Source organism: Vibrio sp. V38_P2S17PM301 (genome assembly GCF_009904845.1).
Classification (GTDB): Bacteria; Pseudomonadota; Gammaproteobacteria; order Enterobacterales; family Vibrionaceae; genus Vibrio; species Vibrio proteolyticus.
In genome coordinates this window covers 230,687-288,357 of the sequence record NZ_WXWO01000001.1, presented here as the reverse complement: position 1 = coordinate 288,357, position 57,671 = coordinate 230,687, and the positions used below count along the sequence as shown (strand labels likewise).

General features: G+C 51.0%; 50 protein-coding genes, 1 tRNA gene, 2 pseudogenes and 1 riboswitch (2 of these 54 running past the window's edge). Of the genes and pseudogenes, 37 read left to right on the top strand and 16 right to left on the bottom strand.

Going from position 1 to position 57,671, the window contains the following annotated elements:
* Together rsxA and CAG64_RS01290 are read right to left on the bottom strand one after the other, a co-directional pair.
* Window positions 1–372: the 5' portion of an electron transport complex subunit RsxA gene (gene rsxA / locus CAG64_RS01295; RefSeq protein ID WP_021703824.1), read on the bottom strand. 210 nt of this gene lie to the left of the window's left edge; only the first 372 of its 582 coding nucleotides appear in the window; it begins with the start codon at window positions 370–372; its stop codon lies off the left edge, out of view.
* 256 nt (window positions 373–628) lie between these two features.
* Window positions 629–704, bottom strand: a tRNA-Asn gene (locus tag CAG64_RS01290).
* Between the two features lie 549 nt (window positions 705–1,253).
* Here CAG64_RS01290 and uvrB point away from each other — a divergent pair.
* The 3 genes from uvrB to luxU all read left to right on the top strand — a co-directional run bounded on the left by uvrB (window position 1,254) and on the right by luxU (window position 5,282).
* Window positions 1,254–3,284, top strand: coding sequence for an excinuclease ABC subunit UvrB (gene uvrB, locus CAG64_RS01285; protein WP_161447961.1), 2,031 nt, complete (start codon window positions 1,254–1,256; stop codon window positions 3,282–3,284).
* A 269-nt stretch (window positions 3,285–3,553) separates the two neighbouring features.
* Window positions 3,554–4,969, top strand: coding sequence for a quorum-sensing sigma-54 dependent transcriptional regulator LuxO (luxO, locus tag CAG64_RS01280; RefSeq protein ID WP_161447963.1), 1,416 nt, complete (start codon window positions 3,554–3,556; stop codon window positions 4,967–4,969).
* Window positions 4,944–5,282, top strand: coding sequence for a quorum-sensing phosphorelay protein LuxU (gene luxU, locus CAG64_RS01275; protein WP_202599270.1), 339 nt, complete (start codon window positions 4,944–4,946; stop codon window positions 5,280–5,282). The genes luxO and luxU overlap by 26 nt, the downstream gene beginning before the upstream one ends.
* Here luxU and CAG64_RS01270 read toward each other — a convergent pair.
* Window positions 5,274–6,164 (bottom strand): YvcK family protein, encoded by an 891-nt coding sequence (locus CAG64_RS01270; RefSeq protein WP_161447965.1) that lies wholly within the window; start codon window positions 6,162–6,164, stop codon window positions 5,274–5,276. The genes luxU and CAG64_RS01270 overlap by 9 nt on opposite strands.
* Before the next feature lie 172 nt (window positions 6,165–6,336).
* Window positions 6,337–6,474: riboswitch (molybdenum cofactor riboswitch) on the top strand.
* Between CAG64_RS01270 and moaA the strand changes: the two genes are divergently transcribed.
* The 9 genes from moaA (at window position 6,462) to udp (ending at window position 14,868) form a co-directional block, all read left to right on the top strand.
* On the top strand, window positions 6,462–7,451 hold the full coding sequence (gene moaA, locus CAG64_RS01265; RefSeq protein WP_021703829.1) for a GTP 3',8-cyclase MoaA: 990 nt from the start codon (window positions 6,462–6,464) through the stop codon (window positions 7,449–7,451). It overlaps the preceding riboswitch by 13 nt.
* A gap of 78 nt (window positions 7,452–7,529) precedes the next feature.
* Window positions 7,530–8,042, top strand: a complete 513-nt coding sequence (moaB, locus tag CAG64_RS01260) for a molybdenum cofactor biosynthesis protein B (RefSeq protein WP_161457525.1) — start codon at window positions 7,530–7,532, stop codon at window positions 8,040–8,042.
* A gap of 12 nt (window positions 8,043–8,054) precedes the next feature.
* Complete coding sequence (gene moaC / locus CAG64_RS01255) at window positions 8,055–8,534, top strand: cyclic pyranopterin monophosphate synthase MoaC (protein ID WP_021703831.1); 480 nt, start codon at window positions 8,055–8,057, stop codon at window positions 8,532–8,534.
* Window positions 8,531–8,776: a molybdopterin synthase sulfur carrier subunit gene (gene moaD, locus CAG64_RS01250; RefSeq protein WP_021703832.1), complete on the top strand. Its 246-nt coding sequence runs from the start codon at window positions 8,531–8,533 to the stop codon at window positions 8,774–8,776. The genes moaC and moaD overlap by 4 nt, the downstream gene beginning before the upstream one ends.
* A gap of 1 nt (window position 8,777) precedes the next feature.
* Window positions 8,778–9,233: a molybdopterin synthase catalytic subunit MoaE gene (gene moaE / locus CAG64_RS01245; protein ID WP_161457526.1), complete on the top strand. Its 456-nt coding sequence runs from the start codon at window positions 8,778–8,780 to the stop codon at window positions 9,231–9,233.
* A 301-nt stretch (window positions 9,234–9,534) separates the two neighbouring features.
* A complete protein-coding gene (locus CAG64_RS01240) occupies window positions 9,535–9,951 on the top strand; it encodes a CBS domain-containing protein (RefSeq protein ID WP_021703834.1) in 417 nt (138 codons plus the stop codon).
* Between the two features lie 57 nt (window positions 9,952–10,008).
* Window positions 10,009–11,478: an MATE family efflux transporter gene (locus CAG64_RS01235; protein ID WP_021703835.1), complete on the top strand. Its 1,470-nt coding sequence runs from the start codon at window positions 10,009–10,011 to the stop codon at window positions 11,476–11,478.
* A 90-nt stretch (window positions 11,479–11,568) separates the two neighbouring features.
* Window positions 11,569–13,866, top strand: a complete 2,298-nt coding sequence (locus CAG64_RS01230) for a zinc/cadmium/mercury/lead-transporting ATPase (RefSeq protein ID WP_161457527.1) — start codon at window positions 11,569–11,571, stop codon at window positions 13,864–13,866.
* Window positions 13,867–14,109: 243 nt separating this feature from the next.
* Entirely contained in the window at window positions 14,110–14,868 is a 759-nt protein-coding gene (gene udp / locus CAG64_RS01225) for a uridine phosphorylase (protein ID WP_021703837.1), read from the top strand.
* A gap of 53 nt (window positions 14,869–14,921) precedes the next feature.
* Here the strand turns inward: udp and CAG64_RS01220 are convergent, their stop codons facing one another.
* Both CAG64_RS01220 and metG read right to left on the bottom strand, forming a co-directional pair.
* Complete coding sequence (locus CAG64_RS01220) at window positions 14,922–15,731, bottom strand: hypothetical protein (protein ID WP_161454466.1); 810 nt, start codon at window positions 15,729–15,731, stop codon at window positions 14,922–14,924.
* Window positions 15,732–15,940: 209 nt separating this feature from the next.
* A complete protein-coding gene (gene metG / locus CAG64_RS01215) occupies window positions 15,941–18,001 on the bottom strand; it encodes a methionine--tRNA ligase (protein ID WP_161454467.1) in 2,061 nt (686 codons plus the stop codon).
* A 160-nt stretch (window positions 18,002–18,161) separates the two neighbouring features.
* On the opposite strand from metG, the gene apbC reads away from it, so the two are divergent.
* The 3 genes from apbC (at window position 18,162) to CAG64_RS01200 (ending at window position 22,326) form a co-directional block, all read left to right on the top strand.
* Complete coding sequence (apbC, locus tag CAG64_RS01210; protein ID WP_161457528.1) at window positions 18,162–19,238, top strand: iron-sulfur cluster carrier protein ApbC; 1,077 nt, start codon at window positions 18,162–18,164, stop codon at window positions 19,236–19,238.
* Between the two features lie 182 nt (window positions 19,239–19,420).
* Window positions 19,421–20,062 (top strand): uridine kinase, encoded by a 642-nt coding sequence (gene udk, locus CAG64_RS01205; RefSeq protein ID WP_040902226.1) that lies wholly within the window; start codon window positions 19,421–19,423, stop codon window positions 20,060–20,062.
* A 131-nt stretch (window positions 20,063–20,193) separates the two neighbouring features.
* On the top strand, window positions 20,194–22,326 hold the full coding sequence (locus CAG64_RS01200) for an AsmA family protein (protein ID WP_161457529.1): 2,133 nt from the start codon (window positions 20,194–20,196) through the stop codon (window positions 22,324–22,326).
* Window positions 22,327–22,391: 65 nt separating this feature from the next.
* Here CAG64_RS01200 and cobO read toward each other — a convergent pair whose 3' ends face one another.
* The gene (gene cobO / locus CAG64_RS01195) at window positions 22,392–22,997 is read right to left on the bottom strand and encodes a cob(I)yrinic acid a,c-diamide adenosyltransferase (RefSeq protein WP_021703843.1); all 606 of its coding nucleotides are present in this window, start codon (window positions 22,995–22,997) and stop codon (window positions 22,392–22,394) included.
* Window positions 22,998–23,320: 323 nt separating this feature from the next.
* Between cobO and CAG64_RS01190 the strand changes: the two genes are divergently transcribed.
* On the top strand, window positions 23,321–23,770 hold the full coding sequence (locus tag CAG64_RS01190; RefSeq protein WP_161454470.1) for a low molecular weight protein-tyrosine-phosphatase: 450 nt from the start codon (window positions 23,321–23,323) through the stop codon (window positions 23,768–23,770).
* A gap of 27 nt (window positions 23,771–23,797) precedes the next feature.
* On the opposite strand, the gene CAG64_RS01185 is transcribed toward CAG64_RS01190, so the two are convergent.
* The 5 genes from CAG64_RS01185 to CAG64_RS01165 all read right to left on the bottom strand — a co-directional run bounded on the left by CAG64_RS01185 (window position 23,798) and on the right by CAG64_RS01165 (window position 26,978).
* Window positions 23,798–24,472 (bottom strand): SDR family oxidoreductase, encoded by a 675-nt coding sequence (locus CAG64_RS01185; RefSeq protein WP_021703845.1) that lies wholly within the window; start codon window positions 24,470–24,472, stop codon window positions 23,798–23,800.
* Window positions 24,473–24,678: 206 nt separating this feature from the next.
* A complete protein-coding gene (locus CAG64_RS01180; RefSeq protein ID WP_161457530.1) occupies window positions 24,679–25,182 on the bottom strand; it encodes a VC2046/SO_2500 family protein in 504 nt (167 codons plus the stop codon).
* Window positions 25,183–25,316: 134 nt separating this feature from the next.
* Window positions 25,317–25,850, bottom strand: coding sequence for a flavodoxin FldA (gene fldA / locus CAG64_RS01175; RefSeq protein ID WP_161457531.1), 534 nt, complete (start codon window positions 25,848–25,850; stop codon window positions 25,317–25,319).
* Window positions 25,851–25,899: 49 nt separating this feature from the next.
* Window positions 25,900–26,121 carry a DUF2788 domain-containing protein gene (locus CAG64_RS01170; RefSeq protein ID WP_021703848.1) on the bottom strand — a complete coding sequence of 74 codons (222 nt, stop codon included), beginning with the start codon at window positions 26,119–26,121 and terminating at the stop codon, window positions 25,900–25,902.
* Window positions 26,122–26,216: 95 nt separating this feature from the next.
* Window positions 26,217–26,978, bottom strand: a complete 762-nt coding sequence (locus tag CAG64_RS01165) for an alpha/beta fold hydrolase (RefSeq protein ID WP_161457532.1) — start codon at window positions 26,976–26,978, stop codon at window positions 26,217–26,219.
* 92 nt (window positions 26,979–27,070) lie between these two features.
* Between CAG64_RS01165 and seqA the strand changes: the two genes are divergently transcribed.
* Entirely contained in the window at window positions 27,071–27,607 is a 537-nt protein-coding gene (gene seqA, locus CAG64_RS01160; RefSeq protein ID WP_021703850.1) for a replication initiation negative regulator SeqA, read from the top strand.
* Between the two features lie 90 nt (window positions 27,608–27,697).
* Entirely contained in the window at window positions 27,698–29,344 is a 1,647-nt protein-coding gene (pgm, locus tag CAG64_RS01155) for a phosphoglucomutase (alpha-D-glucose-1,6-bisphosphate-dependent) (RefSeq protein WP_161457533.1), read from the top strand.
* A gap of 50 nt (window positions 29,345–29,394) precedes the next feature.
* Here pgm and CAG64_RS01150 read toward each other — a convergent pair whose 3' ends face one another.
* Complete coding sequence (locus tag CAG64_RS01150; protein WP_161457534.1) at window positions 29,395–30,153, bottom strand: DUF1853 family protein; 759 nt, start codon at window positions 30,151–30,153, stop codon at window positions 29,395–29,397.
* An 84-nt stretch (window positions 30,154–30,237) separates the two neighbouring features.
* On the opposite strand from CAG64_RS01150, the gene CAG64_RS01145 reads away from it, so the two are divergent.
* On the top strand, window positions 30,238–30,996 hold the full coding sequence (locus CAG64_RS01145) for a Nif3-like dinuclear metal center hexameric protein (RefSeq protein ID WP_161457535.1): 759 nt from the start codon (window positions 30,238–30,240) through the stop codon (window positions 30,994–30,996).
* Window positions 30,997–31,032: 36 nt separating this feature from the next.
* On the opposite strand, the gene CAG64_RS01140 is transcribed toward CAG64_RS01145, so the two are convergent.
* Entirely contained in the window at window positions 31,033–31,656 is a 624-nt protein-coding gene (locus CAG64_RS01140) for a trimeric intracellular cation channel family protein (RefSeq protein ID WP_021703854.1), read from the bottom strand.
* Between the two features lie 221 nt (window positions 31,657–31,877).
* Between CAG64_RS01140 and CAG64_RS01135 the strand changes: the two genes are divergently transcribed.
* The 3 genes from CAG64_RS01135 (at window position 31,878) to CAG64_RS01125 (ending at window position 33,346) form a co-directional block, all read left to right on the top strand.
* Window positions 31,878–32,408, top strand: coding sequence for an elongation factor P hydroxylase (locus CAG64_RS01135; protein WP_161457536.1), 531 nt, complete (start codon window positions 31,878–31,880; stop codon window positions 32,406–32,408).
* A 12-nt stretch (window positions 32,409–32,420) separates the two neighbouring features.
* The gene (locus CAG64_RS01130; RefSeq protein WP_021703856.1) at window positions 32,421–32,684 is read left to right on the top strand and encodes a YfcL family protein; all 264 of its coding nucleotides are present in this window, start codon (window positions 32,421–32,423) and stop codon (window positions 32,682–32,684) included.
* Window positions 32,685–32,818: 134 nt separating this feature from the next.
* On the top strand, window positions 32,819–33,346 hold the full coding sequence (locus tag CAG64_RS01125) for an NADPH-dependent FMN reductase (protein ID WP_161457537.1): 528 nt from the start codon (window positions 32,819–32,821) through the stop codon (window positions 33,344–33,346).
* Between the two features lie 46 nt (window positions 33,347–33,392).
* On the opposite strand, the gene mnmC is transcribed toward CAG64_RS01125, so the two are convergent.
* Entirely contained in the window at window positions 33,393–35,405 is a 2,013-nt protein-coding gene (gene mnmC, locus CAG64_RS01120) for a bifunctional tRNA (5-methylaminomethyl-2-thiouridine)(34)-methyltransferase MnmD/FAD-dependent 5-carboxymethylaminomethyl-2-thiouridine(34) oxidoreductase MnmC (RefSeq protein ID WP_161457538.1), read from the bottom strand.
* A gap of 127 nt (window positions 35,406–35,532) precedes the next feature.
* On the opposite strand from mnmC, the gene fabB reads away from it, so the two are divergent.
* The 11 genes and pseudogenes from fabB to purF all read left to right on the top strand — a co-directional run bounded on the left by fabB (window position 35,533) and on the right by purF (window position 49,280).
* A complete protein-coding gene (fabB, locus tag CAG64_RS01115) occupies window positions 35,533–36,744 on the top strand; it encodes a beta-ketoacyl-ACP synthase I (protein WP_161454479.1) in 1,212 nt (403 codons plus the stop codon).
* Between the two features lie 234 nt (window positions 36,745–36,978).
* A complete protein-coding gene (locus CAG64_RS01110; RefSeq protein WP_161457539.1) occupies window positions 36,979–38,112 on the top strand; it encodes a 4-phosphoerythronate dehydrogenase in 1,134 nt (377 codons plus the stop codon).
* Window positions 38,109–39,122: an aspartate-semialdehyde dehydrogenase gene (locus CAG64_RS01105; protein ID WP_021703861.1), complete on the top strand. Its 1,014-nt coding sequence runs from the start codon at window positions 38,109–38,111 to the stop codon at window positions 39,120–39,122. The genes CAG64_RS01110 and CAG64_RS01105 overlap by 4 nt, the downstream gene beginning before the upstream one ends.
* Before the next feature lie 219 nt (window positions 39,123–39,341).
* Window positions 39,342–43,283, top strand: coding sequence for a FimV/HubP family polar landmark protein (locus CAG64_RS01100; protein ID WP_161457540.1), 3,942 nt, complete (start codon window positions 39,342–39,344; stop codon window positions 43,281–43,283).
* 88 nt (window positions 43,284–43,371) lie between these two features.
* The gene (gene truA / locus CAG64_RS01095) at window positions 43,372–44,166 is read left to right on the top strand and encodes a tRNA pseudouridine(38-40) synthase TruA (protein WP_021703863.1); all 795 of its coding nucleotides are present in this window, start codon (window positions 43,372–43,374) and stop codon (window positions 44,164–44,166) included.
* A gap of 189 nt (window positions 44,167–44,355) precedes the next feature.
* Window positions 44,356–45,282 carry an acetyl-CoA carboxylase, carboxyltransferase subunit beta gene (accD, locus tag CAG64_RS01090; RefSeq protein ID WP_161457541.1) on the top strand — a complete coding sequence of 309 codons (927 nt, stop codon included), beginning with the start codon at window positions 44,356–44,358 and terminating at the stop codon, window positions 45,280–45,282.
* A 46-nt stretch (window positions 45,283–45,328) separates the two neighbouring features.
* Window positions 45,329–46,594: a bifunctional tetrahydrofolate synthase/dihydrofolate synthase gene (folC, locus tag CAG64_RS01085; protein WP_161457542.1), complete on the top strand. Its 1,266-nt coding sequence runs from the start codon at window positions 45,329–45,331 to the stop codon at window positions 46,592–46,594.
* Window positions 46,595–46,817, top strand: a pseudogene (locus CAG64_RS24045) (cell division protein DedD); the annotation flags it as partial.
* 95 nt (window positions 46,818–46,912) lie between these two features.
* Window positions 46,913–47,179: pseudogene (locus CAG64_RS24040) on the top strand (SPOR domain-containing protein); the annotation flags it as partial.
* Between the two features lie 61 nt (window positions 47,180–47,240).
* On the top strand, window positions 47,241–47,732 hold the full coding sequence (locus CAG64_RS01075) for a CvpA family protein (protein WP_161454484.1): 492 nt from the start codon (window positions 47,241–47,243) through the stop codon (window positions 47,730–47,732).
* A 33-nt stretch (window positions 47,733–47,765) separates the two neighbouring features.
* Window positions 47,766–49,280 (top strand): amidophosphoribosyltransferase, encoded by a 1,515-nt coding sequence (purF, locus tag CAG64_RS01070; RefSeq protein ID WP_021703868.1) that lies wholly within the window; start codon window positions 47,766–47,768, stop codon window positions 49,278–49,280.
* 53 nt (window positions 49,281–49,333) lie between these two features.
* On the opposite strand, the gene znuB is transcribed toward purF, so the two are convergent.
* Together znuB and znuC are read right to left on the bottom strand one after the other, a co-directional pair.
* Window positions 49,334–50,119 carry a zinc ABC transporter permease subunit ZnuB gene (znuB, locus tag CAG64_RS01065; RefSeq protein WP_021703869.1) on the bottom strand — a complete coding sequence of 262 codons (786 nt, stop codon included), beginning with the start codon at window positions 50,117–50,119 and terminating at the stop codon, window positions 49,334–49,336.
* The gene (gene znuC, locus CAG64_RS01060) at window positions 50,112–50,900 is read right to left on the bottom strand and encodes a zinc ABC transporter ATP-binding protein ZnuC (protein WP_021703870.1); all 789 of its coding nucleotides are present in this window, start codon (window positions 50,898–50,900) and stop codon (window positions 50,112–50,114) included. Before znuC ends, znuB begins: the two co-directional genes overlap by 8 nt.
* A gap of 81 nt (window positions 50,901–50,981) precedes the next feature.
* On the opposite strand from znuC, the gene znuA reads away from it, so the two are divergent.
* From znuA to feoB, 4 genes are all read left to right on the top strand, one after another.
* Complete coding sequence (gene znuA, locus CAG64_RS01055; RefSeq protein ID WP_161457543.1) at window positions 50,982–51,860, top strand: zinc ABC transporter substrate-binding protein ZnuA; 879 nt, start codon at window positions 50,982–50,984, stop codon at window positions 51,858–51,860.
* A 217-nt stretch (window positions 51,861–52,077) separates the two neighbouring features.
* Window positions 52,078–55,449 carry a helix-turn-helix domain-containing protein gene (locus CAG64_RS01050; protein WP_161489245.1) on the top strand — a complete coding sequence of 1,124 codons (3,372 nt, stop codon included), beginning with the start codon at window positions 52,078–52,080 and terminating at the stop codon, window positions 55,447–55,449.
* A gap of 596 nt (window positions 55,450–56,045) precedes the next feature.
* Complete coding sequence (locus CAG64_RS01045) at window positions 56,046–56,270, top strand: FeoA family protein (protein WP_021703873.1); 225 nt, start codon at window positions 56,046–56,048, stop codon at window positions 56,268–56,270.
* A gap of 1 nt (window position 56,271) precedes the next feature.
* Window positions 56,272–57,671: the 5' portion of a Fe(2+) transporter permease subunit FeoB gene (gene feoB / locus CAG64_RS01040; protein WP_161488463.1), read on the top strand. The gene runs 874 nt beyond the window's last position; 1,400 of the gene's 2,274 nt are visible here — the first part of the coding sequence; the start codon lies at window positions 56,272–56,274; the stop codon falls past the right edge of the window.

Sequence of the window (57,671 nt, the reverse complement as noted above, 5' to 3'; positions counted from 1 at the left end):
GATGTTTAACAACGCGACCCCTAATACGGCACAGTTAGTGGTGATTAGGGGGAGGAATATCCCCAGCAGCCGATAGAGGGTTGGACTGGTTTTGTGAACCACCATTTCGGTGAACTGAACGACGACCGCAATCACCAGAATGAAACTCATGGTACGCAGATACTGGATACCGAGCGGGGTCAGAATATAGGTTTCAACCAAATAGGCGCACACGGAGGCGAGGGTTAGCACAAAGGTTGTTGCTAACCCCATACCAATAGCAGTTTCCAGTTTTTTGGAAACCCCCATAAACGGACATAAGCCCAAGAACTTCACCAGTACAAAGTTGTTCACCAGCACAGTGCCAATCAACAACAAAATATATTCGGTCATAATTATTTAGATTAGAAATTCCGATCCCAACATTATCCTGTTTTGTGACCTCAATAACAACCAAGGAAAGTTAAGGTTATACGCTATTGATGAAAAATTATACGCAATGAATGACGATTCGGCCGCTTGAGCCTCGGAAGTAAGAGAGAATCACCCGACATGCCACACCAAGTGACATCAATATCAGAATAGAACCCTGAGAGAAGCAGGGAAATAAAACGAGAAAGGCCCGGTCAATGACCGGGCCTTTGGAATTTGGCTCCCCCTGCGGGACTCGAACCTGCGACATACGGATTAACAGTCCGCCGTTCTACCAACTGAACTAAGGGGGAATTGCGTTAAGCGGGGCGAATGTTATCGGTCGCTGGATCGCTTGTCAACACCACGTCGAGGAAATAAATATATTTTTTTATCAAAAAAAGGCTTTACTTTCCTGCATGCCTTAACTTCTCTGGGCTTGGTTTACTTATCCACTAAAATTGTGGATAAGTGTGTTAATGTAACTTGAGCAACTCGGGTTGGCTCAGATTATAGAGTTTTGACTTTATAATTTACAATGTGGGTTTTTCTTTTAATTAATTGATTTTGTTGGGTTATATTGAGTTATTCAGGTTGTGAGTCACTTGGCTGGTGCGTGAAAATAACTTTTCTATTTGTCATTAAATTGTCAATTTGGGGAAAAGCTGTGTATGAAAAATGAGACGGTAAGTGCCGGGCGGCTCGGTGAGGGCGAACGATAATATCAGAGTCAATGGTGAGATACCAGCGATCAAACCATGGTTTTTGTGTCGTTTATAGAAGAAATTTGTGTCTGGCTCTTGCGGGTGTATATACATACAGTCAAAATAGAACATCACTGACGGGATAGGGTAACGAGAGATATGAGTAAAATGTTCGATCTGGTGTCTGAATATCAGCCATCCGGTGATCAGCCCACCGCAATAAAACAACTGTTGGAAGGGTTGGATTCAGGGTTAGCGCACCAGACACTGCTCGGGGTCACCGGCTCCGGTAAGACGTTCACTCTGGCCAACGTGATTGCGCAGGCACAGCGTCCGGCGATCTTGCTTGCTCCAAACAAAACGCTGGCAGCTCAGTTGTACGGTGAGATGAAAGCATTCTTTCCCAATAATGCGGTTGAGTACTTTGTCTCTTACTACGATTATTACCAGCCTGAAGCCTATGTGCCCACCACTGATACTTTCATCGAGAAGGATGCATCGGTCAACGCTCACATTGAACAGATGCGTTTGTCGGCCACCAAAGCCCTTCTGGAGAGAAAAGATGCCATCATCGTCGCCTCTGTCTCGGCGATTTATGGTTTGGGCGACCCGGAATCGTATCTACAGATGATGTTGCACGTCCGTCGTGGTGATTTTATCGGTCAGCGCGATATTTTACGCCGCCTGGCGGAGTTGCAATACACTCGCAATGAAGTGGCGTTTGAGCGGGGTCAGTTTCGCGTGCGCGGCGAAATCATTGATGTCTTTCCTGCTGAATCGGATCAGGAAGCGGTGCGGATCGAAATGTTCGATGATGAGATCGAATGCATCAGTTTGTTCGACCCTTTGACCGGGGTCGTCAAGCAACGGGATATCCCGCGTTTTACTATCTACCCGAAAACACACTATGTGACTCCCCGAGATCGTATTCTGGAAGCCATTGAACACATTAAGCAAGAACTGGCGCAGCGCAAGCAGTATCTGCTCGATAACAACAAATTGCTCGAAGAGCAGCGCATCACCCAGCGGACTCAATTTGACATCGAAATGATGAACGAGCTGGGTTTTTGCTCGGGAATCGAAAACTACTCACGGTATCTCAGCGGACGCAGTGAAGGTGAGCCACCACCGACACTGTTTGATTATCTGCCGCACGATGGCTTATTGATCATCGATGAGTCCCACGTGACCGTGCCGCAGATTGGCGCCATGTTTAAAGGGGATCGCTCACGCAAAGAAACGCTGGTGGAGTTTGGCTTTCGTTTGCCATCGGCGCTTGACAACCGTCCGCTTAAATTTGAAGAATTTGAATCTCTGGCGCCGCAAACCATTTTTGTTTCGGCCACTCCGGGCAACTATGAACTGGAAAAATCAGACGGCGAGGTGGCGGATCAGGTGGTGCGTCCAACCGGTCTGCTGGATCCTGAGCTGGAAGTGCGTCCGGTGGCCACCCAGGTGGATGACCTGTTGTCAGAGATCCGGATTCGTTCTGCCAAAGATGAAAGGGTGCTGGTGACTACATTGACCAAGCGTATGGCCGAAGATCTGACGGAATACCTTCATGAGCATGATGTGCGGGTGCGTTATCTGCACTCGGACATAGATACGGTCGAGCGCGTTGAGATTATCCGTGATTTGCGCCTGGGAGAATTTGATGTTCTGGTCGGAATCAACCTGCTACGTGAGGGGCTGGATATGCCGGAAGTGTCGTTGGTGGCGATTCTGGATGCAGACAAAGAAGGCTTCCTGCGCTCAGAGCGTTCTCTGATTCAGACCATTGGCCGCGCGGCCCGTAATGTGGCGGGCAAGGCGATTTTGTACGCTGATCGTATTACCGGCTCGATGGAAAAAGCCATGGACGAAACCAACCGTCGCCGGGAAAAACAACAGGCTTACAACGAAGAAAGAGGCATTCAGCCTCAGGCGTTGAAACGCAATATCAAAGACATCATGGAGCTGGGTGATATCACCAAGGGCAAACGTCAACGTGTGAATAAGCAGGTGCCGTTGTCGAAAGTGGCTGAGCCTTCACAGCGTTATGTGGCCCTGTCGCCACAAGAGCTGGACAAAGAGATCAGCAAACTGGAAGCGGCAATGTACAAACATGCCCAGGATCTGGAGTTTGAGCTGGCGGCTGAGAAGCGCGATCAGATAGAGAAACTACGGGAACAGTTTATCGCGAACAGCTGATGCTATTTACTAACTAAACGACAAGCAAAAAAATAGCCAATAGACACTAATCTATTGGCTTTTTTGTGAATACTAAGTTCACTAACAACGTCAGTTGGCTAGGTGACCCAAACTTGGGTCAATTTGAATAATGCATCTTCTATGCCAACTTTTTGAGGTAAGAAAATCGGTCAATTGCGGATTCCGTACGGAAATTTTCCGATTTAATTTGCAAAATGCAATTCGCAATGCAATCATTTCTACAAAATGCAAATAATAATGGCTAGGTTATGCAACAATCCTCAGAATCTCAAAAATCGAGATACCTGTTGATGGTAGAAGATACGGCGTCGGTTGCAGCCCTGTACCGCTCGTATCTCACTCCTTTAGGTATCGATATCAATATTGTCGGCACTGGTCGTGATGCTATCGAAAGCCTCACTTATCGCACGCCGGATCTCATTTTGCTTGACTTACGACTGCCGGACATGACCGGTATGGACGTATTGCACGAAGTGAAGAAAAGTGTGCCTGATGTTCCGGTGGTGTTTATGACCGCACACGGTTCTATCGATACAGCGGTCGAAGCGATGCGCCATGGGGCTCAGGACTTTCTGATCAAACCGTGTGAAGCGGACCGTTTGCGGGTGACGGTGAACAACGCGATTCGCAAAGCAAGCAAGCTCAAAAATGACGCGGATAATCTGAGCAATCAAGGCTATCAGGGTTTCATCGGCAGCAGCCAGACGATGCAGGCGGTGTATCGTACTATCGATTCAGCGGCGAGCAGTAAGGCCAGCATATTCATCACCGGAGAAAGTGGTACGGGGAAAGAAGTGTGTGCCGAGGCGATCCATGCTGCCAGCAAGCGGGGAGATAAACCGTTTATTGCCATCAACTGTGCTGCGATCCCGAAAGATCTGATTGAAAGTGAGCTGTTTGGTCATGTCAAAGGGGCGTTTACTGGCGCGGCGACGGACCGTCAGGGCGCGGCGGAGCTGGCAGACGGGGGAACCTTGTTCCTCGATGAGCTGTGCGAAATGGACTTAGATCTGCAAACCAAACTGCTGCGCTTTATTCAAACGGGCACTTTCCAGAAAGTCGGCTCGTCCAAAATGAAAAGCGTCGATGTGCGGTTTGTGTGCGCCACCAACCGGGATCCGTGGAAGGAAGTTCAGGAGGGGCGTTTTCGGGAAGACTTGTACTACCGTCTGTATGTGATCCCGTTGCATTTGCCACCGCTGCGCGAGCGTGGTGAGGATGTCATCGAAATTGCATATTCATTACTGGGCTATATGTCCAACGAGGAAGGCAAAGGGTTTGTGCGTTTGTCGCCTGAAGTGATTGAACGCTTCAATCAATACGAATGGCCGGGTAACGTCCGTCAACTGCAAAACGTACTGCGCAATGTGGTCGTGCTGAATAACGGTAAAGAAATTTCGCTCGATATGTTGCCACCGCCGCTGAATAAGCCGATGGATAACCAGATTCGAGTGATCAAACAGGACAAAGAATCGCTCTCAGCGCATGAAATTTTCCCGTTGTGGCTGACAGAAAAGAACGCGATTGAACAGGCCATTGAAGCCTGTGATGGCAATATTCCAAAAGCTGCGGGCTATCTGGATGTCAGCCCTTCGACGATTTATCGCAAACTGCAAGCGTGGAATGCCAAGGAAGAATATGATGGAAGTATTAAATCAAAATAAGATTGAGCAACTGGCCAATGATATTGGCGAAGAGAACGTGCCGGTATTGCTCGGCATTTTTCTCGGCGAGCTGGAAAGCTATATTGCTTATCTGAGTGACCCTGCGGCTGCGGATAAGTTGAGCTACCTGCGAGAGATTTCTCACGCATTGAAAAGCAGTGCCGCCAGTTTTGGTGCTGAACAGTTGTGTTGCAGCGCGATTGAAATTGATGCCCGGGTGAAGAACGGCCAGCCTCTGAGTGAAGCCGGCGACGTGTCTCACATGGTTGAGTTGCTGGGGACGACATTGTCCCGCTATCAACAGTTAGTTTGACAGCAGGGTCACGATCGCTTTTTGCAGTTTCGTCCGGTCGTGGCGCCAATCACGGTTGGCGGACGCCAGATCCGTCACCACGCAATTCCAGTCTGAGTTAAGTTCCGGATGTGGGGTGTCGACCAGCACCACATCCACTTTTCTCGCATGACAGGCTCGCTCGCACCAGCTGAGACGGTCGTGGAGCGTCATGCGTGCTGCGGGGCCAAATTCCGGTGACAGGTTATCGACGAACACCAGCTTGGCTTTAAGATTGTTGGCGATGGCCTGGCCGATTTCAGGCAGTAGCAATGGGGGCATGATGCTGGTCAGAAAGCTGCCGGGACCGAGAACAATGCAATCCGCCTGTTCAATGGCAATGACGCCCTCTTTGGTTGCCGGCACTTCCGGATCCAGATCCAGCCTGCGCAAATCCTCCTTCATCTCGTCTACGCTGGTTTCTCCAGTGACCCACATGCCGTCTGCGGACAGCGCTTTAAGATCCGAGGGGTGCTCTGACATTGGCACAATGTTCACGTCGACCTTGAGCATATTGCGAATCAGGTTGATGGCGTCGAGTGGGCGGACAGACAAGTTGTCCAGCGCAGTCAGCATCAGATTGCCGAGGTTGTGGCCATTGAGTTCGCCTGAGCCTTTAAAACGATATTCAAACATCATCGAGCTGATGGATGGCTCGGTGATGAGCTGATTGATGCAGTTACGGGTGTCTCCCCAGGCGATCCCGCCCTGACAGTCACGAATCCGCCCCGTTGAACCGCCGTTATCTGTGGTGGTAACTATGCCAGTGGCGTTACTGCCAAAATCTTTGAGTGCGGCCAGCATACGCCCCAGACCATGCCCTCCGCCGATAGCGACCACTTTTTTTGATGCATAAATGCTCATCATTTTCTTCTTATATTTTCATATTCAGGCACAAACTAATCCAACTCGTAAACATAGCATACTCATTAGGAGTTAATTTGGGCTGTGAGTAAGATTTTTTCCTGTCAGGACTGGAATCACATACAAATATTAAGTATTTTAATGTTAGCTGCTATTGATAACGACAAGTCATTAGCTGCCATAACTCCGAGCTCTTAAGCTAAGTTCCTGCGGGGATACGCTGAATGAGCCAGTGGCATTTTGCCACGAGGGCCAGGTTGGAAATGACCTTGCCTCCCGTGTTTGGAAAGGTGTTCCGTGGCGCAACAATTTGAAGATAAATTCCATCGCAAGTTTTACTACTTGCGTCTGTCAGTAACTGACGTTTGCAATTTTAAATGTACTTACTGCCTGCCTGATGGCTATAAGCCTTCTGGGCGTAAAAACTCGTCTTTTTTAACCCTGCCTGAAATCCGTCGTGTGGTAAAAGCCTTTGCGGATTGCGGGACCTCTAAAGTGCGCATCACCGGCGGTGAACCCAGCCTGCGTAAAGATTTCAGCCAGATCATTGAGACGGTCGCCAGTACCGATGGTATCCGTAAGGTCGCGACGACCACCAACGGTTACCGGATGGAGAAACAGGTCGCTGAATGGCGTGAGGCCGGTCTGACACACATTAATGTCAGTGTCGACAGCCTGGATCCGCGGATGTTTCATCAGATAACCGGTGAGAATAAATTCACTCAGGTCATGGCGGGTATCGACCGGGCATTTGAGGTCGGCTTCGAACAAGTTAAGGTTAACGTCGTCCTGATGAAAAACCTCAACCATCAAGAGCTGCCTGCGTTTCTCAACTGGATCAAAGATAAGCCGATTCAACTGCGCTTTATTGAGCTGATGCAGACCGGTGAGATGGATGATCTGTTTAACAAACACCATGTATCTGGCGTGGCCATCCGGAATCAACTGATTGCCAACGGCTGGTTGCTCAAAGTTCGTGCGGCTAACGATGGTCCAGCTCAGGTCTTCGTTCATCCCGATTATCAGGGTGAGATTGGTCTGATCATGCCGTACGAAAAAGATTTTTGTGAGAGCTGTAACCGGTTGCGGGTATCGGCTACCGGTAAACTGCACCTGTGCTTATTCGGAGAACATGGTGTTGAGCTACGTGACCTGCTTGAACAGGATGAGCAGGAGCAGGTTTTGATTGAACGCATCCAGGCCCAGCTACAAACCAAAAAAATCAGCCATTTCCTCCACGATGGCAACACAGGTATGACGCCTCATCTGGCGTCAATTGGCGGTTAAGCCGTCGCCTTTTCTGCCGCTGTCTTGCCGAGAGCGGCTCACGCATCCATTTAAATTTTTATCGAGATAGGTGAACACATGGGTCACGCAGAAACGAAATTTCAACCGGCCAACATCGCAGTACTGACCGTTTCAGACACTCGCACCGCAGAGAATGACACATCCGGCCGCTACCTGGCAGAGCACGCAGCAGAAGCGGGCCACAACGTGGTGGATAAACAGATCGTGATCGATGATATGTACAAGATCCGGGCGATTGTGTCGCAATGGATCGCCGACGATCATGTTCAGGCAGTGATGATTACTGGCGGTACTGGTTTTACATCGCGTGACAGCACACCTGAAGCGCTTAAGCCGCTGTTTGACAAAGAGGTCGAAGGGTTTGGTGAGCTGTTCCGGATGGTGTCGTATGATGAGATCGGGACATCGACGATTCAATCGCGAGCGATTGCCGGTTTTGCCAATCACACGGTTATTTTTGCGATGCCTGGCTCAACGGGGGCATGTCGCACCGGCTGGACGAAGATCATCAAGCAGCAGTTGGATGCCAGCCATCGTCCGTGCAACTTCATGCCTCATCTGGCAGTGTGATCCGGAGGGGTAATGAGTCAATTTACTCACATTAACGCGTCCGGCGAAGCCAATATGGTTGACGTCTCTGCCAAAGCAGAAACCGTACGTGAAGCACGCGCGGAAGCGTTCGTGCACATGGCGGCGGAAACCTTGCAACTGATCGTCTCTGGTCAGCACCACAAAGGGGACGTGTTTGCGACCGCGCGCATTGCGGGCATTCAGGCCGCCAAGAAAACCTGGGATTTGATCCCGCTGTGTCATCCATTGCTGCTGTCTAAAGTCGAAGTGCAGTTGGAAGCGTTGGAAGCGCAAAACATGGTTCGGATTGAGTCGGTATGCAAACTGGCCGGCAAAACGGGCGTGGAAATGGAAGCGCTGACGGCTGCGTCAGTGGCGGCGCTGACCATCTATGACATGTGTAAAGCGGTCCAGAAAGACATAGTGATTGGTCAGGTTCGACTGTTGGAGAAAACCGGAGGGAAGTCCGGACATTTTAAGGCAGAGTCATGATTACAGTGTTATTTTTTGCTCAAACCCGTGAATTGGTCGGTACGGATCAAGTCCAGGTTGAGGCTCGTTTTACTACGGTTGATGCGCTGCGCGAACACCTGGCGGCTCAAGAGGGCAAATGGTCACTGGCGCTGGAAGCCGGTAAATTGCTAGCGGCGGTGAATCAGGCGATTGTCCCGCTCGACACTAAGTTGAACGACGGTGATGAAGTGGCGTTCTTTCCGCCTGTGACCGGAGGCTAAGATGGATCCACGCGTCTCGGTACAGCAACAGGATTTTTCGGTGGGTGACGAATATCAGCGTTTAGCTCAGGGAAGTGCAGCAGGCGCTGTTGTCACCTTTGTCGGTAAAGTCCGGGATATGAATTTGGGCGACAATGTCACGGGGCTGTCGTTAGAGCATTACCCGGGAATGACGGAAAAGTCGCTGCTGAATATCTGCGATCAGGCAGAGCAACGTTGGCCTCTGTTGCACACCCGGGTTATCCATCGTGTTGGTGATCTCGATATTGGGGATCAGATTGTGTTTGTGGGTGTGGTCAGTGCCCATCGCGGCGCGGCATTTGAGGCTTGTGAGTTTATAATGGACTACCTCAAAACTCAGGCACCGTTCTGGAAAAAGGAACGGACGACCAACCAGACTCGCTGGGTTGAATCACGCGATTCAGACACGCAAGCTGCCAAACGTTGGCAGAAATAAGTCCAACAAGGCCAACCTCAGGTTGGCCTTTTTGATGCGCGTTATTTAAAGAACTGGACGCGCAGTGAGTTAATCCAAGCTTTGACGGTTTGTTGACCAAGGAAAGTTGCCTGATTTTGGCGTGTTCAACCATACTGATTTCAGGAGCCCATCTCAGGGTGAGCGTCCACAGTGACAGTATGGCTATCAGGTGATAGATGCTGCCTATGATTAAAATTGCTGAATTCCATTTAGTAAAATCAAGAAATTAGACAACAATTAGCGTATAGGCACTGCAAAAATCGCAGCAAAGGAGACGCGCATGGAATTATTAAAAGTCAGAGATTATATGACCCTTCAGGCGGTGACATTCACACCGGATATGTCGTTGAGTGCAGCGCTGGAAAAGGTCATGAACTCGAACTACCTTGGTGGGCCGGTGATCAACGAAAAAGAACAGGTGATTGGTTTCCTGTCCGGGCAAGACTTACTCGATAAACTGATCAAAGTGAGTTATTTCTGCCAGGATACTCACATCGTCTCAGATTGTATGCACCGTGAGGTGTTGTCTGTATCGCCTGACACATCCATCATCGCGCTGGCGGAAATGATGAAAGTGGGTAAGCCAAAAGTGTATCCGGTGATTGATGATGGTAAGTTGGTCGGTATTATCACCCGGCGTGATGTGCTGCGTGCGATCGCTAAATCGATTGATAGTTGCTTCAAAAAGCCCGTTTAATTTATTCCTATCCCTTGAAAGGCGCATCGGCGCCTTTTGTTTTGCTCAGAGCATTCTATGACCGAACACAACGCGAAATTTGTTCAGGGCTCGACCATGAGGCACATCTTAGTGATGTCAGGCGCCGGCTCCGTTGGATTGATGGCGTTGTTTGTGGTCGATCTGCTCGATATGTTGTTCATCAGTATGCTCGGCCAGGTGGAACTCGCCGCGGCGGTTGGCTTTGCCGGCACGCTGGTGTTTTTCTCGACGTCGATTTCTATCGGCGCCTCGATTGCGATGGGGGCGTTGGTATCGAAGGCCATCGGGGCTCATCAGCAGCAACACGCCCGTCAGCTAAGTGTATCGGTGTTAATGACGACGTTTGTGATCAGCAGTGTGGTGGCAGCGCTCATGTTGTGGTTTATGCCTCAGTTGCTGGCGGCGATTGGTGCCAAAGGATACGCCGCCGAGCGGGCTCAGGCTTACTTGACCATCCTGTTGCCCAGTGGGCCGGTTGTCGCGGTAGCCATGGCGGCAGGGGCGGGGCTGCGCGCTGCCGGAGATGCTAAGCGATCCATGCTGGCGACGTTGTCGGGAGGCATTGCCAATGCGGTGTTGGATCCATTGTTTATCTTCGGTTTTGGCTGGAATGTGGAAGGCGCTGCGTTAGCGTCGGTATTCGCCCGATTTACGGTGCTGTATTTTTCTCTTGCGCCTTTGATTAGAGTCCATCAATTGGTAGCGGTGCCGTCGCTGAACACTTGGCGCAACCACATCCGAGTAATACTGATGATCGCGGTGCCCGCCATTATCACCAATATTGCCACACCGATAGGTAATGCGATCGTTACGTCTTCCATTGCGCATTTTGGCGAGGACTATGTGGCGGGTTTTGCGGTTATCGGGCGGTTGACGCCAGTGTGTTTTGCGGTGATTTTTGCCTTGTCGGGCGCCGTCGGGCCAATCGTCGGTCAAAATTTCGGCGCCCATCGATTCGATCGGGTCAGAGAAACGCTCAGCAATGCTTTGCTGGTGACCACCCTCTACACCTTGTTTATATGTGTCGTCCTCTATTTTTGTCAGGGGCTGATTATTCGTGGTTTCTCCTTGTCTGGTGACGCCGCAGTGCTGGTGGCGGCCTTTTGTACTTATGTGGCGATCAGCTTTATTTTCAATGGCACCTTATTCGTCGCTAACACCTCATTTAACAATCTCGGCAAGCCGCTGTTTTCAACCGCGCTCAATTTAGGCAAGGCGACACTCGGAACCTTGCCGTTTGTCTACCTCGGTGCCGATTGGTTCGGGGCACTCGGCGTGGTGTATGGGCAGGCGGTCGGGACGGTGGTGTTTGGCCTGATCGCGTTGGTGGTGTTGCGCTGGCACATCAATGAACTGATGTCGTCACAGCAGCCCGCGGTGGTGCAAGTAGATCCGTCGGTTACCTGTGTGAACACCCAACCGTTTTGTACTCACGATGCGGTTCTGATCGACGAAGCCGGGGCCGACAGTGAAGTGCTGATCTCACCGGCCGAAAATAAATCCTGAAAAGCGTTGACCTTGGAGTAGAGTCCAAGGTTTATGCTGTGACTGTAATGAGAAAAGTTCTCTTTTTTAGTTGGAAACAGGAGTTCGATTATGTGCAGCAAACACGATGCATGTCGTTCAAATAAAATCGCAATTAACCCTTCTCAGGCTGGTTCATGCTCTAGCCCTAAAATTTCGTCTGTCCACATGGCAGAGGCATCAGATTCCGGCGCCGAATGCTGCAGCAGTCACAGTTGTGCATCGGGAAGCGATCCCGGTGACGAAGACAGCGACGCCGCTAGGGTAGCCAAATACACACAAAGCTGGCAGGTCGCAGGTATGGATTGCCCATCCTGCGCACGTAAAATTGAAACGGCCGTCAGTCGACTCGATGGCATTATTCAGGCGAAAGTGCTGTTTGCCACCGAAAAGCTGGTCGTTAAGTTTGATGACCAACGCCTGGCTCAGGCGGTCGAAGCCGCTGTTGTCGATACGGGGTTTACTCTCGTTTCCAACGCCTCTACGGCAACATCAGCAGACAATACAGGCTGGCGACATGTGGTTCGCCAGAACGGTCAGATCATTGCGATCGCTACCGCGATGGCCGTCGGTGCACTGCTAAAACCGGTGGTCCCTCAAGTCAGTGAGTGGCTGTTTATCCTGACCTGCCTGATTGGTTTGGCGCCGATCATGAAAAAAGCACTCGCTCTGGCTAAATCCGGTACGCCGTTTGCGATTGAGACACTGATGAGTGTGGCTGCAATTGGGGCGTTGTATCTGGGCGAAACCGTTGAAGCGGCGATGGTGTTGTTGCTGTTTTTGATTGGTGAGCGATTGGAAGCATTTGCCGCCTCGCGTGCGCGCAGCGGCGTGCAGGCATTGATGGCGCTGGTGCCAGAGAATGCGACCAGAATCGATGATGGCCGCCGGGTACAGGTGTTGGCGGCCGAACTTAAACCAGGAGACATCATTGAAGTCGCGCCCGGAGCGCGAATGCCAGCAGATGGTCAGTTGCAGGAATCCTCAGCCAGTTTTGATGAGAGTGCGCTGACGGGTGAGTCTATTCCGGTTGAACGCTTTCTGGGTGACGCCGTGATGGCGGGCGCAGTGGTGGTGGACAAAGTGGTGCGCTTTCACGTGACCTCACGTCAGGGCGAAAATGCCATTGACCGGATTTTGCATCTGATTGAAGAGGCGGAATCTCGCAAAGCCCCTTTGGAGCGTTTTCTGGATAAGTTTAGTCGCTGGTACACACCGTTAATGATGCTGGTGTCGCTACTGGTGATCATCGTACCGCCGCTGATGTTTGCTCAGCCATGGGAAACCTGGGTTTACCGCGGATTAGCTTTATTGCTGATTGCTTGCCCTTGTGCACTGGTGATCTCAACGCCAGCCGCCATCACTTCCGGGCTGGCCGCCGCCGCGCGGCGTGGGGCTCTGATTAAAGGCGGTGCTGCGCTAGAGCAGTTGGGTCATATCGACACCATTGCTTTTGATAAAACCGGTACACTGACCAAAGGCAAGCCGGAAGTCACCGACATTGAACCGGTAGAGCAGGTCTCTCACGCGCAGCTGATGCGAGTGGCCGGAGCGGTTGAAGTTGGCTCCAGTCATCCACTGGCGGTTTCTGTGGTCAACAAAGCGCAGCAGATGGGGCTGACGCTTCCGGAATCCGAGGAGAAACAGGCGTTGGTCGGCAGTGGGGTACAGGGCCGGGTTGAAGGTGAGCTCTATCAAATTCTTGCGCCGAGCAAAGTATCTGTGCCTGTGAGTGCGGCGTTGCAGACTCGCATTGAACAATTAGAAGGTGCGGGAAAAACGGTCGTGGTGGTACTGAAGGGTCAGTCTGAAGCGCTGGGTCTGATTGCCTGGCAGGACACGCTGCGCGAAGATGCGGCGCAGGCGATAACGGCACTCAAAGCTTTGGGTATCCATTCGGTGATGCTGACCGGAGACAATCCACGCAGCGCCGCTGCCATCAGCAGCCAGATTGGTATCGATTATCAGGCTGGCTTGTTACCACAGGACAAAGTGCACTACGTAGAAGCGTTATCGCAAAAGGCGAAGGTCGCCATGGTGGGGGACGGCATCAACGATGCGCCTGCAATGAAAGCGGCCAGTATCGGGATTGCCATGGGCGGCGGTACGGATGTTGCGCTGGAAACGGCAGACTCGGCTATCACCCATAACCGACTGGTGGAGCTGCCTGGTATGATTGAACTGTCCCGCGCAACTCTCAGCAATATCCGACAGAACATCACTCTGGCTTTGGGGCTGAAAGGGATATTTCTGGTGACCAGTTTACTCGGCATCACCGGCTTGTGGGTCGCTGTCTTGGCAGACAGCGGGGCCACCGCTCTGGTGACGCTGAACGCTCTGCGCTTACTGAAATTTAACCCTCGTCAGTAAACCTCCACGCGAACTGTCATAAATAGTCGCTACACTGGTTGAGTAGCGGCTATCACTTTTATGCAATCAATTGTCTTTGAGTTGGGATTAAGTGTGATCATGTCGATCATTTAATGAAATGCTAATTATGTTTACGCGCATCATTGTGACTCTAATCACTCTTTGTCGGGCGTTTGTTGGTTAGAGTAGGCAAGTACCCAATGAATCAATACGAGCTGAACAAGCCACTATAAGGAGTCTCTTATGTCTCAAGCAGTTTTCCATCTGGGCGTTACTGAAGCGGATCTTAATGGTGCCACACTGGCGATCATTCCGGGCGATCCGGCACGTGTACAGAAGATCGCAGAGCTGATGGATAACCCGGAATTTCTGGCAAGTCAACGTGAGTACACGGTGTACCGCGCTGAGCTGGACGGTAAACCGGTTGTGGTTTGTTCAACTGGTATCGGCGGTCCTTCTACGTCGATTGCGGTTGAAGAGCTTGCACAATTGGGCGTGCGTACTTTCCTGAGAGTGGGTACGACGGGCGCTATCCAACCACACGTCAATGTGGGTGACATGATCGTCACAACCGGTTCTGTGCGTCTTGATGGTGCGAGTCTGCACTTTGCTCCAATGGAATTTCCTGCGGTTGCCGACTTTGATGTGGCGACCGCAATGAAAGCGGCTGCGATTGATGCTGGCGCAACTGTCCACACCGGTGTGACCGCATCGAGCGATACTTTTTATCCAGGCCAAGAGCGCTACGATACCTTCACAGGCCGTGTTGTGAAGCGCTTTCAGGGTTCGATGAAAGAGTGGCAGGACATGGGCGTACTGAACTTCGAAATGGAGTCAGCGACGTTACTGACCATGTGTGCCAGCTCGGGTCTGAAAGCGGGTTGTGTTGCCGGTGTGATCATCAACCGCACGCAAAAAGAAATCCCGGATCACTCTACGCTGAAAGAAACCGAAGCACGCTCTATCAAAGTTGTGGTAGAAGCTGCGCGTAAGATGCTGTAATTTTTAGCTTCATTGTGAGTGATAAAGCCGCCGGTTCGGGCGGCTTTTTTGTGTCAGGCGGCAATCGCCACTTTGGGTAACGGCAGGTACAATGTTTCCGTCAGCTCAGACAGCATCTGATCATAAACGTTGGCGATGCTCAGCGAAACATCACTGGTCATGGCGTACAGCTGTTCGACACTGATGTCATACGCCGGATTGTCGGTCAGTTCCCCCAGCATATGCATCGCTTTAGAGCAGCCAGGTGAGGCAATCGACAGTGGGCTGATCAGCGCCAGTTGGTTGAGCTTACGGCGCATTTTGTCGCAGTAATACTTGACTCTCAGGGCGCCATCTTCCGTGTGCATATCCTGAATCGAAATGCGCAGCTGAGTCAGCACTTCCATGGAGTCGACTACTTGCTGCCAGTTGAGGTGATATTCGTCACTGAGGTCGTCTCGACCAGACTCTGCCAGCCAGGCCATGGCAATTTCATCCATCAGAAACAAACAGTGCCGAATGGTTTTACCGTGGATCATTTGATTACGGGCAACACTGCGGTCTGACCACTCCTTGTCTAACGCCTTGAGCTTGAGCTGTAAAATCCGGTACATGGGTTTATTTTCGAACTGGGCGGTGGCGATCAGATGGTTGCTGGTCTCCATTAATGCGTCCTGCAGATGGCTGAGCTCGGATTTCGGATTGTGCTCTGACGTCAGGCCCAGATGCGTGGCACTGCGGTGCTGACGGCACTGATGCAGCAGTTGTCGCAGGTCGACCAGCAATTCGTATTTGCGCTGCAGCGAATTTTGTCGTTGCTTGGACAGGTAAAGTAAAACTGCCAGTATGCCGATGGATATCAGCATCGAAATCAAAACAAACATAACCAACTCCTTGTTAATGCCTTTCTACCTCAAAAGGGGTAGCAGACTTAATGCCAAGAAATTAGTTATTTAAAAACAATGAGTTATCTAATTTTAATCCAAGATGTTGCGCTGTTTTGGTGCAAGCTGACCTAAAAGTGTGAACCTGGTCAATAAAAAAGCGCCTGATGTTTCCATCAGGCGCTGGGAGTTACAAGGCTGGCAGTGGGTTACATCACACGCATACCAGGCTGAGCGCCTTCGTGTGGCTCCAGGATCCACAGCTCGCTGCCACCAGGGCCTGCCGCCAGGATCATGCCTTCTGACATACCAAACTTCATCTTACGAGGTTTCAGGTTGGCAACCATAACGGTCAGTTTGCCTTCCAGATCTTCCGGTTTGTACGCAGATTTAATGCCAGAGAATACCTGCCGGGTTTCGCCGCCAATATCCAGTTGGAACTTAAGCAGTTTGTTGGCTTTTGGCACTTCTTCGCACGAGATGATACGTGCAATACGCATATCTACCGCGGCAAAAGCGTCAAACTCAATCTCTTCAGCGATAGGATCTTTGTCTAACTCAGTCTGACTCGCTTTGTTCTTTTCCGCTTCTGCTTTTTCTTTCGCCGCCATTTCTGCTGCCGCGTCTTGCTTTGATGCTTCGATCATCGCTTCGATGTTCTTAGGATCAATACGGTTAAACAGGGCTTTGAACTTAGTGATTTCGTGACCTGTCAGTGGTTGAGCAATGCCATCCCACGTTAGTTCCTGATTCAGGAATGCTTCCGTGCGCGCTGCAAGAGCAGGCATCACGGGTTTCAGGTATGTCATCAAAACGCGGAACAGGTTGATACCAACCGAGCAAATATCTTGCAGCTCTTGATCTTTGCCTTCTTCTTTAGCAACCACCCAAGGTGCTTTTTCATCAACGTACTGATTGGCTTTGTCCGCCAGTGCGGTGATTTCACGGATAGCTCGGCCAAATTCGCGAGTATCAAATAGCTCTGCAATACGATCCGCCGCTGCAACGAACTCGTTGTACAGTTCAGGCTCAGCAAAGTGCTCGGACAGTTTGCCGTCAAAACGTTTAGCAATGAAGCCGGCGTTGCGTGAAGCCAGGTTGACGATCTTGTTAACAACGTCCGCGTTGACGCGTTGGGTGAAGTCTTCCAGGTTCAGGTCAAGGTCGTCGATACGGCTGTTGAGTTTTGCTGCGTAGTAGTAACGCAGGCACTCTGGGTCCAGGTGTTCAAGGTACGTGCTCGCTTTCACGAACGTGCCCTTAGACTTAGACATTTTTGCGCCGTTTACTGTGACGTAACCGTGGACGAATACGTTATTCGGTTTGCGGAAGCCAGAGCCTTCCAGCATGGCAGGCCAGAATAGGCTGTGGAAGTAAACAATGTCTTTACCGATGAAGTGGTAAAGCTCCGCTGAGCTGTCTTTGTTCCAGTACTCGTCAAAATTCAGATCATCCCGTTTGTCACACAGATTTTTGAACGAGCCCATGTAGCCGATCGGTGCGTCTAGCCACACGTAGAAGAATTTGTTTTTTTCACCTGGGATCTCGAAGCCAAAATATGGCGCATCACGTGAGATGTCCCATTGTTGCAGGCCTGATTCGAACCATTCTTGCATCTTGTTCGCGGTTTCAGCTTGTAGAGAGCCAGAACGTGTCCACTCTTTAAGCATGCTTTCAAACTGAGGCAGATCGAAGAAGAAGTGTTCAGAATCTTTCATGACCGGCGTCGCACCAGACACGGCCGATTTCGGATTGATCAGCTCGGTCGGGCTATAAGTTTCACCACAGTTGTCGCAGTTGTCGCCGTACTGATCTTCCGATTTACACTTCGGACAGGTGCCTTTTACAAAACGGTCTGGCAGGAACATCTCTTTCTCAGGATCAAACAACTGAGAAATAGTGCGGCTGGAGATAAAGCCGTTTTTCTTAAGTTCTAAGTAGATGTGAGACGCCAGCTCGCGGTTTTCTTCCGAGTGTGTGCTGTGGTAGTTGTCAAAGCTGATATCAAAGCCAGCAAAGTCTTTCTGGTGCTCTTCGCTGACGGCGGCAATCATCTCCTCAGGTGTAATACCCATCTGTTGAGCTTTAAGCATGATTGGCGTGCCGTGAGCGTCGTCCGCACAGATGAAGTTTACAATGTTGCCACGCAGGCGTTGGTAACGAACCCAAATGTCCGCCTGGATATGCTCAAGCATGTGACCAAGGTGGATCGAACCGTTAGCGTACGGAAGGGCACAAGTTACCAAAAGTTTTCTTGGATCGTTTGCCATACTTAATATTCGCTTTTCTCGATAGGTATTAAAAAATAGAGAGTAATACTACCTTATCCACACTTTGACTCCAAGGCATCAACGCGCTCAATGCCTTAGTTTTTTCAGGGTTCAGTCTGCGCTGAACGAGTGATAGCATTGAGGGCATCAAGGAGGGCCTATGCGTCAATTTTCATCCAAACAAGATTTGTGTCACTGGCTGAACCAATTTCAGCATTCATCGCTTGTGGACAACTGGGCCGAAGTGCCCGGCTTGGTCACAGTTGAGCCGGATGGTACGTTTGTCATCGCGTTGCCATTTGCCGCCAACGATCTGGTGAGAGAGCTGCAACACTGGATTCGCTCCCAGCAGGACAGTGCTGAGGTCGCTCCGTTTGCTTTCCGGGTGGAAGTGCAGGTGAAAGCGCTAAAAACGCATGTGCCACATGCCGTCAACGGGGTCAAAAACGTCATCGCGGTGACCTCCGCCAAAGGCGGTGTCGGAAAATCAACCACGGCCGTCAATCTCGCGCTGGCCATGGCGCGCTCCGGGGCCAAGGTGGGGCTGCTGGATGCTGATATTTACGGCCCATCCGTGCCGATGATGCTCGGCCAGATGACGGCTGCGCCTAAAGTACGCGACAACAAATGGATGCAGCCCGTCGAGGCGCACGGTATCTACACTCACTCGATCGGTTATCTGGTTTCCAGCGATGATGCCGCCATCTGGCGTGGTCCCATGGCATCCAAAGCGCTGGCGCAACTGCTGAACGAAACAGAATGGCCGGAGTTGGATTATCTGGTGATCGACATGCCGCCGGGTACTGGTGATATACAATTGACCTTATCACAGCAGATTCCGGTTACGGGGGCGTTAATCGTGACGACGCCTCAAGATCTCGCTTTGGCGGATGCACGCAAAGGGGCGGCTATGTTTGCCAAAGTGGATGTGCCGGTGATCGGGTTGGTGGAAAACATGAGTTACCACATTTGCAGCCACTGTGGCGAAAAAGAACATCTCTTTGGTGTGGGTGGTGCGCAGAAGATGGCGGCAGAATATGATCTGGCCATGCTGGCACAGATCCCATTGCATATTCGGCTGCGTGAAGATGTGGATTCTGGCTGTCCGACGGTGGCCGCAGAGCCGGAAAGCGAGCATGCCCAGCCCTATTTCTCTCTGGCGGAAAGCGTGGGCAGTCGGCTTTTCTGGCAAGGGGAAGCTAAACCGGACGCAATCAGTTTCACATTGGTGGAGTGAGGTTTAGGGCAAAATAAAAAGGACCGTACGAGATCACATATTCAATGTAATCGTTTGTATGGCGCTTTGTTATTCAATTTGGCCAAAAGCGGCGATTTAAATGGTTTTGCGACTAGTATCCACTAGTCGCAACCCCTATAATCAGGCGGTTTATCTAATCACATCATCATCGGGTGCAACTAATGTCTGATAATAATCAATGCGTCATCGTAGGTATTGCCGGCGCGTCTGCTTCTGGAAAGAGTTTGATCGCCAGCACGATTTATAATGAGCTACGTGCCAAAGTGGGCGATCATCAAATTGGTGTTATCACGGAAGACAGCTATTACAAAGACCAAAGCCATCTGAGTATGGAAGAACGAGTCAAAACCAATTACGACCACCCGAATGCCCTCGACCACGACCTTCTTTGTGACCACCTTGAAAAGCTGACCCGCGGCGAAGCGGTCGATGTGCCAGAGTACAGCTACACAGAACATACCCGCACCGAACATACCTCCACATTAACGCCAAAGAAAGTGATCATCCTGGAAGGCATTCTTTTGCTGACAGACCCACGCCTGCGTGATCTGATGCACGCAACCGTGTTTATGGACACACCGCTGGATATCTGTTTGCTGCGCCGTGTTAAGCGTGATGTGGAAGAGCGTGGCCGGACCATGGACTCGGTACTGAAACAGTACCAAGCGACTGTACGCCCGATGTTCATGCAGTTTATCGAGCCGTCGAAACAGTACGCGGACATTATCGTACCTCGTGGTGGTAAAAACCGTATTGCGATCGATGTCTTGAAGGCTCATATTGCAAAACTTCTGAAAGCTTAATCGTTTATCGCAGTTCTGAGCTTTATTTTTTATGAGATAAGTGGCACTTTAGGTGCCACTTTTTTTATATAACGACTAACCTGAAAAATGTCTCCTTCCTTAACAAGCTCAATCAAGCAAGGAAAAAGCTGATGAAGAAAATTGTACTGTTCATTGCTGCGCTTTTGCTGATCGTTGTTATCGGCCTCGCAGCTCTCGTCTTGCTGGTAAATCCTAACCAATTTAAACCTTTGATCGTCGAACAAGCCAAAAAACATACTGGCCTGGAGCTGGTGATCGAAGGGGATATCAGTTGGCAGTTCTTCCCATCGCTCGGTTTTGAGCTGGGCAAAACCGAACTGCGCAACCCGGCGGGCTTCACCAAACCCAACATGCTCAAAGTAGAATCTGTGGGAATTGACGTGTCAGTGATGCCGCTGCTAAGCAAGCAGTTGGAAATTGGCAACGTGACTCTGGATGGGGCTGAATTCAATCTGGAAACGCTTAAAGATGGTCGTAAAAACATCGACGCTCTGAGCAAAGCGCAAACCGCACAAACAGAATCGAAAGCCGCGGAGAGTAACACTCAAACAGCGCCGGAAACGAACGATCAAACCAGTGAGGCAGCTCAATGGACTATCCATCTGGCTGGTGTCACCGTGTCGAATGCGACATTGGATATTCAGGACAAGCAGGCAGGAACGTTTACCAAACTGTACGATGTGTCACTGAATCTGTCGGAGTTTGCGGTCGATACCTGGACCAAAGCGGATTTTGCCGCCAAGGGTGAAAATAATCAGCAGACATTTGGTGCGAAAGGCAACGCCGAATTTAAGTTGGCTCCAGGCTTCAAAGAATACGCGCTGCGTAACATCAAAGTCGATGCTAACTTTAGTGATGCGTCGAATCAGATCGAGTCTGCCAAGTTAGAGCTGGCAACGTTTGAGTTTGATAAAGCCAATGCACTGACTTACGCGGTGAAAGGAAAAGCGAGCGATATGGCGCTGGATCTGAACGGGTCTGGTGCACTGAAAGTGAACAAAGCGATCACTCAGGTGAGTGTGAGTAAACTGATGCTGGCTGGCCAGTTGGAAGGCGCAGGTTTGCCTCAGTCGCCGATGAAAGTGGCGATGACATCGGATGTAAATTTTGACCTCAACAAGAGCCACCTCAGTGTGATCCTGGAAACGCTGACCGCGAACGCGATTGCTCTGGACGGAAAAGCGGATGTGACGCTGGGCGATATTCCGAAAGTGCGCTTTACCCTGCACAGCCCGAATATCGATTTAGATGAGTTCCTGGGTCTTGAGTCCACGAACACTGAAAGCAAACCCGCCACATCGGGTGGTAGCAATTCAGGGGCGAAGTCTGGCACGGCTACATCGGCACCTGAACAGGAGCCGGATTTGTCTGCGCTGAAAACCCTCGACGTTCAGGGCGGCATTACCATTGATAAATTCAAAGCATCCAATGCGAAAATGCAGAATGTGAAAGCCAGCTTTACTGTGGATCGCGGTGTGGCCAAACTGACATCCTTTCGCTCTCAGCTGTACGGTGGTTCGGTGAATGCAACCGCCACTCTGGATGCGCGTAAAACGCCAGCGACCTACGTAGTGAAAAAGCAAATCAACGGTGTACAGGTTCAGCCGCTGCTGAAAGACGTTGCGGACAACGATAAGCTGGAAGGCACCGGGAACATTGATGTGAATGTCCAGGGGAGAAGCCTGACCCCTAGCGGGATCAAAAAGAACCTGGCAGGCACTGTGGTGATCAAGTTTGCAGACGGTGCGGTGAACGGTATCAACGTTGCGCAGATGATTCGTGACGGTTATGCCAAGTTTAAAGGGAAGTCGATTGATGGCAAAGAAGGTGCACAGAAGACCGACTTCAGTGCGATGGGCGCGACGCTAAACTTGAGCCAAGGTGTGGTTTCAACCAAAGACCTGACGATGCAATCGCCATTGCTGCGTATTGGTGGAGAAGGTAAAGCCAACTACATCAATGAAACGGTGGACTTTCTGGTCAGAACGTCGATTGTCGGTACCCTGGAAGGCCAGGGCGGTAAAGACATCAATGAGCTGCGTGATCTGACAATTCCAATCAATGTGTCCGGCAAATGGGAGAAACCGAAGTTCAAGTTGGTGTTTGATGATGTACTCAAACAGAAAGCCCAAAAGGAACTCGACCGTAACCTGGAAAAGCTGGATGAAAAGTTAGGTGATAAGATTAAAGATGAGAAGACCAAAGACGCGATCAACAATGCGATAAAAGGCCTGTTTAATTAAGCACAGCAAACGCAAAAGGGTTGGCCAATGGCCAACCCTTTTTTTGTTATCAACGAAAGCCGTGGTTACCAGTCGACGCCTTTGAGCGCTTTGACACCCGATTCAAAAGCGTGTTTGACGTTGCGAACTTCGGATACCGTATCGGCCATGTCGATCAGAGTACGGTGGGCACCGCGGCCGGTAATGATCACAGATTGCATTGGCGGGCGGGCGTTCAACGCATCAACCACTTCATCCAGCTCAATATAGCCATAGCTGACCATATAGGTCAGTTCATCGAACAGTACAACATCCAGAGATTCATCGGTCAGCATGCGTTTACATTGCTGCCAGACTTGTTGCGCTGCGTCGGTGTCTGCGGCTTTATTCTGAGTTTCCCAGGTAAAACCGGTCGCCATAACCTGAAATTCGACACCGAGCTTTTCCAATAGGTTGCGTTCCCCGTTCTCCCAAGTGCCTTTAATGAATTGGGCGACAGCACAAGATTTACCATGGCCGATTGCCCGGACGATGGTGCCGAAGCCGGAGGTTGACTTGCCTTTGCCGTTGCCGGTAATGATCAGCAGTAAGCCTTTCTCTTCTTGCGCCGCTGCAACCCGTGCGTCCACTTGTTCTTTGACTTTCTGCTGCCGTGCTTTATGGCGTGCTTCTTTGCTGTCCTCTGCAGACATCTTTTTTCTCCCTAAACGAAACTGATTTCCAGCCATCATAACGAAAAAACGCCACACTAAATACCGTGATTATTCAGGGATATCCGCAAACTCGATAATGGAAACATCGTATGTATTTGGGGGCAAAGTGGCAAATTCGACGTCTGGTTACAACGGATCGCTCAGATAGATAGCGAGGTCACATGATTGCACTGGCTGTCCGACGCAATCTGAAGTAGGTTTTAGGGAGCACTCTCGTCAGCTACCCGCGGTGGTGGAGGCAATACATTACCCGATGGGAGGAAAGTGATTGTCGTGATTTGGATGATTTGCAGGAGGCAGCTTTGAAGAAAATTCTGGTGGTATGTATGGGGAATATCTGTCGCTCTCCGACAGGTGAAGCAGTACTGCGTGCGAAGGCGCGGCAACTCGGAGTGGATATTGAGGTCGATTCAGCGGGCACCATAGACTTTCATACTGGCAGCGGGCCGGATGCCCGAGCTCGGGCGGCCGGTGAGCAGAGAGGGTATTCTTTTGATGACATCCAGGCACGCCAAGTTAACTGTTGGGATTTTGAACACTTCGATTACATTCTTGCGGCTGACGCTGACAATCTGGCTGACTTGACCGACCGGTGTCCGTCAGAGCACCAACACAAACTGTCGCTGTTTTTGAGCCATGCGGATTCTGATTACGATGAAATCCCGGACCCTTACTATGGTGGGGCAAACGGATTCGAACTGGTGCTCGATCTCATTGAAGAGGCCAGCGATAACCTGCTGCGGAAGTTGTAGTGGCCTGCATTTCAACATTCATGCTTATCAGGCGGCCATGATGCGGCCGCTGAAATAATCATTGGCAACAATGTATTCGGTATTGCGGATCAGCTCATCGTTGATTTCAGCCCAGTGTAATTCGTCATCGCACTCTTGCGCTGTAATCGCTGGGACAACACCGCCCACCCGAATATTGAACGGAGTCAGCTCTCGGGCCCAGCTTTGTGTGAACCCCGTGACCATTGACGCCGCATTCTCAAAGCCGGACAAATCCCGGTAATCTTCATGCGCGACGACATTGACGATCACACCGCGTTTGTTGGCACGTCGCATGTGATCTGCGGTGGCTTGACCGAAGGTAAACAGCGTGGACGCCATTAAAGCCAGTCTCTGGGTAAAAGTGTCTGGAGAAAAATCACTGACCAAACGCGGCATTGGCCGGGTCGTCAGTGTGTTGACTAACACGTCTGGCCCACTGCCGTAGCAGTCTTCAACAAAGGCAAACAGGGCATCCAGCGAAGCTTGGGTATGATCGTGCAACTGGAAGGCATGAACGTCAGGAGACACCCGCTGGCAACCGTCTCTGGTTTGGTGCAGGCGGTGGATATCTTTGTCGCACAAAATCACTCTGGCGCCAAGCGAAGCAAAGTGTGTCGCCAGAGTTGCCCCTAGCGTAGAACCAGCAGAAGTGACTAATATAACGGCACTTTTTATATCCATGGGCAACCCCAAGCTGAAGGTGAATTTGTCCCGGAAGAGGAGAAATCTGTCCACATAGCATGGTTGATTAGCTGTGACTTGGATGTGAATAACATCAAATTAATGGGTCGTATAAGCCGTTAATGTGAAATTCTTTGCAGCATTTCACATATCTGGGTGTAGGGCATGAATCGGGCTTGATGTTATCTAGAGGCGCTTCTAATGAATCAAGCAGTTAACTGAATTTGAGCCTGACGTTGTGCACGGACAAGCTGATTGTACAGGTCAGCAGGTAGGGCCTGACGCGGCTCTGTCTCTGCCAACTGGCGCCGCTGATGGCCTGACAAGTTGTGGTAGACTTCTTCAGGTAAACCGTGAGTGCCTTCTGGCAGATAAGCGAGCGCATCTGGGGTCAGATAGTGGCAGAGTTTGGCGCTGGGCAGACCAGCGTCATGAAATTGAGCAGCCTGGTGTGCGGAGATCGCGTACGAGCTCTGATCGGCGTTAAGAGGCTGAGGAACAGGAAGCTCAAAACGTTGTCGCAGCAGTTGTTCGGTGGTGTGCGTTTGGTTGATCATTTCCACCGGGGTGGTGTCACGAACGTCACTGGAAAACATCGACAGCAGCAAACCAAAATCGGCACGACGTCCTTCGTGAACGGCTTGGTTAATACCATTACCGAACTGAAGTTCGTTGATGATGCCAGCTTTGTCTAAGGTGTGTATTTGCATGGTGCTCCCCGTCTGATGAACTGTTAACGGCATGAGCGCGAAAAACTTTAGCGAAGTAATTGAAAAACAGTATGTTGTGAGCTAAGAGCGAAAAAAAGCCCCGCGAGTGCGGGGCTATCGGAATTTGGTGGGGCTCAGTCTTCGAGTTCCGCCAGACACATCTCTTCGTAGATCTGCTCAACCCAATTTTTCACTCGTTCATCGGTCAGTTCTGGTTGACGGTCTTCGTCAATGCACAGACCAACAAAGTTGCTGTCGTCACCTTCAACCAACGCTTTCGAAGCTTCGAACTCGTAACCGTCTGTTGATGTATGGCCCAGAATCGTACCGCCTTTTGCTTCGACGATATCGCGTACGGTTCCCATCGCGTCACAGAAGTACTCAGCGTAATCTTCCTGATCACCACAACCAAAGATAGAAACCAGCTTGGTTGAAAAATCGATCTGTTCCAGTTCTGGGAAGAAATCGTCCCAGTCACACTGTGCTTCACCGTAGTACCAAGTTGGGATACCAAGTAGCAGCAGATCAAAGTTATCAATGTCTTCTTTACTGCTCTTTGCGATGTCTTGAACGTGAACCAGTTTCTTACCCAGTTGCTTTTGAATCATCTTCGCAATAGCTTCAGTGTTACCTGTATCGCTACCAAAGAAGATACCTACACTTGCCATAGATTCATTACCTTTAATTTTGTCTGTGGTTGGCGGTCAGAGACGAGAATTAACCCAGTCCGGTGCCTTCCCAGGAGAGCTGTATCAGGCCTTTCGCGATAAAACCTGCGCACCCCAAAAACAGCACCAGCCATACAATACGACGACCAAATACCGGAACATTGCCCTGTTTCAGAACATCTTTTATTGCCATACCAATCAGGAAAAAGATAGACGCAAAAAGCAAATCAAGTCCAATTGACTCGATCATGTTCATGTAGTCGTACAGCATGGAATCCCTTTCTGCCAATTTTGCTTGCGCGAACTATACCACTGTTATTCGGTAAAGTTAATGCGATCATGTCGCATTAACGTCACAAGCGCTACTCAGAGAAATTTGCGAATTGCGCGCAGTACTTCCGCCGGTTTTTCCGCATGCAACCAGTGGCCAGTGTTGGCAATCACATGGGCTTTGGCGTTTGCGAACTGCGCTTGCACCTGGCCTTGATGCTCTGTAGTGAGATAGTCAGAGTCTCCTCCTTTGACAAACAGCGTCGGAATCGATGTCAGAGGGATAGGCTCCCAGCCCAAAATACAATCGTAATTGGCCAGCAGTGCCGGAACATTGAAACGCCAGGTTAAAGTGTTGCCTTGTTTATATAGTGACTTAGATAGAAACTGCCGGACGCCATCGATCTCAATGTGCTCAGCCAGCATCGCCAAGGCCTGGGCTCGGGTGGTAGGTGGCGTATTGAGAACGTGTTGCAGTCCGGCAAACACGTTGTCGTGTCGACGTACTTGATATGCCACAGGGGCCATGTCCATCACCACCAATTTGGCCATGGAATCCGGCGCAACCTCTGCCAGTTTCATGGCGACTTTACCGCCCATGGAGTGGCCGATGACGGTCACGTCGCCGAGGTTAAGATGGTCGAACAGGGCGGCCACGTCCTCAGCCATAAGCGCATAATTATGCTCATCAGAGTGGAGCGACTGGCCATGATTGCGCAGGTCGACGCTCAGGACCTGATGCTCGTCGCGCAGGTCGCGTGCCAGCAGGCCAAGGTTATCCAAATTACCGAACAGGCCGTGGATCAGTACAACGGTGTGACCCTCACCTTCAAGTTTGTAGTTGAGCAGCTGTGACATTTTATCTTATTCGTGACTGGTTTAACGTAGAGTCTCGGGAAAGATCTCGCTATAATCCCCCAGAGTTTAAACATAGAGATTGTGAAAAGCGAATGAAAACAATTGAGGTTGATGAGGATCTATACCGTTACATCGCAGGCCAGACCCAACATATTGGCGAGAGCGCTTCGGATATTCTGCGCCGCCTGCTTAACGTGGATGGCAAAGCGGTCAAACAAGCACCTGCTGTGGCGCAGCCGAAAGGCATCGTAGTCAGCAAAGATGCCGGTAAAGATCAGCAGATCGATGCAGTAAAAGAGATGCGCTCACTGCTTATTTCCGACGAGTTTGCCGGTCTGAAAAAAGCAATTGACCGTTTTATGCTGGTGCTTTCAACATTACACCGCATCGACCCACAAAGTTTCTCTGAAGCCACTCAGGTGAAAGGCCGTAAACGTGTGTACTTTGCGGATAACCAGCAAACTCTGCTGGCGAGCGGCAACACCACCAAGCCAAAAGCCATTCCTAATACCCCATTCTGGGTGATCACCAACAACAATACCAGCCGCAAACGCCAGATGGTTGAGCAGCTGATGGTCAGAATGAACTTCCAGGCAGAACTGATTGAAAAAGTCACCAACTCAATCTAAAAAAGTCTGATTGAAACCTCATAATGCACAAGTTGAACTCAGTATTATGAGGTTTTTTTATTTTCTCGTTTTTAAAGAAAGGATGTCATAATGGCGATGCACCCACGCGCGGGACAAAAAGCGCAGCAGCAAGACCTTCACAACATTCCAGCCCTAGTAGCCAACTATTTTCTTCTTCAGCCTGACCCAAGTAATCCGGACCACAAAGTACAGTTTGGTACTTCTGGTCATCGTGGGACCGCGGATAAGACGACCTTCAACCAGAATCACATTCTGGCGATAGCTCAGGCGGTGGCAGATGTGCGTGCTGAGCAAGGCACGGCGGGGCCGTTGTTTGTCGGTAAAGATACTCACGCTTTGTCTGAGCCGGCGTTTCACAGTGTTGTGGAAGTGCTGGTGGCGAATGGAATTGAAGTGGTGGTGCAGGAGAACCGTGGTTATACCCCAACACCGGGTATCTCTCATGCTATTTTGAGCTACAACCGTCAGCACCATGATAAAGCGGACGGCATCGTCATTACGCCTTCTCATAACCCCCCTCAGGATGGCGGCATCAAATACAACCCGACGCACGGTGGCCCGGCGGAAGACGCACTAACGAAGGCCATTGAGAGCCGTGCGAATGCCCTGATAGCGGCCGACATGCACGGCGTTCAGCGTCTCACTCCAGAGCAGGTGGTGGCATCAGGACTGGTTAAAGAGCGGGATCTGGTGAAACCGTACATTGATGATTTGGTCAATGTGATTGATATGCAGGCGATTCAGCAAGCGGGCCTGAAGATCGGTGTGGATCCATTGGGCGGCAGCGGGATTGATTACTGGCGCCAGATCGCCACGACGTACAATCTGGATCTGACGCTGGTCAGCGAGGCCATTGATCCGTCGTTCCAGTTTATGTCTCTGGACAAAGACGGTGTGATCCGGATGGACTGCTCATCGCCATACGCGATGGCGGGCTTGCTGGCGCTTAAAGATGATTACGATCTGGCATTTGGGAATGACCCGGATTATGACCGCCACGGCATCGTGACACCGAAAGGTCTGATGAACCCAAACCATTATCTGGCAGTGTGTATCGACTACCTTTATCGTCATCGCGATGGTTGGGGGCAGAACGTTGCGGTGGGTAAAACTCTGGTGTCCAGCGCCTTGATCGACCGCGTGGTCGCGGATTTGGGCCGCAATCTGTGTGAAGTCCCGGTTGGCTTTAAATGGTTTGTGGATGGGCTGTACCAGGGGCAGTTTGGTTTTGGTGGTGAAGAGAGCGCAGGAGCTTCATTTTTGCGCAAAGATGGCACGCCGTGGTCCACCGATAAAGATGGCATTATTCTTTGTTTGCTGGCGGCGGAAATTACCGCGGTGACAGGCAAAAATCCGCAGCAATACTACGAAGAGCTGGCGGCCAAGCACGGTGAGTCTCAGTATAACCGTATTCAAGCGGTGGCCAACGGCGCCCAAAAAGAGGTGCTGAAAAAGCTCTCCCCTGAAATGGTGTCGGCTGAAACGTTGGCGGGCGATCCTATCACCGCACGTCTGACGAATGCGCCAGGCAATGGTGCGGCGATTGGGGGGCTGAAAGTCACCACTGACAACGGCTGGTTTGCTGCGCGCCCGTCCGGTACGGAAGAGATTTACAAGATTTACTGCGAGAGCTTCAAAGGCGCTGAGCACCTGAAGCAGATTGAAACCGAAGCGCAGGATATCGTGAATCAGGTTTTTGCCAACGCAGGTCTGTAAATCTCTGTTACTTACATGCAAAAGCGGCCAACCGGCCGCTTTTTTGATCATTATTGGCTGTTGTTCGGCCATTGGTCCGGCACGATGAACCAAAATCGTCCGGTGTCATCCTGACAGTGGATAAAGCGCTCTGTGACACCGGTGACGACCGGTGAGCTTGCGTCCCGGCCGCTGATCCACTGTGGTTTATCCAGTTGGTACAGAGTCTGCGTTATTTGGGGCCTCTGGCTCTGATAGCACCAGAGCCCCTTAATGCGCTCCGGATTGAGCGCATAGCCCAAACACGTTGGCGGGATCGGCTGTGGGTCGAACGGGTTGATATACAGACGACCTTGCATCAGCAGGTGTTGAGTCATCGTTGGCCAGTGTGGATAGCGTTCGGTGAACGCGTCGGTCTGGCTCATTTGAAGCTGATGACTGAGCATTCTGGTCAGTTTCTTATCCAGTTGATCGTGGGCATTGGGGCCAAACCAGAGCCCGTCTTTTAATAAATAAAACTTGATGGCCACTTCCCAATGCTGGAGTGCGTTACTGGGTAGGTGGCGCACGATAAAATCAATGGCACCAAGAGTTTGTCCCTTGTGTTGTAACTGAATTTCTTCCGCCTCGACCTGGAAATCCGGGTGACGCTGAAACAGTTGATGGCACACATGCTGATACAAAAATCCCAGGCGAGGGTTCCCCTGATACACGTCATCAAGAGCACTGAGATCGATGGTGAAGGGAGGCTGGGTTTCCAGCGGCGTGTGGGCCGAAAACAAAGTTGGGGTCGTGGCCACCCATCGGGCGATTTGGCTTAGCTGAGTCATAGGTCAATCAGTCCGTTGTTTTCGACATTTTAACGCGAAATTGCTATAACCTGTCCAATCAAATCCAAGCCAATGGAATGTAGAATGAATATCCTCCAACTTGAAGCATTGCTGAACGAAAAACTGTCCCCACAGTTGATCAAAGATTATGCTCCGAATGGTTTACAGGTCGAAGGCCGCACCGAAGTGAAGAAAATTGTTACTGGCGTAACGGCGTCACAGGCCTTAATCGATCGAGCGGTCGCACTCAACGCCGATGCCTTACTGGTGCACCACGGCTATTTCTGGAAAGGTGAGCCAGCCCCGATTCGTGGTATGAAGGGTAACCGTATCCGGACGCTGATTAAGCACGACCTGAATTTGCTTGGTTATCACTTACCTTTAGATATCCACCCTGAGCTGGGCAACAACGCTAAACTGGCTGAATTGTTAGGAATCCGTGTTGAAGGTGGGCTGGAGGGGCACTCACAATCGGTAGCCATGTATGGCGCGCTGGACCAGGCCGTAAGCGGCGAAGAATTTGCCGCCCGAATCGAACAAGTGCTGCACCGCACGCCGCTGCACATAACGCCGGACGGCAGCCATAAAATGATCCAAACCGTCGGTTGGTGTACCGGGGGGGGGCAGGACTATATCGAACTGGCTGCGCAGCATGGTCTGGACGCCTTTATTTCTGGTGAAGTGTCCGAGCGAACCACTTATTCAGCGCGTGAACAGGATATCCATTATTTTGCTGCCGGGCACCATGCTACAGAACGCTACGGAGTCAAAGCGCTCGGAGAATGGCTGGCGCAGGAGCATGGTTTCGAAGTCACTTTCATTGATATTGATAACCCGGTTTAAGACCAGACTAAAAACGCCCTCCTTGGAGGGCGTTTTTTAATGCAGTGAACTTTCCGTTTCGAGCTGAAAAGACGGTAAGCGCCATTTAAAACGCACAGCGGCCATGCGCAGCGTGTAGCCGATAACCAGAGTGATAATGGTCGCGTGCACGTCGGCGACCCCAAACTCAAGCAGCGCCAAATACAGTCCGGACGCAAACAGCGCCACGGAGGCATACAATTCTTCGTGCAGTACCAGAGGGGTCTGACGACAAATCAGATCGCGCAGCAAGCCACCGAATACCCCTGTAACCAGTGCCGAGACCATGCAGATCAGCGCATGGTGCCCCATGCCCATCGCAATTTTGGTGCCGATGATACTAAATACGATCAAACCGAGCGCATCCAGACGAATAAACAAACCTTTCAGTTTGAGTACCCACTTGGCCACGCCAGTGGTCAGCACTCCTGCAACACAGGTGATGGCCAGAAACTCGGGATTCTTTACCCAGCCTAATGGGTAATGACCCAACAGGATGTCACGTACGGTACCACCGCCAATGGCTGTTGCACTGGCCACCAACATCACACCAAACCAGTCCATTTTACGTCGGCCCGCACTCAGCGCGCCTGTCATAGCTTCCGCTGTAATACCAATAATATAGAGAACACTCAACAGCATGGCGTACCACTCAGTAAATCATTGCACAAAGCAGTGAAACAGGATGAAAAATGAAAGCGAGAGTGTAGTGGGAAATGTGATCTGTGACGAATGAGATTTTGTATCTCGAAAATCTATTTCAGATTAACAAAACTAATAACTGCTTTTGTTGTGGGGCTTTACCCTGACATCAAAACAAGCGAGAATGCGCGCCGCACACTTTCCGACAACATTACAGAGTCATGACCCATCAGTATCACGATCTGATTGAGATATTCAACGCCACGTTTTTTGACCGTTACAACACCCGTCTGGAACTGGGTGAGGATGAGCCTATCTATCTGCCGGCAGATGAGCATACCCAGTACCACCGTATCATCTTTGCCCGCGGATTCTATGCCTCGGCGCTGCATGAGATCTCCCATTGGTGTGTGGCGGGGCCACAGCGACGCCTGCTGGAAGATTTTGGGTATTGGTATGAACCCGATGGCCGCACAGAGCAAAAGCAAGCGGAGTTTGAGAAGGTGGAGATTCGTCCTCAGGCGTACGAATGGGTGTTGTCGGTCAGTGCTGGCTTTCCTTTTACTGTCAGTTGTGACAATCTACACGGCGATTTTGAGCCGGATCGTCTGGCGTTTATGCATAAAGTTCATGCGGAAGTAATGAGTATCCTGGATACAGGCTTGCCACCAAGAGTGAAGCTGTTGTCTGAGGCATTGCGGGCATTTTATGGCATTAAAACGCTGGAAGCTGGTGACTTCACCGTTAAGTAAAAAGAGACCAAAATGATTATTGAGTTTGAAGAAAAGCTACTTGAACTGATTGATGCCCGTATTGAAATGGCATCGGATGATGAACTGTTTGCAGGTGGTTATTTACGTGGTCATATTTCTCTTTCTGCGGCGTCGTGCGAAGAAGAAGGCATTCAAGATATTGCTGAACTGAAAGCGCGTATCGAACAAAGCCTTGACGCAGCGCGTTCTGAACTCTCTCCGGCGGATCGAATCATTGTCAGTGATCTGTGGCAGGAGCTACAAAGCCAGGCTTAAGCCGACGTTTTTGCTGCCCGACTTCAGGACTCATTCAAATTTTTTGAATGAGTCCTTATAAAAATTACCCTTGTGAGAATCTGTGGCTGATTTATTCTGGTCAGCAATTAAGCGGAACCACAAAGGATAACCTCATGAAAGTGATCGCATTTGGTGCCAGCACCAGTTCAACGTCTATCAACAAAGCCCTTGCAACCTACGCTGCGAATTTGATCGAAGGGGCACAAGTCCAAGTGCTCGACATCAACAACTATCAAGTACCAATGTTCAGTGAAGATACCGAGAAAGCCATTGGGAAAGCGGAAGGTGCGGACGCATTTTTACGCGATTTGAGTGAGGCGGACGCGTTTGTGATTTCATTCGCTGAACATAATGGCCACCATCCGGCAGCCTACAAAAACCTGTTTGACTGGGCGACTCGTATTGATCGCGATGTGTTTAAAAGCAAACCCGCAGTGTACTTGGCGACCTCGCCAGGTCCGGGCGGTGCTTCATCGGTGTTGGCGGCAGCCACCAACTCAGCGCAGTTTTTTGGCGGTAATGTGAAAGCGTCGCTGTCGGTACCCAGCTTCTATGATAATTTTGACATGGCGGTAGGCAAACTGACGAACCCAGAGATTGAAGAGCAAATCCTCGCAGCCGTCGCTCAGTTGCGTGACTAATTCCGCGAGAAAAAACGCCTCTATACAAAGAGGCGTTTTTTTGTGTTTACAGTTCAGTCAGCGCCTTGCCCTTACGAAGCTTACGCACCCACATCCGGCTAGGGTGTAAGGCCTCCAGCACATCCACGGGCAGCGGCAGCGGGTCGGCGCAGATCTGTGATGCCAGCACTTCAGCCAGCAGCGGGGCTGAGCTCAGACCACGTGAGCCGAGACCGAGCAGGCAATAGAGATTCTCTTGGCTGGCCACCGGCTTCACCTGTTCCGCTTTTTGCAGATGCAAATCAGCGTAGGTGTGTTTGATGGCAGTAAAATCACCAACATTGCCGACAAATGGCAGGTGATCACGGCTGACACAGCGGATTCCCTGACGAGACTGATTGGCTGATACATCCACTTGCTCAGGCCAGCTCTGGTCAGGGACGCATTTACGTAACTTGGCGGCATTTTCAAGCTGGGCCTGTGGATCAAATGCGCGATTCAGGTTGTCACGGTCGTAACTCGCCCCAATGCAATGTTGACCATTGTTCGGATTCTGCGGCGTCATGTAACCGTCATAGCACAATACGGTTTTCATTTGGCTCAGTGTGGTATTGGTTGGTACATGGCTGACCTGGCCTTTGACCTGACCAAGTGGAATATCGGCAGTAGGTGCCAGTTCGGCAAACTGATGGCCATTCGCGACCACCACGACCTGATGGGTAAACTGTTTGTCGTGGCAATGCAGCACCCATTGCTCACCGCAGCGCTCCAACTGAGTGACGGGATGGTTAAAATGTGCCGAGAAATGCTCGCCTTGCATTAGCTCTGCCAGCAGCCCGCGGGTGAACTGTGCCGGACACAACCAGCCGCCGAGAGGATAGAAGACGCTGTCGACACTGACAGGCAGACCCAGCGTTTGGCTGGTTTGTGTGGCGTCCAGCCCCGTGACCAGATTGGCCGAGAACTGGCCCTCAAGCAACTTAGTCAGTTTTTGTCTGGCGCGTTCATCCCACATCAATTGCGTGACGCCGCACCAGTCATGATCAAACTCGAAGCACTGAGCCATTTGCGACACAAACTGGCGGGCGAATAAAAATGCTGGGGCAAATACCCGAGAGACCCCGCTGTGGCTGCCGTTGAGCAGCGGATAAATAGCGCCCTGACGGTTACCGGAAGCACCTTGAGCGGCCGTGTCATCAGCGCAGTATAAGGTTACGTTCACACCGCGTCGGGTGAGGGTTTTGGCCAGCGTGGCGCTGGCGATACCACCGCCAATGATGGCCACATCGTCGACACATGGGGGGCTGCTGCGATGGAACCAGGCTTTATGATTGGGCGGGGTGTGACGCTCAGGCAGATGGCCGGCGATCATGTCACGCTTGGTGCCGAATCCTTTGACTTTTTTCATATCAAAGCCGGCTTCTATCAGGCCTCGGCGCACAAAACCCGCTGCAGTAAATGTCGCGCAGGTACAGTGAGCTTTGGCCAGTTTAGCCATGCCGTTAAACAGATCCTGATTCCACATTTCCGGGTTTTTGCTCGGGGCGAAGCCGTCCAGGAACCAGGCGTCGATGATGCCATGTTCTCCGGTTGGCACTTGTGGCATACAGTCTTTGATATCCCCAAACCACAAATCGAGAGTTACTGCGCCATCGGCCAGGATGATACGCTGACATTCTGGCACGGCAATCGGGTAGTGCGCTTGCAACTGCGCCGCATATTCAGCCAACTCCGGCCAGGCCTGATGCGCTTTGATCAGGTCCTCTTTACTGAGCGGGTATTTTTCAAAGCTGACAAAATGCAGCTCTTTTAATGGCGCATGCGGGTTTTGCTGTCTAAATTCATCAAACCACTGCCAGACCGCCAGAAAGTTGAGACCGGTGCCGAAACCGGTTTCACCGATCACAAAGCGGCGCTGGTCATACTCGTGCCATCTTTGCGGGAGATGATTCTGGTGGAGAAAGACATAACGGGTCTCTTCTAAGCCGTTGACGTTGGAGAAATAAACGTCATCAAACTGGTCGGAGACCGGAGTGCCTGCTTCATTCCAGGCCAATTCGGCATTTTTAATTGATGTCATACTGTCTCTTTCGGAGGCGAATTCTCGTTGTGTGGGGCGGGATTGTACGAATTTATGGGAAAGCTGACCACTTCTGTGGGGCTTCTTAGTTATTATTTAGCGGAATTTTGAATTATAGGAATGTCACATGAAACGAGTCGTAATCACCGGTATGGGTATTGTTTCAAGTATCGGTAACAACGTCGAAGAAGTTTTAGCGTCTTTGAAAGCAGGTAAATCAGGCATTACCGCTTCTGAACAGTTTAAAGAGAACGGTCTACGCTCTCAAGTTTGGGGCAACCTGAAGATGAACCCTGCCGACCATATCGATCGCAAGAAAATGCGCTTTATGGGTGATGCGGCAGCGTTTGCGTACCTTTCTATGGAACAGGCGATTGCCGACGCTGGTCTGACAGAAGATCAGGTTTCTAACGAGCGCACTGGTTTGGTCGCGGGCTCGGGTGGTGCGTCATCGGTGAACCAAATTGCCGCAGTTGATATCTTGCGTGAGAAAGGCGTTAAGCGTGTTGGTCCTTACATGGTACCACGTACGATGTCATCGACCGTGTCTGCCTGTTTGGCCACGCCGTTTAAGATCCGTGGCGTTAACTACACCATGAGTTCGGCCTGTGCGACGTCAGCGCACTGTATCGGCCACGCGATGGAGCTGATCCAACTGGGTAAACAGGATGTGGTTTTTGCTGGTGGCGGTGAAGAGCTGGACTGGACACTGACCATGATGTTTGACGCGATGGGCGCACTATCTACCAAATACAACGACACACCAGAAAAGGCGTCTCGTACTTATGATGCTGACCGTGATGGTTTCGTCATTTCTGGTGGTGGCGGCATGCTGGTGGTTGAAGAGCTGGAACATGCGCTGGCCCGCGGTGCGAAGATTTACGGTGAAATCGTCGGTTACGGTGCGACGTCTGATGGCTACGATATGGTGGCGCCGTCAGGTGAAGGAGCCGTTCGTTGTATGAAGATGGCTATGCAGGATGTTGATGGCGTGGACTACGTCAACACTCACGGTACGTCAACGCCTGTTGGTGATGTGAAAGAGCTGGGTGCGATTCAGGAAATCTTTGGCGACAACAGCCCGGCAATTTCAGCGACCAAAGCCATGACGGGTCACGCATTGGGTGCGGCTGGTGTGCACGAAGCCATCTACTCAACGCTGATGCTCAATCACGGCTTCATCGCCCCAAGCATTAATATCGATAACCTTGACGAAGCGGCAGACGGCCTGGATATCGTCATGGAAACCCGTGATGCCGAGCTGACGACCGTGATGTCAAACAGCTTTGGTTTTGGCGGTACAAACGCGACCTTGGTGATCAAGAAATACCAGGGTTAATGAAACGAATGCCTACTGGCAATCAGTTTCCAGAGCGGGTCAGCACTGGCTGATCGAACAGACGCAGACTCTGTCCCCTGGAGAGCGGGACAGGATCCTTTTGTTCTGGAATATTACCCGGCTGCCGTAAGGAGCCGGGTATTTTTCTATACTTAACAGAGAAACGGGACTCGACACTGTGCCGGCTTTTCTGCACAATCCTGTTCTACCCCTTTTCCCAACTCAGACTCCGCTATGAAAATCCTAATCGACGAAAATATGCCTTATGCTCAGCAACTGTTCAGTCAGTTGGGCGAGGTGATCCTCAAACCGGGACGTACGTTAACAGCCGATGACCTGGTTGATATTGATGCGTTGATGATTCGCTCTGTTACTCAGGTTGACGAGTCACTTCTGACTAAGGCCAACAAACTCAAGTTTGTCGGCACCGCGACCGCAGGCATGGATCATGTTGATCAGGCGTTGCTGGATCAAAAGGGCATTGTCTTCACTGCCGCACCGGGCTGCAATAAAGTCGGCGTCGCAGAGTATGCATTCAGCGTGATGATGGTGCTTGCGCAGCAACAGGGCTTCTCGGTGTTTGATAAAACCGTGGGTATCATCGGCGCCGGACAGGTGGGCAGCTATCTGGCTCAGTGTTTGTCCGGACTGGGGATGAAAGTACTGCTTAACGATCCTCCCAAGCAAGCAGCCGGTGATGCGCGAGATTTTACGCCTTTGGCCGATCTGCTTGAGCAAGCGGATATCATTACACTACACACTCCGATCACCCGCGACGGCGCACATCCCACACACCATCTGATTGACGAAGGGGTACTGAGTAATTTACGCAGTAACCAGATTCTGATCAACGCGGCTCGTGGGCCGGTGGTGGACAACAGCGCGCTCAAAGCCCGCCTGATGGCCGGTGATGGTTTTACTGCCGCATTGGACGTGTTCGAGTTTGAACCGAAAGTGGATATGGAGCTCCTGCCGTTGCTGGCGTTTGCGACCCCCCATGTCGCCGGGTATGGCCTGGAAGGCAAGGCTCGCGGTACGACCATGATTTTCAATAGCTTCTGTGAATTTCTCGGTGACGAGCGCCGGGCACAGGCCAGCGAGCTGTTGCCAGTGGCGCCAGTTCCACTGGTCAGTCTGGATCGCGCCTGGGACGAAGCAACCCTGCACAACCTGACACAAATCATTTATGATGTGCGCAAAGACGATGCGTTGTTCCGTCGTGAGATTCATCAGTTGGGTGCGTTTGACAAGATGCGCAAACAATACTGGGATCGACGAGAGTACAGCGCCGTCACTTTAGCCGGCGACGATGCATGTAATTTAACGCCGCTGGCTAAACTTGGTTTTCAAATTGAGGTAAGTAAATGAGCCAACAATTTAACGTTGCCGTACTTGGCGCAACAGGCGCTGTCGGTGAAACCATCATTGAAGTTCTTCAGGAGCGTGATTTCCCGGTCGGTGAATTGTACCTGCTGGCCAGCGAACGCAGTGAAGGTAAGACCTACCGCTTCAACGGCAAAACGGTCAAAGTACAGAACGTTGAAACCTTCGACTGGACACAGGCTCATATCGGTCTGTTTTCTGCCGGTGGGGAACTGTCGGAGAAGTGGGCGCCAATCGCTGCTGAAGCTGGAGTGGTGGTCATCGACAATACATCGCATTTCCGTTATGACTATGATGTCCCGCTGGTGGTACCAGAGGTGAACCCGGAAGCGATCGCTGAGTTTCGTAACCGCAATATCATTGCCAACCCGAATTGTTCCACCATCCAGATGCTGGTGGCGTTGAAGCCGATCCACGATGCAGTGGGGATTGAACGTATTAATGTTTCAACCTATCAGTCCGTGGCGGGTGCCGGCAAAGCGGGCATCGACGAGTTGGCGGGCCAAACCGCGAAACTGCTGAACGGTCGCCCGGCTGAACCTGAGCAGTTCAGCCAACAGATTGCGTTTAACTGTATTCCACAGATCGATAAGTTCATGGACAACGGCTACACCAAAGAAGAGATGAAAATGGTGTGGGAAACACAGAAAATTTTCAACGATCCGTCGATCATGGTGAATCCGACCTGCGTACGGGTACCGGTATTTTACGGTCATGCCGAAGCCGTCCACATTGAAACCCGCGCACCAATTGATGCTCAAGAAGTGATTAACCTGCTTGAACAAACTGAGGGCGTTGAGGTTTTCCACGGTGAAGACTTCCCGACTCAGGTGCGCGATGCGGGCGGCAAGGACCATGTGATGGTCGGCCGTATCCGTAATGACATCAGTCACCACAGTGGCGTGAATCTATGGGTGGTTGCGGACAATGTACGCAAAGGTGCCGCCACCAACGCAGTACAAATTGCCGAAGTTTTGATTCGTGATTATTACTGATAGCTATTGATGAATCTGTTAAAGCCTCACGCGAGTGGGGCTTTTTTATACGCCCGGTAGCGCCAGACAAGCAGAGCGGGGGAAATTTAGTGTGAGCTTACTGCGATTATTGCTGCCGCAACACATTTTTTGCCTTGTTTCCTGTAGTTTTGCCCTAGATATCCGATATATTTAACAGATCATGTAAACCTACGATAAAAGCACACAGCTGAGCTTATTATGCGTCCATTTTTCAAGCGTCTGCTCTTGCCTTTGGCAATGGCAGCGATGACTCAGACATTTTACGTCAGTGCACAAGGTATTCGACTGATTGGCCCGAACGGTGAAGTTCAGTCCGCGCCTCAATTCTCACAGCCACTGACGCGTGCCTCTCAACAGGCAGAGCAGGAACCCTCCCGTTTTTACGGACCCACAACCGAAAGTGATACTCTGTGGCGAATTGCGACAGATTTACGACCGTCCAATACGGTTACGGTGCAACAGACCTTGCTGGCGATTTATCAGCTTAACCCCAAAGCATTCGATAATCAGAACATTCATGAGTTGATTCCGGGTAGCACGTTGCGGGTACCGTCGCTTTCTCAGGTCACGAGTGTCTCGACCCAAGAAGCTGTGCGGGTGATGGATGCGCACAAAGCGCGCCTGAATGACGCACCGGGTAAAGCTGCGCCAAAAGTCGCTCAGCCTGCAGTCAAACCACAACCAGTCACTAAACCTGAGGTGAAAGCCGAAGCGCCAGCCAAGAGTGATGCCGCTGAAACGGCTCAGCCTGCTAAGCCGTCTGCCGACACTGTACCAACGGATGAAACAGCACCGAAAACGCTGACGCCGCCAACGACATCAGCCAAACCTGTGGGTGAACTCGCGGCTCTGGAAGAGCGTAATCACCAGTTACGTCTGATGCTGGCGGAAGTTCAGTCTGAAGTCAGTGTGCTGAAGAACGAACTCAATGATGAATCGCGAATTCGCGATGAAGTTGAGCGTCTGCTGGCAGAAGAGCGAGCCCGTAATGCCAAAGACGCCCAACTGGCACCTGGCCCGCTAGACAAGTTGATGTCCAACACCTGGTTAGTCGGCGCGCTGGCGGTGATCCCAGGGCTGCTGATTGCCCTGTTGGTGACTATGCTGCTGGGGCGTCGCAAATCAGAACCGGCGCAGCAAACCGAAGTACAGCCTCATGTCTCTGACCCTGTGATGCCGGTGACGCCACCTCCAGCCATGTCAGAGCAAGATGAACTCGATGATTTAACTGATGAGTTGTTGTTGGACGATGATTTGTTTGGCAGCGCTGATGATGACGAAGAACAACTGTTCGACGACAGCTCGGAAGAAGCAGTTGCTGCGGATAGTGACGATATCTTTGCCGATCTGAAAGACAGCGAGCTGGATTTTAACCTTGAAGGCGAAGACGGTGATGATCCGTTTGCGGGCATCGGTGATGACGGTGAACTGGATGCCGATCTGCTCGATATGGATTCCAGCTCCAACGGCATCAGTGTCAAAGGTGACGACAAGGCGCTGGGTCTGGAAGAGATGGAACGTGCACTGGATGAAGTGATCACTGACACATCTCAAGCCCAAAGCAACTTTGACCTGGCAGATGACGAACAGGTGTCTCAAGACGACCTGGATGATCTGTTATCGGGCAGTGATAAGACCGCGTCGACAGACGGCGAACTGGATCAAGCGATGTTGGATGAGTTGCTATCTGGCGACGCCGACACGGATGACAGTGCAGACGATTTGGATATCGATGCCTTACTCGCGTCTGGCAGTGACAGTCCGGAATATGAGCTTAGCGATGTGGAAATGGCGTCCGATGATGAGATCGATGCGCTGTTTGCCAAGGCTGAGTCTCAGGCCGATCTCGATCAATTGGATGCCTTGTCTCAAGATGAAACTGCTCTGCTGGATGAAATGCTTGATGATGACGATCTTGAGCTGAGTGAAGACAGTACTGAGCTACTTGATGAGCTGCTTGACCATCAGACTGCTGAGCCAACCACGGAGACTGACGACGAAGCCGAGCGCACCGAAGAGTCCGACACGTTGTTGGATGAGTTATTGGACGAGCAGGACGATGTCGCACTGGCTGAACAGTCAGACCTGATGTTGGACGAGTTGCTGGATCTGGATGAGCAGCCAGCGTCACTGGATGATGACAGTACCGACCTGCTGGAAGAACTGCTCGCCACGCCTGAAACGCCGGACGAGCAGGACCACAGTTTTGAACCGGATGGGACGGAATTTCTTGACGAACTCAATGAAATAGAAAAGCTTGCCGAAGCCGAAGCCGAAGCCGAAGCCGAAGCCGAAGCCGAAGCCGAAGCCGAAGCCGAAGCCGAAGCCGAAGCCGAAGCCGAAGCCGAAGCCGAAGCCGAAGCCGTCGAAATACAACCGATCGAGCCTGAGCAGGTAACGGATCCGATTGCTGAAGAGCGAGAAACGCCCCTCGATTTTGATCGCGACGAGTTCATCCATGATCTGGACGAAACTGCGCCGCAAACCGATCCACTGTTGGATGAGCCAGCAGATTCAGAAATCCCGGTGGCTGACGACATGGCCCGTTTCGCTGATGACGTATTGCCGTCACTGGATGAATCGGATGCACACGGGGTCTCTGACGGCGAATCTGAACTGCCGCTGAACCAAGTGCTGGAGGAAGAATCCGATGCACTTGAGACAACGGACGATAAGACGCAGGATGTTGGCGAAGAGGTGACGTCTCAGGCTACGGAAGATGCGAAAGACGCGACGGACGACTGGCTCAACGATGCGATTGCGGATGTGGAGTCTGCACAGAGCGCGGCCACAGAAGGGACATTCGAACAACCTGAACAAATTGAACCAGAGCAGGTGATTGAAGCCGATCACGAAGAGTGGTTTAGCGCGGATGAAGAGGCACAGGATTCGGCGCCGCTGGATGACGATTTTGAGTTTGAACCGCAAATTGAAGGTACGCCACAAGCGGACAGTGCGGTAGAGAGCGAAATGTCTGTCAGCGATGAGACGGATGAGGAACATACTCTACCAGAACCAGAACCAGAACCAGAACCAGAACCAGAACCAGAACCAGAACCAGAACCAGAACCAGAACCAGAACCAGAAGTTAGTGCGCCAGAGCAAATGGAGCCATCTGTATCTGAGGCGTCTGCACCTCCGATGCCTGAGGCCATTCCAAACGAATTCGGGGTTCCGCAAGACGACGATTGGTTGTTCGATGAAACGCCAGCTGCAATTGAACCTGAGGCGTCAGCCACTGACACTGCGCCTGAGCCGATTGAACTGAGCGACGAGGAACTGCCGGAATACGATGAAACCAGCGCACTGGCGGATAGCGATGACGTTGAAAGCGCTGCACCTGCAGAGCCGAACGATAGCAGTGAACCGGCAGAATACGATCTGAACGACCTGCCAGAGTATGATGAAGATCAGGCGTTGGCGGATGTTTCCGAAGATCAGCCGATCTCCCCGGAGCCAGCGGCTGACGAGCAGGATGCTTTATTTGCGGCGTTTCAATCTGGTGTGGACGCGCAATCTCAGACACCCTCGGCGGACCAGGAACAAACCCTGAACGAGTTGCTGGCTGAAAGCGACACACCGGAGTTCAACTTTGAGCAGCCAATTGATGCCGCGTTGACCGACAGTGCGGGGATGGACATTGATGCCATGCTGGAAGCCGGTGGTGAGGATTGGAATGGATTCAGCCTTTCTCCTGAACAGCAGGCGCAAATCCCGGATGAGATCCCTGAAGACGAGCAGGGCATCTGGAATACACAAACCGCGCAACCTCAGGTTCAGGATGAAAACTGGGCCAATCAGGAGCAACTGATCGACTTTGACCCGAAAAGCAGCCAGTACAAAACCATTGATGAGTTGATGGCGGAAATGGACATGGGACAGGATCAGTTGGCGCTTGATGAAGAAGAGCTGAAACTGGATGTGGGTTTGAACGAGTTTCCGGACGTGATTGGTGATATCGGTGACGATGACGTTGATGCCAACGCAGAAGCGGCAGGAAAGCTGGATTTAGCTAAGATCTACATGGAAATGAATGATGCCTCCGGAGCGAAAAAACTGTTGGAAGAGGCCATTGTTGACGGCAGTGATGATATTCGCCGTGAAGCCAAACATTTAATTGATGTGATTAATACGCAATAAATCAATCAAGAGGGGACATGGTCCCCTCTTTTGATCCGGCCCTGAAATTCGTTATACTTCCCGCCCCATTTTCAGAGAGAACGGTGAAATGAGAATTGCATTAGGTATTGAGTACGATGGCACTCATTACTTTGGTTGGCAGCGTCAGCGAGAAGTGAAAAGTGTTCAGCAATCGCTGGAAAAGGCTTTGAGTGTCGTCGCTAACCATCCGGTAGAGGTTCAGTGTGCGGGTCGGACTGATGCGGGCGTTCACGGCACTGGGCAAGTGGTTCATTTCGATACCACAGCAAGCCGTAAGATGGTGGCCTGGACGATGGGAGCGAATGCCAATTTACCCGGTGATATAGCTGTGCGCTGGGCGAAAGAAGTACCGGATGAATTTCATGCTCGTTTCGCGGCGACGGCCCGTCGTTACCGCTATATTATCTATAACCATGCACTGAGACCTGGGATTCTCTCTTCGGGAGTGAGTCATTATCACGGTGAACTGGACGTGGAAAAAATGCACCGTGCCGGACAGTTCTTGCTTGGCGAGAATGACTTCACGTCTTTCCGTGCTGTGCATTGCCAGTCACGCAGTCCATGGCGTAACATAATGCATCTGGATGTAACGCGGCAAGGTCATTACGTTATCATTGATATTAAAGCCAATGCGTTCGTTCACCATATGGTACGTAACATTACCGGCAGTCTGATTTGTGTCGGTCGTGGCGAGCAGGCGCCGGAGTGGATCAAGTGGCTGCTGGATGCTAAGGATCGTAAACTGGCGGGAGCCACCGCTAAAGCGGAAGGACTCTACCTGGTGGACGTCGATTATCCTGAAGAGTTCCAGTTACCCAGAGCGCCGATCGGACCGCTATTTTTACCCGATCAATTGAACTAATTGCTGGTAACTTGTTCAAATAGGAGTTGTTTAAAGTATTAGCAGTCGTCTTGTGAGGCGGTATTCAGGAAATAGGTACAACCAGTTTTTTGTCTACAGTTTGCGTTTTATATGCTTTAATCCTCCACGCGTAAATTCGAATATGTATCTTTCGCAATTAGGCGGGAGAGTAAAGAGAAAAGGTCTTCCATGAGTTGGCTTGAAAAGATTTTAGAAAAGAGCAACATTGTAAGTTCACGTAAAGCGTCCATCCCGGAAGGGGTTTGGACTAAATGTACCTCATGTGAACAGGTGCTTTACCACGCAGAGTTGGAACGCAACCTGGAAGTGTGCCCGAAATGTGGTCACCACATGCGGATGAAAGCACGTCGTCGTCTGGAAACATTCCTGGACGAAAACAACCGCGTGGAACTGGCGGATGAGCTTGAGCCACAGGACAAGCTGAAGTTCAAAGACTCCAAGCGTTATAAAGATCGTATCTCCGCGGCACAAAAGAGCAGCGGTGAGAAAGACGCATTGGTGGTCATGCAAGGTGAACTGCTGGGCATGCCTGTTGTAGCGTGTGCGTTTGAGTTTTCTTTCATGGGCGGTTCCATGGGCTCTGTAGTGGGTGCGCGTTTTGTGCGTGCCGTAGAAGCTGCGATGGAAAACAACACGGCGCTGATTTGTTTCTCAGCCAGTGGCGGTGCTCGTATGCAAGAAGCTTTGATGTCACTGATGCAGATGGCGAAAACCAGTGCGGCGCTTGAGCGTCTGACGGAAAAAGGCCTGCCGTTTATCTCGGTCATGACTGATCCGACGATGGGTGGGGTATCTGCGAGTTTGGCGATGCTGGGTGACATCAACATCGGTGAGCCGAAAGCATTGATTGGTTTTGCTGGCCGTCGCGTTATCGAACAAACGGTACGTGAAGATCTGCCTCAGGGTTTCCAGCGCAGTGAGTTTCTGCTGGAGCACGGTGCGATCGATATGATCGTTGACCGTCGTGAAATGCGTCAGCGTGTAGGTGGTCTGGTTGCGAAACTGACGAACCAAAGCTCTCCACTGGTCGTTTCTGTGAACGATTCTCCAAATGAAGAGCCTTACACTGTACCAGAAGCAGACGAAAAAGGGTAAAGTAGACGCTAACGTACCGACCTGAATTTAAAGGTTATAAAGTTAGATGAGTCACAACCCTGTTCCACAAGCCACATCGCCATTGTCGGTGTGGCTTGATTATTTAACCCACATTCACACTTCTGCGATCGACCTCGGTTTAGACCGGGTTCAAGCCGTCGCTCAAACCGCTAACCTGACTAAACCTGCACCTACCGTGATCACTGTTGCCGGTACAAACGGCAAAGGTTCCACCTGTGCGCTGATGGAAGCCATCTTGCTCGATGCCGGGTATTCTGTTGGTGTGTACAGCTCTCCCCATCTGATTCGTTATAACGAGCGCGTGCGCGTGAACGGTGCCGATCTGCCTGACGAGCAGCATTGCCAGGCTTTTGCGTTTATCGAAGCACTACGTGGTGATATCAGCCTGAGTTTCTTTGAATTTGGCACGTTAGCCGCGTTGCGACTGTTTGAACAATACAAGGTGGATGTGGTTCTGCTAGAAGTCGGGCTAGGGGGACGTTTGGATGCCACCAATGTCGTCGAGCACGATGTGTCGGTGATCACCAGTTTGGCGGTTGACCATGTTGACTGGCTTGGGGATGACATCAACGTCATCGGTTACGAGAAAGCCGGCATTTTCCGCTCCGGCCGACCAGCTATCTGTGGTCAGCCCAAAGCCCCTGCGACGGTGGCAGCTCACGCCGATGATATCGGAGCAGAGCTTTTCCAGGTCGGTATTCAGTACGACTTCACCCTAGAATCAGACAGTACGTGGCGCTGGCACAGTGGCTGCTTTGAAATGACGGATCTGCCGGTCCCTGATCTACCGTTGCCAAATGCGGCGACAGCGTTGATGGCGCTGGGTAGTGCGGAGCTTGATATCAGTGATGTGAATATCGTCAACGGATTACGGAATGCAAGGCTGCCGGGGCGCATGCAGGTCATCAATGAACAACCACTTATCTTACTGGATGTGGCCCACAATCCGCACTCTGCCGAATACCTGGCTGAACAGGTTAATCGTCGTTTGGCAGAGAAAAGTATCCATGTGGTGGTGGCGATGCTGCACGATAAAGATATTCCGGCTACGCTCAATGCATTGGCACCAATCGCGGCGAAATGGTATCCGGCGTCTCTGAGCGGACCACGTGCGGCAGCGGCCGAGGAGCTGTGTGCTCATTTGGCTGAATATCAGGGGAAATACGCCAACCCGGTCGCGGCATTTGAAGCCGCGTTGACACAGGCTGCGGACGACGAAGCAATAATTGTGGTCGGTTCATTCCACACTGTTGGTGAAGTACTAGAGCACTGGCAGCAGAAAGGAGAATAAATGGCTAGTAAGTTCCAAAGTCGCTTGGTGGGGACCATTGTTCTGGTCGCCATCGGCGTTATCGTGTTACCGGATGTTCTGGACGGCAAGAAAACCCACTATAAAGAAGACATTGCCAGCATTCCGATTAAGCCGGAATTGGACAGTGAAGCGGAAACCTTTGAGGTCCTGGATCCGGTTGAAGACAAGGTTGCGTTGCCCGAGTCACCTGTGGAAGTCGCACAGGAAGAGGCGCCGGTCGAATCACAGGAAACCCCATCCCAGCCGAAAACCGTTGTTGAGCAGCCACCAGTGCGAGAAACGGTCGAAGTGACCGCGCGCAACGTGCCGGAGCAGAATGAGTATGACGACAGTGCCTGGATCATTCAGCTCATGGCGTTGAAAAATGCTGAAAATGCAGAAGTGCTGGTTAAAGATCTGCAGAAACGCGGTTATCAGGCTCACACCCGACACGAAAACAATTTTACCCGGGTCATTATTGGTCCTGACGTGTCAAAAAGTAAACTGGAGCGTCAGATCATAGAGTTAGAAAAAATTACTGGCTCAAAAGGTCAATTGCTCAAATTTAAACCATTAAATCCATAAGAAAACGTTTGCGTCAGCATTTTTTCTGTTAAAATGCGCGCCAACTTAAGATGAAGAACTCATGAATTGGTTAGATATTGTCATTTTAAGTGTGATCGGCCTGTCGGCATTGATCAGTTTAGTCCGTGGCTTTGCCAAAGAAGCATTGTCGTTAGTTATCTGGTTTGGCGCTTTTTTTATCGCCAGTCAGTATTACCAGAAGCTCGCTGTTTATTTTACTAATATTCAGGATGAGATGTTTCGTAACGGCACCGCGATTGCAGCGTTGTTTATTGCAACATTGATTGTCGGAGCGATCGTCAATTACGTCATCGCTCAGCTGGTACAGAAGACCGGTTTGTCGGGCACTGACCGTATTTTGGGCATCGTATTCGGTGCTCTGCGCGGCATACTGATTGTCTCGGCAGCGCTGTTTTTTATGGATGCGTTTACTGCATTCCCGGATTCACAGTGGTGGAAGGATTCGCAGTTGGTACCTGAGTTCAGCCGTATCATTGCGCCGTTCTTCGAGCACTTGCAAGCAACATCGAGTTTTTTATCTGGCGCTAAATAGCGCCAGCCATTGTCGCAAATCGAGGGTTAGGACATGTGTGGTATTGTTGGAATCGTGGGCACTTCGCCTGTAAACCAGTCTATCTATGACGCTTTAACGGTCTTACAGCATCGTGGCCAAGATGCCGCTGGTATTTGTACCATAGAAAGCAATCGTTTTCGTCTGCGAAAAGCAAACGGATTGGTGAAGGATGTGTTTGAAGCCAGACACATGCAACGCCTGCAGGGCGATGTAGGGATTGGTCATGTGCGCTACCCGACCGCAGGCAGCTCAAGCGCCTCAGAAGCTCAACCATTCTACGTCAACTCTCCTTTCGGCATCTCCCTCGCTCACAACGGTAACCTCACCAACGCCAATGAAGTTCGCGATAAACTGTTCGCCAAAGACCGCCGTCACATCAACACCACATCGGATTCTGAAGTGCTGCTTAATGTGCTGGCGCATGAGATTGACACCGTTAAAGGCAATGTGACCACAGATGATGTGTTCCGTGCTGTAACGAATGTCCATCGCACCATCCGCGGGGCGTACGCAGTGGCGGCCATGATCATTGGACACGGTTTGATTGCATTTCGTGATCCGAATGGCATTCGTCCACTGTGTTTGGGTAAACGTGTCGTGGGCGGACATACCGAATACATGGTGGCGTCAGAATCGGTGGCACTGGATGCGGTCGGTTTTGATTTTGTTCGTGATGTTGCCCCAGGTGAAGCGATCTATGCGACTTTCGACGGCGAGCTGCACACCAAGCAATGTGCTGACAACCCAGCATTGAACCCATGTATTTTTGAGTTTGTCTACTTTGCGCGCCCGGATTCGTTTATCGATAAAATTTCGGTTTACAGCGCCCGGGTTGAAATGGGTAAAAAGCTGGGTGAGCGGATTCGTGATGAGTACGCCCATCTGGACATCGATGTGGTGATCCCAATTCCGGAAACCTCGTGTGATATCGCGCTGCAAATCGCACAAGCGATCGATAAACCGTATCGTCAGGGCTTTGTGAAAAACCGTTATGTTGGACGCACGTTCATCATGCCAGGTCAGCAGCAGCGTAAGAAGTCGGTACGCCGTAAACTCAATGCCATTCGCTCGGAATTTAAGGACAAGAATGTGTTGTTGGTGGATGACTCGATTGTTCGCGGTACAACATCCGAGCAGATCATTGAAATGGCGCGTGATTCAGGGGCGAGAAAAGTCTTTATGGTGTCGGCGGCTCCGGAAATTCGTTTCCCCAACGTGTACGGTATCGATATGCCAAGCGCGAATGAGCTGATTGCTCATGGTCGTGACAACGACGCAATCTGCAAGCAGATTGGTGCTGATGAACTTATCTACCAGACACTTGATGATCTGATTGCGGCGGTTGGTTTGGGCAATACCGATATCACCAAATTTGAAACGTCAGTGTTCAATGGTGAATATGTCACCGGAGATATCGATCAGAAATACCTGGAGTTTCTTGAGTCATTGCGTAACGATGATGCCAAACTGCAACGTGAAATACAGCAGGATCTGGCGAATCTTGAGCTGCATAACGAAGGCGCCTGAAGCGCGAACTGAGCAAGAAGAAAAGGCTTCCTGATGGAAGCCTTTTTTGTGCCTTATTGGCGAACCTTGATACCTTGTGCGAGTAAAAACATAGCGGTGGCACTTAACACCACTGAAGGGCCGGCTGGCGTATCAAAATGCCAGGACAGGCTCAGGCCACCCAATACCGCGATGGCGCCGAGCAAAGAAGCCAGTGCCGCCATCTGTTCTGGTGTGCGGGCAAAACGTCGCGCCGTCGCGGCCGGAATGATCAACAACGAGGTCATGATCAGAGCACCAACGAATTTCATCCCTACGGCGATCACCATGCCAACCAGCAGCATTAACACCAGTCTCATCAGGTCAACATTATGGCCCTCTACCGCAGCCAGCTCCTCATTGACGGTGGTCGATAGTAAGGGACGCCAGAACAGCAATAAAACGACAGACACTGCAATCACACCAGCATAAATGAACATCAGATCTTGGGGTGAGACGGCCAGTAAATCGCCGAACAGGTAACTCATCAGATCAACCCGAACGTTATCCAGGAAGCTGACCGCCACCAGACCAAACGACAGCGAACTGTGTGCGAGAATACCGAGAAGTGTGTCGGTGGCGACCAACTGCTGTTTTTGCAGCGTGACCAGTAAAACCGCCAGTGCCATACAACATACCAGCAGAGCCAGATAGAGATTAACATTGAGCAGGAAGCCGAGCGCTAACCCCATCAATGAGGCATGCGCTAGGGTATCGCCAAAGTAGGCCATCTTGCGCCAGACAACGAAAGATCCCAGAGGGCCTGCGATGAGTGCAATGCCAAGGCCGGCAAGAATCGACGGAAGCAGAAATTCAATCATGGTGATGATGCCCGTGAGAGTGGTGAGAACAGCTGTCGCCTTCGCCTGTAACGGGTTGACCAGCCAGATCGTGATGATGATGTTCGTGCTGGTGGTGGTACAACGCCAGCGCTTCCTGTCGTGCTTCGCCAAACAGGGCAATATAGTTCGGATGCCGGGTAATGGCTGCCGGTGTCCCCGAGCAACAAATATGGTGCTGCAGGCAGATCACATCATCGGTCTTGGCCATCACCAGGTGTAAATCGTGCGAAACCATAAACACGCTGCAGCCAAAGCGGTGGCGTATGGTATCGATCAGGTCATACAAATCGATTTGCCCTTGTACGTCCACACCTTGCGCAGGTTCATCCAATACCAACAGTTCAGGTCTTTGCAACAGCGCCCGGGCGAGCAGTACGCGTTGATTTTCTCCGCCGGACAAATGGTGCATGTCGCTGTCGATCAGGTGTTCGGCCCCGACTAATTTGAGCGCATCCAACTGCTCTTGTGAGCTGTAACGCCCGGCCAACTGCAAAAAGCGTCTAACGTTAAGCGGAAGTGAGTCATTCAGCTTCAGTTTCTGCGGCACATAGCCGATTTTTACGCCGCGTGATTTGATGATCTGACCGGTATAACTTTTCTGTAAGCCAAGCAATACTTTGACTAAAGTCGACTTACCCGCACCGTTGGGACCAATCAATGTGGTGATTTTGCCTTTTTCCAGCCTCAGGCTGACGTTGTCGAGGACTTTTCTCGGTCCAAATTCTACGCAGATATTGCGCAGTTCAATTAATGCGGACATGGATGGAACTCATTGCATTTTGGTAATGTTATAATGTAACATTTAATCTCATTTCAAGCCACAAGCAAATATCAATAAGTTATGACTCGTTTTACTCTGTTTTTGCTGTTAAGCATAGCGTCGGTCGGTGCCAAGGCAAGCACGATTCTGACCAGTATTAAACCCATTCAAATGATCACGACAGAACTGACCCAAGGTGTAAGCCAGCCGGATGTTTTACTTAGCTCTAATGCGTCTCCTCATGATTACGCACTACGTCCTTCCGATGTGAAGCGGGTGCATAGCGCCGATCTCGTGATTTGGTTCGGGCATGAACTGGAGCCTTTTATGGAGAAAGTCGTCGCGGCCAAACCTAGTGCTCAGGTGCTGACACTTAGTCACCTGCCGGAGCTACAACTGAGGGAGTTCGGTGAACATCATCACGACGATGGTCATGATCATGGTACGCATGATCCGCATTTCTGGCTGGGTATCAAGCCTACACAGCAAATTGCGGCTGCAATCGTACAAAAACTGGTCGAAATCGATCCGGAGCATCAGACTCAGTATCAAAGTAATCTGGCGGCGTTTAACCAGCAGCTAATGCAGTTGAATCACGAATTGGCTGCTCAGCTCAAGCCCGTGTCCAAAAGCGGCTATTATGTTTTTCATGATGCGTACGGTTACTTTGAACAAGATTATGCGCTCAAGCAGCTGGGTTACTTCACTGTCAGCCCGGATCGTAAGCCCGGTGCGAAAACGTTAATCCAGATCCGGACCGCATTGGCGTCCGGGCAGGCACAGTGTGTATTTGCCGAACCTCAGTTTACACCAGCAGTGATCGAGTCGGTAACACGTGGCAGTGAGGTAAAAGTGGGAGAACTGGATCCTTTAGGAACACAGATTACCGTGCAGCCAGGCAGTTATTTTACCTTCTTGCGCAGCATTGCCGACAGTTTCAGCTCCTGTCTCACTCATTAATTGAACTCAGGCCGCGTTTTGACGCGGCCTGTTTGTTGATCTTTGCGCCACTTGGCTGTGATCTCAGCTAGAAAACCAGCTATTCTCCGGTTTGCGACCTTTTAATGCCTTGTTATTGATATAAAATTAGATAATTAATATTACGAAATAACTTCCCCCGACATTCATGCGGGGGATTGTCAGGCCATTAAGACTTTGCTGCAGGAAACCCACCACCGTGTTTAGGCTGATACTCTTGGTTCTGTCCGTAGTACTGAGCCATGGCGTGAGAGCGCAAGACACTTCGACATCTGTTTTTTATCCGCTGCCAACTCATGCGGAGGGAAAAGGGATCGCGGCGAAACACTTGTTTCCGGGTCAGGAAGGGGGCTTGTGGATTCACGATGTGCACGGTCAGGTTCGTTTTTTTGACGGTGAACATTTGCTACCGCGCAGTGGGTCAGTGCTCGATTATCAAGCCAAGCAGTTAGTGTTTTCGGCGGGGGCATTCTGGACGTTTGCCGACAACGAAGTCTTCAAGACATTTCCCAATCAGGAACGCAAAGGCGTATTCAGCCTAACACCAGGTAATGTGATCAGAAAGATAGGTGCATCTGGCGGGTTTCTCTGGGTTAGCGATGACCGTCACTTCTACACCTATGACATGCAAAGCGAAGAGCTACGTAGTTATTCACTGATGCCGCTTTATCAGCATAACCAGTCGAGCCGCATTCAAATCAATGATGCCAGATTGGTGCGCAGCAAATGGGTTTTGGCGACCAATTCCGGCGTGTATCTTTCGGAGGGGGAGCAGTTTACGCATGTGGTCAGCTCAGGCAAGCAACACATCGAAACGATCTACTTTTCTGAGCAACGCAATCAGCTGTTAATTGGTACGTTGAAGGGGGCGGTGATCATCAACATTGATGATCCGCAGCAAGAAGAGCGCTGGATTGGTGATACGCATGTTCTGGCCATCACAGAGAGCGCCGATGAATACTGGATCGGCACCGAGAATGGCCTGTTTGTCTACTCGATAGCCCAACAGAAAACCCGAAAATATACTGGCGTCGGGCGAGATGAATACACGTTATCCGGTAACAAAGTGTATGCCTTGGTCAATGATCACACCGGTGGTATCTGGATAGGAACCAACCGTGGTGTGCATTACATTTCGTTGTTCGCCCGCAATTTTGAACGCTACGCCGACAGTTCTACCAGTAATGGTCGGGAGGGTGGCAGCTTGCAAGCGATCGTGCCACAGCGCGATAACGACGACTTCTGGCTGATCACCAACCTCGGTGTTGATCGCCTGATCAGCGACAAAGTGCCTCAGCGAATTCAGCTCTACAGCGGTCAGGTTAATGACTTGGTCGAGCTGGACTCACAACTCATTCTGGCTACCCCCCATGGTCTGGTTTGTATCAATAAACTCACAGGTCAGGTTCTCCAGAATGCGCTACCGCCAGCGCTCAAAGGCAAGGCCGTCCAACAACTGGAACTGGATGAACAGAAAACATTATGGGGAGTCAGTGACAATGACCTGTGGTCTTACGATGTGTCACGGCAACATCTTAAGGAGTATGGCCGGCAATGGCTGATCGAGGCGTATCTGCCCGCGCAGGTGACGGACTTGTTAGCGACGCTGACCCAGGGGATAGTGATTGGCACCGATCACGGAATCTATCGCCTTCGCAGGGGAAACATTCAATTTGTAAAGGACAGCGAACGCTACGGACAGGTCATCGATATTGAAACTGACTACCAGGACGGTGTGTGGGTTGCCGGGACCTATGGTGTGTTTCGCTTATCACCAGACACAGAAAGCCTGACGCCTGTGTCTCTGGTTGATCTGAATATCGGGCCGCGTTGTCTGGTCGCACAGGGGCCCTACATGTGGCTGACTTCGTCGGCGGGTTTATCACTCTATAACTCACAGCAGCAGTTGAAGAAGCACTTCAGTGCCCCCTTTGGTTTAATCATGAACGAGTTTGTTTCACGGCAATGTGCGTTAGATAATTCTTTGGCGCCAGCTTTGATTTTCGGCTCTAAATACGGCCTGATTCGGGCGCGTTCTTCACAGCTGTTGGACCAAGATATTCCGAGTGGCAAAGTGCTGTTTTCACGGGTCAGCATCGACAATCAAACCCTGGCCACCGGTGGTCATCCGCCTCATCTTGTCCCAGTGAGATACGGTGATTCGGTGAGTTTTTTATTCGGAACCATGCCACAAAGCAACAGCCGACAGGTGGAGTATCAGATCAATCAAGAAGGTTGGCATGCACTGCAAGGGTCTCAGCTGACGCTAGACCATCTGATGCCCGGCACGTACACCATCACAGTGCGCAGCCGGCTACCGCATGATCGCGTGTCGGCGGAGAATGCATTGCAATTTATTGTCAATGAACCCTGGTATTTAACCTGGTGGGCCAAGCTGGCAGGGATGGTTGTCGTACTCTTGTTGCTGAGCACCCTGATTTGGTGGCGTTCCCGTTTGATGATGCGAGCCAATAAACAATTAAAAGCGCAGGTGGCGTTGAAAACAGATCAACTGCGTCATCAGAGTCGCATTCTGCTGACCAACAACCAACAACTGCGTAAACAACTGCAGATTCGCAAAATGTTGCAGACGCAAAAAAACAAAGAGCTCGAAGCCAGGTTGGTGTCTGCCAGTGAAGCGCTGCTGCAGAGTGGGGAACCACAGGGGCTGAAAACGACGTTGCAGCGCCGGATACGCCAAGAGTTTGCGTGCTTGGATCAGAAAGAAGGGCATCAAGGCGTTGTGGTTTTGTATCCGCTATTGGATACGGTACTGCAAGGCTGGCAGGAGGAGTTCGATAAAGCGGGGATCCAAGTAGAACTGCGTACAGAAAACGCAGCGGCCAGAACCAGTCGGATTCAAATCACCGAGGACAATTTGGACATGGTATTCAATACCTTATTTGCCAGTTTGTTGCGCCGTGGTTACCGCCATCAAACGGTGGTATTGAGTCTGGAGCAAACCGCCGTTGAAGTGCTACTGAGAGTGATCGACTACGGTCAGCGTTTACCCGATCTTCAGCGTCGTTATATTGGTGACGAAAAAGATCTCAATGTTCTCAATTTACCCAGTCTGGTGGATCGCAGCGGCGGCTGCTTGCATTGTTTTAGCTCGGAAGAGCGCAACTTTCTCGAATTCAGCTGGTCACTGGCCGTGGATCTCGAGCTCGCGCGCGATCAAATGCACAAATCCACCCAGTGTGAAACGGCCACTCGTTCCGGTCTCTGTCAGCAGGAGTGGCTGGATAATGTGACGTGTCTAATTGAACGCTACTTTCGTGACCCCGATTTCGGGACGACGGTGATTGCAAATTGTTTATACACATCAGAACGAAGTTTCCAGCGACGTTTCAAACAAGCCACGGGCAGAACGTTTAAAGAATACCTGACAGAATTCCGCCTGGAACACGCCTGCCGCCAATTACTGTCCGGTCACAAAGTCTCTGAGGTCGCGTTTGACTGTGGCTTCAATGACCCCTCATATTTCAGTCAACGTTTCAGAACGTACTTTGGTGTGTCTCCCACACAGTTCGTTGAAACGCACAGCGAACCCCTTTCATCCGACGATTAAATCAAGCCAGCCGATACTGGTTCGTTACTTTGTATGCGTTCAAGGATAACCGTATTTTCTGCAGATCGGGCGTACTGACTGTCGAGGTAAAACCGTGGCTAAAAGTGTGTCGGAGGAGCGAAAAGAGATGGTGGAGGAAAGAGAAGAAAAAAATGTCGTGGTATAGCCGGGGGGACTATACCACGGGTGCCAATGACACCTTCGCTTGCTGCCGGAGTGGCATGTTTGCACATACCACCTCTGGAATTTGTGTCTGAGAGGTCAGCGCCTCCCAACGAGATTTACTATATCGCCACCAACTTTTTTTACTTATAAAATTAACGACATCATTACATGAGAAATCCGACAAGATACTAAAGCAAATTAAGATGCTGATTTTTATGGCTTTATTTTGATTCTCGGTTTTATTACATTTCGTTGACTTAGCCTTCTGTGATCTGTTTTAGGCGAGATTAACGTTTTTGACGGGCGCGATATTTACGCAAGTGACGGAGCAAATCCGGAAACTTTGATTTCACGCAATAACACTAAGGTTATCCACGTGTATTTTTGATAGCATGAATAAAAATATTTCTCATTACCACTTGAGCTAACCCATGAAATTGTCTGAATTAAAACAAGGTGAGAGTGCCACGATTGTGGCTCTGGACCAGTTGTCTGGCGAGATTCGCAAGAAACTCATGGTGATGGGCCTGTTGCCCAACACTGACGTTAAACTGGTGCGCCGTGCACCGATGGGTGACCCGTTGCAGGTTGAAGTGCGGGGTGTCTCTTTGGCTGTGCGTGAAAAAATAGCGAATGCGATTGAGGTGGAGAGCTGATATGCAATACCAGATTTTGACCGTCGGTAACCCTAATAGCGGTAAAACCACTCTGTTCAATGGTCTGACTGGCGCAAAGCAGCAAGTCGGTAACTGGGCGGGTGTGACTGTCGAAAAGAAAACCGGACGCTATAGCCATTCTGGTGATGATTTTTTGTTAACTGACTTGCCAGGTATTTACGCGCTCGACAGTGGCAATGATGGTAACAGCATTGATGAGTCGATTGCCTCACGTGCGGTATTGACCCATCCGGCAGATCTGATCATCAATGTGGTGGACGCGACCTGCCTCGAGCGCAGTTTATACATGACACTTCAGCTTCGTGAGTTGGGCCGCCCGATGGTGGTGGTACTGAATAAGATGGATGCGCTGAAGCGTGAGCGACAGGTCATTGATATTAAAGCGCTGGAGAAAGTTCTGGGCTGTCCGGTGTTCTCTTTGTCTGCCAACAACAAGGGGCAGGTGTTGCGGTTTAAAGAGAAACTGCATAAAACTCTGGTGCAGGGAGTGGCCCTCAAAGAGCTGACGCTGAATTACGCTGAGACGTTTGAGCGTGCTATCGCACAGGTTGCCCCACTGTTTGAAGAGCAGACTGTTGCTGCCAGAGCACTGGCGGTGCGCGCGCTGGAAAACGACCGGTTAGTGATTAATCCTCTCCCCCAGCCGGAGCGTGAGCGGATTCAAGCGGCTCAGTTGGCGACGGAACTTGATATCGATCTCCACGTTGCCGATACCAAATACACCTTTTTACATGAGCAGTGTAAGCGGGTACGCCGCAGCGAAGGAAAGCTGAGCCACAGTTTCACCGAGAAAGCGGATCGGATCATTCTCAACAAATGGATCGGTGTGCCGTTCTTTTTTGTGGTTATGTATCTGATGTTCATGTTCTCGATCAATATCGGTAGTGCTTTTATCGACTTTTTCGATATTGGTGTCGGTGCCTTGTTGGTGGATGGTGGGCATCACTTGCTCGACGGGCATCTACCGGTATGGTTGGTTACATTGATCGCTGACGGTGTCGGTGGGGGGATTCAAACGGTGGCAACCTTCATCCCAGTCATCGCCTGTCTGTACCTGTTCCTGGCGATTCTGGAGAGCTCCGGCTACATGTCCCGTGCCGCATTTGTACTGGACAAGGTTATGCAGAAAATAGGCCTGCCGGGCAAAGCTTTCGTCCCTTTGGTCCTCGGGTTTGGGTGCAACGTGCCAGCGATCATGGCAACCCGGACTCTCGATCAGGAGCGCGAACGTAAGTTGGCGGCATCGATGGCTCCCTTCATGTCGTGTGGCGCACGTTTGCCTGTGTACGCGCTGTTTGCTGCGGCTTTTTTCCCACAAAGTGGTCAGAACATCGTGTTTGCCCTTTATCTGCTGGGGATTGCGGCGGCGGTGTTGACTGG

Coding starts and splice junctions, on each gene's coding strand:
- uvrB (WP_161447961.1), top strand. CDS start 1,254: ATGAGTAAAATGTTCGATCTGGTGTCTGAATATCAGCCATCCGGTGAT.
- luxO (WP_161447963.1), top strand. CDS start 3,554: ATGCAACAATCCTCAGAATCTCAAAAATCGAGATACCTGTTGATGGTA.
- luxU (WP_202599270.1), top strand. CDS start 4,944: ATGATGGAAGTATTAAATCAAAATAAGATTGAGCAACTGGCCAATGAT.
- CAG64_RS01270 (WP_161447965.1), bottom strand. CDS start 6,164: ATGAGCATTTATGCATCAAAAAAAGTGGTCGCTATCGGCGGAGGGCAT.
- moaB (WP_161457525.1), top strand. CDS start 7,530: ATGGGTCACGCAGAAACGAAATTTCAACCGGCCAACATCGCAGTACTG.
- moaC (WP_021703831.1), top strand. CDS start 8,055: ATGAGTCAATTTACTCACATTAACGCGTCCGGCGAAGCCAATATGGTT.
- moaD (WP_021703832.1), top strand. CDS start 8,531: ATGATTACAGTGTTATTTTTTGCTCAAACCCGTGAATTGGTCGGTACG.
- moaE (WP_161457526.1), top strand. CDS start 8,778: ATGGATCCACGCGTCTCGGTACAGCAACAGGATTTTTCGGTGGGTGAC.
- CAG64_RS01240 (WP_021703834.1), top strand. CDS start 9,535: ATGGAATTATTAAAAGTCAGAGATTATATGACCCTTCAGGCGGTGACA.
- CAG64_RS01235 (WP_021703835.1), top strand. CDS start 10,009: ATGACCGAACACAACGCGAAATTTGTTCAGGGCTCGACCATGAGGCAC.
- CAG64_RS01230 (WP_161457527.1), top strand. CDS start 11,569: ATGTGCAGCAAACACGATGCATGTCGTTCAAATAAAATCGCAATTAAC.
- udp (WP_021703837.1), top strand. CDS start 14,110: ATGTCTCAAGCAGTTTTCCATCTGGGCGTTACTGAAGCGGATCTTAAT.
- CAG64_RS01220 (WP_161454466.1), bottom strand. CDS start 15,731: ATGTTTGTTTTGATTTCGATGCTGATATCCATCGGCATACTGGCAGTT.
- metG (WP_161454467.1), bottom strand. CDS start 18,001: ATGGCAAACGATCCAAGAAAACTTTTGGTAACTTGTGCCCTTCCGTAC.
- apbC (WP_161457528.1), top strand. CDS start 18,162: ATGCGTCAATTTTCATCCAAACAAGATTTGTGTCACTGGCTGAACCAA.
- udk (WP_040902226.1), top strand. CDS start 19,421: ATGTCTGATAATAATCAATGCGTCATCGTAGGTATTGCCGGCGCGTCT.
- CAG64_RS01200 (WP_161457529.1), top strand. CDS start 20,194: ATGAAGAAAATTGTACTGTTCATTGCTGCGCTTTTGCTGATCGTTGTT.
- cobO (WP_021703843.1), bottom strand. CDS start 22,997: ATGTCTGCAGAGGACAGCAAAGAAGCACGCCATAAAGCACGGCAGCAG.
- CAG64_RS01185 (WP_021703845.1), bottom strand. CDS start 24,472: ATGGATATAAAAAGTGCCGTTATATTAGTCACTTCTGCTGGTTCTACG.
- CAG64_RS01180 (WP_161457530.1), bottom strand. CDS start 25,182: ATGCAAATACACACCTTAGACAAAGCTGGCATCATCAACGAACTTCAG.
- fldA (WP_161457531.1), bottom strand. CDS start 25,850: ATGGCAAGTGTAGGTATCTTCTTTGGTAGCGATACAGGTAACACTGAA.
- CAG64_RS01170 (WP_021703848.1), bottom strand. CDS start 26,121: ATGCTGTACGACTACATGAACATGATCGAGTCAATTGGACTTGATTTG.
- CAG64_RS01165 (WP_161457532.1), bottom strand. CDS start 26,978: ATGTCACAGCTGCTCAACTACAAACTTGAAGGTGAGGGTCACACCGTT.
- seqA (WP_021703850.1), top strand. CDS start 27,071: ATGAAAACAATTGAGGTTGATGAGGATCTATACCGTTACATCGCAGGC.
- pgm (WP_161457533.1), top strand. CDS start 27,698: ATGGCGATGCACCCACGCGCGGGACAAAAAGCGCAGCAGCAAGACCTT.
- CAG64_RS01150 (WP_161457534.1), bottom strand. CDS start 30,153: ATGACTCAGCTAAGCCAAATCGCCCGATGGGTGGCCACGACCCCAACT.
- CAG64_RS01145 (WP_161457535.1), top strand. CDS start 30,238: ATGAATATCCTCCAACTTGAAGCATTGCTGAACGAAAAACTGTCCCCA.
- CAG64_RS01140 (WP_021703854.1), bottom strand. CDS start 31,656: ATGCTGTTGAGTGTTCTCTATATTATTGGTATTACAGCGGAAGCTATG.
- CAG64_RS01135 (WP_161457536.1), top strand. CDS start 31,878: ATGACCCATCAGTATCACGATCTGATTGAGATATTCAACGCCACGTTT.
- CAG64_RS01130 (WP_021703856.1), top strand. CDS start 32,421: ATGATTATTGAGTTTGAAGAAAAGCTACTTGAACTGATTGATGCCCGT.
- CAG64_RS01125 (WP_161457537.1), top strand. CDS start 32,819: ATGAAAGTGATCGCATTTGGTGCCAGCACCAGTTCAACGTCTATCAAC.
- mnmC (WP_161457538.1), bottom strand. CDS start 35,405: ATGACATCAATTAAAAATGCCGAATTGGCCTGGAATGAAGCAGGCACT.
- fabB (WP_161454479.1), top strand. CDS start 35,533: ATGAAACGAGTCGTAATCACCGGTATGGGTATTGTTTCAAGTATCGGT.
- CAG64_RS01110 (WP_161457539.1), top strand. CDS start 36,979: ATGAAAATCCTAATCGACGAAAATATGCCTTATGCTCAGCAACTGTTC.
- CAG64_RS01105 (WP_021703861.1), top strand. CDS start 38,109: ATGAGCCAACAATTTAACGTTGCCGTACTTGGCGCAACAGGCGCTGTC.
- CAG64_RS01100 (WP_161457540.1), top strand. CDS start 39,342: ATGCGTCCATTTTTCAAGCGTCTGCTCTTGCCTTTGGCAATGGCAGCG.
- truA (WP_021703863.1), top strand. CDS start 43,372: ATGAGAATTGCATTAGGTATTGAGTACGATGGCACTCATTACTTTGGT.
- accD (WP_161457541.1), top strand. CDS start 44,356: ATGAGTTGGCTTGAAAAGATTTTAGAAAAGAGCAACATTGTAAGTTCA.
- folC (WP_161457542.1), top strand. CDS start 45,329: ATGAGTCACAACCCTGTTCCACAAGCCACATCGCCATTGTCGGTGTGG.
- CAG64_RS01075 (WP_161454484.1), top strand. CDS start 47,241: ATGAATTGGTTAGATATTGTCATTTTAAGTGTGATCGGCCTGTCGGCA.
- purF (WP_021703868.1), top strand. CDS start 47,766: ATGTGTGGTATTGTTGGAATCGTGGGCACTTCGCCTGTAAACCAGTCT.
- znuB (WP_021703869.1), bottom strand. CDS start 50,119: ATGATTGAATTTCTGCTTCCGTCGATTCTTGCCGGCCTTGGCATTGCA.
- znuC (WP_021703870.1), bottom strand. CDS start 50,900: ATGTCCGCATTAATTGAACTGCGCAATATCTGCGTAGAATTTGGACCG.
- znuA (WP_161457543.1), top strand. CDS start 50,982: ATGACTCGTTTTACTCTGTTTTTGCTGTTAAGCATAGCGTCGGTCGGT.
- CAG64_RS01045 (WP_021703873.1), top strand. CDS start 56,046: ATGAAATTGTCTGAATTAAAACAAGGTGAGAGTGCCACGATTGTGGCT.